General features: G+C 59.0%; 53 protein-coding genes and 1 riboswitch (2 of these 54 running past the window's edge). Of the genes, 30 read left to right on the forward strand and 23 right to left on the reverse strand.

The window, feature by feature from the left end; genetic code table 11:
* Positions 1 to 1,013: the 5' portion of an alanine/glycine:cation symporter family protein gene (locus tag KYE_RS19640; protein WP_008176996.1), read on the reverse strand. The gene continues 349 nt to the left of window position 1, outside the view; 1,013 of the gene's 1,362 nt are visible here — the first part of the coding sequence; it begins with the start codon at positions 1,011 to 1,013; its stop codon lies beyond the left edge, outside the window.
* A 182-nt stretch (positions 1,014 to 1,195) separates the two neighbouring features.
* Here KYE_RS19640 and KYE_RS19645 point away from each other — a divergent pair, with 182 nt between their 5' ends.
* Positions 1,196 to 1,627 (forward strand): CBS domain-containing protein, encoded by a 432-nt coding sequence (locus KYE_RS19645; RefSeq protein ID WP_008176998.1) that lies wholly within the window; start codon positions 1,196 to 1,198, stop codon positions 1,625 to 1,627.
* A gap of 30 nt (positions 1,628 to 1,657) precedes the next feature.
* A complete protein-coding gene (fghA, locus tag KYE_RS19650) occupies positions 1,658 to 2,500 on the forward strand; it encodes an S-formylglutathione hydrolase (protein WP_008177000.1) in 843 nt (280 codons plus the stop codon).
* Between the two features lie 14 nt (positions 2,501 to 2,514).
* Here the strand turns inward: fghA and KYE_RS19655 are convergent, their stop codons facing one another.
* Positions 2,515 to 3,639: an HD-GYP domain-containing protein gene (locus tag KYE_RS19655; protein WP_008177002.1), complete on the reverse strand. Its 1,125-nt coding sequence runs from the start codon at positions 3,637 to 3,639 to the stop codon at positions 2,515 to 2,517.
* Between the two features lie 5 nt (positions 3,640 to 3,644).
* Between KYE_RS19655 and KYE_RS21505 the strand changes: the two genes are divergently transcribed.
* Positions 3,645 to 3,869 (forward strand): hypothetical protein, encoded by a 225-nt coding sequence (locus KYE_RS21505; RefSeq protein WP_139043690.1) that lies wholly within the window; start codon positions 3,645 to 3,647, stop codon positions 3,867 to 3,869.
* Positions 3,870 to 3,896: 27 nt separating this feature from the next.
* Positions 3,897 to 4,934 carry a GGDEF domain-containing protein gene (locus tag KYE_RS19660; protein WP_008177005.1) on the forward strand — a complete coding sequence of 346 codons (1,038 nt, stop codon included), beginning with the start codon at positions 3,897 to 3,899 and terminating at the stop codon, positions 4,932 to 4,934.
* Here the strand turns inward: KYE_RS19660 and KYE_RS19665 are convergent.
* Positions 4,898 to 6,319, reverse strand: a complete 1,422-nt coding sequence (locus KYE_RS19665; protein ID WP_008177007.1) for an MATE family efflux transporter — start codon at positions 6,317 to 6,319, stop codon at positions 4,898 to 4,900. The genes KYE_RS19660 and KYE_RS19665 overlap by 37 nt on opposite strands.
* Positions 6,320 to 6,404: 85 nt before the next feature.
* Between KYE_RS19665 and KYE_RS19670 the strand changes: the two genes are divergently transcribed.
* The 3 genes from KYE_RS19670 to KYE_RS19680 all read left to right on the forward strand — a co-directional run bounded on the left by KYE_RS19670 (position 6,405) and on the right by KYE_RS19680 (position 10,569).
* On the forward strand, positions 6,405 to 7,277 hold the full coding sequence (locus KYE_RS19670) for a carboxylate/amino acid/amine transporter (protein ID WP_008177008.1): 873 nt from the start codon (positions 6,405 to 6,407) through the stop codon (positions 7,275 to 7,277).
* Between the two features lie 153 nt (positions 7,278 to 7,430).
* Positions 7,431 to 9,005, forward strand: coding sequence for a PAS domain-containing methyl-accepting chemotaxis protein (locus tag KYE_RS19675; RefSeq protein WP_008177011.1), 1,575 nt, complete (start codon positions 7,431 to 7,433; stop codon positions 9,003 to 9,005).
* A gap of 166 nt (positions 9,006 to 9,171) precedes the next feature.
* Complete coding sequence (locus tag KYE_RS19680; RefSeq protein WP_008177013.1) at positions 9,172 to 10,569, forward strand: sodium-dependent transporter; 1,398 nt, start codon at positions 9,172 to 9,174, stop codon at positions 10,567 to 10,569.
* A 90-nt stretch (positions 10,570 to 10,659) separates the two neighbouring features.
* Here the strand turns inward: KYE_RS19680 and KYE_RS19685 are convergent, their stop codons facing one another.
* The 5 genes from KYE_RS19685 to KYE_RS19705 form a co-directional block, all read right to left on the reverse strand.
* Positions 10,660 to 11,244, reverse strand: a complete 585-nt coding sequence (locus KYE_RS19685; RefSeq protein ID WP_008177014.1) for a hypothetical protein — start codon at positions 11,242 to 11,244, stop codon at positions 10,660 to 10,662.
* A 101-nt stretch (positions 11,245 to 11,345) separates the two neighbouring features.
* Positions 11,346 to 12,656, reverse strand: a complete 1,311-nt coding sequence (locus KYE_RS19690; protein WP_008177017.1) for a TRAP transporter large permease — start codon at positions 12,654 to 12,656, stop codon at positions 11,346 to 11,348.
* Positions 12,653 to 13,201, reverse strand: coding sequence for a TRAP transporter small permease subunit (locus tag KYE_RS19695; protein WP_008177020.1), 549 nt, complete (start codon positions 13,199 to 13,201; stop codon positions 12,653 to 12,655). Before KYE_RS19695 ends, KYE_RS19690 begins: the two co-directional genes overlap by 4 nt.
* Before the next feature lie 85 nt (positions 13,202 to 13,286).
* On the reverse strand, positions 13,287 to 14,333 hold the full coding sequence (dctP, locus tag KYE_RS19700; RefSeq protein ID WP_008177022.1) for a TRAP transporter substrate-binding protein DctP: 1,047 nt from the start codon (positions 14,331 to 14,333) through the stop codon (positions 13,287 to 13,289).
* Between the two features lie 241 nt (positions 14,334 to 14,574).
* A complete protein-coding gene (locus KYE_RS19705; RefSeq protein WP_008177024.1) occupies positions 14,575 to 16,170 on the reverse strand; it encodes a class I adenylate-forming enzyme family protein in 1,596 nt (531 codons plus the stop codon).
* A gap of 152 nt (positions 16,171 to 16,322) precedes the next feature.
* Between KYE_RS19705 and KYE_RS19710 the strand changes: the two genes are divergently transcribed.
* From KYE_RS19710 to KYE_RS19740, 7 genes are all read left to right on the forward strand, one after another.
* Positions 16,323 to 17,117: an SDR family NAD(P)-dependent oxidoreductase gene (locus KYE_RS19710; RefSeq protein ID WP_008177026.1), complete on the forward strand. Its 795-nt coding sequence runs from the start codon at positions 16,323 to 16,325 to the stop codon at positions 17,115 to 17,117.
* Positions 17,117 to 17,557, forward strand: coding sequence for a PaaI family thioesterase (locus KYE_RS19715; RefSeq protein ID WP_008177028.1), 441 nt, complete (start codon positions 17,117 to 17,119; stop codon positions 17,555 to 17,557). The genes KYE_RS19710 and KYE_RS19715 overlap by 1 nt, the downstream gene beginning before the upstream one ends.
* Positions 17,558 to 17,604: 47 nt before the next feature.
* Positions 17,605 to 18,807: an acyl-CoA dehydrogenase family protein gene (locus tag KYE_RS19720; RefSeq protein WP_008177030.1), complete on the forward strand. Its 1,203-nt coding sequence runs from the start codon at positions 17,605 to 17,607 to the stop codon at positions 18,805 to 18,807.
* 163 nt (positions 18,808 to 18,970) lie between these two features.
* The gene (locus tag KYE_RS19725) at positions 18,971 to 19,738 is read left to right on the forward strand and encodes an SDR family NAD(P)-dependent oxidoreductase (RefSeq protein ID WP_008177032.1); all 768 of its coding nucleotides are present in this window, start codon (positions 18,971 to 18,973) and stop codon (positions 19,736 to 19,738) included.
* 34 nt (positions 19,739 to 19,772) lie between these two features.
* Complete coding sequence (locus KYE_RS19730) at positions 19,773 to 20,837, forward strand: phosphotransferase (protein ID WP_008177034.1); 1,065 nt, start codon at positions 19,773 to 19,775, stop codon at positions 20,835 to 20,837.
* Complete coding sequence (gene surE / locus KYE_RS19735; protein ID WP_008177035.1) at positions 20,834 to 21,613, forward strand: 5'/3'-nucleotidase SurE; 780 nt, start codon at positions 20,834 to 20,836, stop codon at positions 21,611 to 21,613. Before KYE_RS19730 ends, surE begins: the two co-directional genes overlap by 4 nt.
* 22 nt (positions 21,614 to 21,635) lie before the next feature.
* Positions 21,636 to 23,303, forward strand: a complete 1,668-nt coding sequence (locus KYE_RS19740) for a long-chain fatty acid--CoA ligase (RefSeq protein ID WP_008177037.1) — start codon at positions 21,636 to 21,638, stop codon at positions 23,301 to 23,303.
* Between the two features lie 5 nt (positions 23,304 to 23,308).
* Here the strand turns inward: KYE_RS19740 and KYE_RS19745 are convergent, their stop codons facing one another.
* The 5 genes from KYE_RS19745 to KYE_RS19765 are packed head-to-tail and all read right to left on the reverse strand — an operon-like array spanning position 23,309 to position 28,135.
* Positions 23,309 to 23,767 carry a MaoC family dehydratase gene (locus KYE_RS19745; RefSeq protein WP_008177039.1) on the reverse strand — a complete coding sequence of 153 codons (459 nt, stop codon included), beginning with the start codon at positions 23,765 to 23,767 and terminating at the stop codon, positions 23,309 to 23,311.
* A 21-nt stretch (positions 23,768 to 23,788) separates the two neighbouring features.
* A complete protein-coding gene (locus tag KYE_RS19750) occupies positions 23,789 to 24,547 on the reverse strand; it encodes a class II aldolase/adducin family protein (RefSeq protein WP_008177041.1) in 759 nt (252 codons plus the stop codon).
* A 43-nt stretch (positions 24,548 to 24,590) separates the two neighbouring features.
* Entirely contained in the window at positions 24,591 to 25,727 is a 1,137-nt protein-coding gene (locus tag KYE_RS19755; protein WP_008177043.1) for an acyl-CoA dehydrogenase family protein, read from the reverse strand.
* Between the two features lie 10 nt (positions 25,728 to 25,737).
* Positions 25,738 to 26,934 carry an acyl-CoA dehydrogenase family protein gene (locus KYE_RS19760; RefSeq protein ID WP_008177045.1) on the reverse strand — a complete coding sequence of 399 codons (1,197 nt, stop codon included), beginning with the start codon at positions 26,932 to 26,934 and terminating at the stop codon, positions 25,738 to 25,740.
* 31 nt (positions 26,935 to 26,965) lie between these two features.
* Positions 26,966 to 28,135, reverse strand: a complete 1,170-nt coding sequence (locus KYE_RS19765; RefSeq protein ID WP_008177046.1) for an acyl-CoA dehydrogenase — start codon at positions 28,133 to 28,135, stop codon at positions 26,966 to 26,968.
* Between the two features lie 202 nt (positions 28,136 to 28,337).
* Between KYE_RS19765 and KYE_RS19770 the strand changes: the two genes are divergently transcribed.
* Positions 28,338 to 29,693 (forward strand): hypothetical protein, encoded by a 1,356-nt coding sequence (locus tag KYE_RS19770; protein ID WP_008177048.1) that lies wholly within the window; start codon positions 28,338 to 28,340, stop codon positions 29,691 to 29,693.
* 6 nt (positions 29,694 to 29,699) lie between these two features.
* On the opposite strand, the gene KYE_RS19775 is transcribed toward KYE_RS19770, so the two are convergent.
* Positions 29,700 to 30,629 (reverse strand): 2-hydroxyacid dehydrogenase, encoded by a 930-nt coding sequence (locus KYE_RS19775; protein WP_008177050.1) that lies wholly within the window; start codon positions 30,627 to 30,629, stop codon positions 29,700 to 29,702.
* 275 nt (positions 30,630 to 30,904) lie between these two features.
* On the opposite strand from KYE_RS19775, the gene KYE_RS19780 reads away from it, so the two are divergent.
* The 5 genes from KYE_RS19780 to KYE_RS19800 all read left to right on the forward strand — a co-directional run bounded on the left by KYE_RS19780 (position 30,905) and on the right by KYE_RS19800 (position 38,064).
* Positions 30,905 to 31,729 carry an IclR family transcriptional regulator gene (locus KYE_RS19780; RefSeq protein ID WP_008177052.1) on the forward strand — a complete coding sequence of 275 codons (825 nt, stop codon included), beginning with the start codon at positions 30,905 to 30,907 and terminating at the stop codon, positions 31,727 to 31,729.
* A gap of 287 nt (positions 31,730 to 32,016) precedes the next feature.
* Positions 32,017 to 34,110 carry a 3-hydroxyacyl-CoA dehydrogenase NAD-binding domain-containing protein gene (locus tag KYE_RS19785; RefSeq protein WP_008177054.1) on the forward strand — a complete coding sequence of 698 codons (2,094 nt, stop codon included), beginning with the start codon at positions 32,017 to 32,019 and terminating at the stop codon, positions 34,108 to 34,110.
* A 164-nt stretch (positions 34,111 to 34,274) separates the two neighbouring features.
* Positions 34,275 to 35,459 (forward strand): acetyl-CoA C-acyltransferase, encoded by a 1,185-nt coding sequence (locus tag KYE_RS19790; RefSeq protein ID WP_008177056.1) that lies wholly within the window; start codon positions 34,275 to 34,277, stop codon positions 35,457 to 35,459.
* 72 nt (positions 35,460 to 35,531) lie between these two features.
* Complete coding sequence (locus KYE_RS19795) at positions 35,532 to 36,638, forward strand: zinc-binding dehydrogenase (protein ID WP_008177059.1); 1,107 nt, start codon at positions 35,532 to 35,534, stop codon at positions 36,636 to 36,638.
* A gap of 10 nt (positions 36,639 to 36,648) precedes the next feature.
* Positions 36,649 to 38,064 carry an aldehyde dehydrogenase family protein gene (locus KYE_RS19800; protein WP_008177061.1) on the forward strand — a complete coding sequence of 472 codons (1,416 nt, stop codon included), beginning with the start codon at positions 36,649 to 36,651 and terminating at the stop codon, positions 38,062 to 38,064.
* A 162-nt stretch (positions 38,065 to 38,226) separates the two neighbouring features.
* On the opposite strand, the gene KYE_RS19805 is transcribed toward KYE_RS19800, so the two are convergent.
* Positions 38,227 to 38,808: a QsdR family transcriptional regulator gene (locus KYE_RS19805; protein WP_008177064.1), complete on the reverse strand. Its 582-nt coding sequence runs from the start codon at positions 38,806 to 38,808 to the stop codon at positions 38,227 to 38,229.
* A 160-nt stretch (positions 38,809 to 38,968) separates the two neighbouring features.
* On the opposite strand from KYE_RS19805, the gene KYE_RS19810 reads away from it, so the two are divergent.
* From KYE_RS19810 to msrB, 3 genes are all read left to right on the forward strand, one after another.
* Positions 38,969 to 39,670: a response regulator transcription factor gene (locus tag KYE_RS19810; protein ID WP_008177066.1), complete on the forward strand. Its 702-nt coding sequence runs from the start codon at positions 38,969 to 38,971 to the stop codon at positions 39,668 to 39,670.
* A 2-nt stretch (positions 39,671 to 39,672) separates the two neighbouring features.
* The gene (locus KYE_RS19815) at positions 39,673 to 41,172 is read left to right on the forward strand and encodes an ATP-binding protein (protein ID WP_008177069.1); all 1,500 of its coding nucleotides are present in this window, start codon (positions 39,673 to 39,675) and stop codon (positions 41,170 to 41,172) included.
* 79 nt (positions 41,173 to 41,251) lie between these two features.
* On the forward strand, positions 41,252 to 42,475 hold the full coding sequence (gene msrB, locus KYE_RS22270) for a peptide-methionine (R)-S-oxide reductase MsrB (protein WP_008177071.1): 1,224 nt from the start codon (positions 41,252 to 41,254) through the stop codon (positions 42,473 to 42,475).
* Position 42,476: 1 nt separating this feature from the next.
* Here the strand turns inward: msrB and KYE_RS19825 are convergent, their stop codons facing one another.
* From KYE_RS19825 to KYE_RS19840, 4 genes are all read right to left on the reverse strand, one after another.
* A complete protein-coding gene (locus tag KYE_RS19825) occupies positions 42,477 to 43,205 on the reverse strand; it encodes a 3'-5' exonuclease (RefSeq protein ID WP_008177073.1) in 729 nt (242 codons plus the stop codon).
* A complete protein-coding gene (locus KYE_RS19830) occupies positions 43,198 to 45,072 on the reverse strand; it encodes a putative nucleotidyltransferase substrate binding domain-containing protein (RefSeq protein WP_008177075.1) in 1,875 nt (624 codons plus the stop codon). Before KYE_RS19830 ends, KYE_RS19825 begins: the two co-directional genes overlap by 8 nt.
* 171 nt (positions 45,073 to 45,243) lie before the next feature.
* Positions 45,244 to 46,434: a hypothetical protein gene (locus tag KYE_RS19835; RefSeq protein WP_008177076.1), complete on the reverse strand. Its 1,191-nt coding sequence runs from the start codon at positions 46,432 to 46,434 to the stop codon at positions 45,244 to 45,246.
* 23 nt (positions 46,435 to 46,457) lie between these two features.
* Positions 46,458 to 48,434: a TonB-dependent receptor plug domain-containing protein gene (locus KYE_RS19840; protein WP_081467561.1), complete on the reverse strand. Its 1,977-nt coding sequence runs from the start codon at positions 48,432 to 48,434 to the stop codon at positions 46,458 to 46,460.
* Between the two features lie 141 nt (positions 48,435 to 48,575).
* Positions 48,576 to 48,806: riboswitch (cobalamin riboswitch) on the reverse strand.
* 95 nt (positions 48,807 to 48,901) lie between these two features.
* Here KYE_RS19840 and KYE_RS19845 point away from each other — a divergent pair.
* From KYE_RS19845 to KYE_RS19865, 5 genes are all read left to right on the forward strand, one after another.
* Positions 48,902 to 49,771 carry a cobalamin-binding protein gene (locus KYE_RS19845; protein WP_008177080.1) on the forward strand — a complete coding sequence of 290 codons (870 nt, stop codon included), beginning with the start codon at positions 48,902 to 48,904 and terminating at the stop codon, positions 49,769 to 49,771.
* Positions 49,758 to 50,732 (forward strand): FecCD family ABC transporter permease, encoded by a 975-nt coding sequence (locus tag KYE_RS19850; RefSeq protein WP_008177083.1) that lies wholly within the window; start codon positions 49,758 to 49,760, stop codon positions 50,730 to 50,732. Before KYE_RS19845 ends, KYE_RS19850 begins: the two co-directional genes overlap by 14 nt.
* Positions 50,732 to 51,496, forward strand: a complete 765-nt coding sequence (locus KYE_RS19855; RefSeq protein WP_008177085.1) for an ABC transporter ATP-binding protein — start codon at positions 50,732 to 50,734, stop codon at positions 51,494 to 51,496. Before KYE_RS19850 ends, KYE_RS19855 begins: the two co-directional genes overlap by 1 nt.
* A gap of 70 nt (positions 51,497 to 51,566) precedes the next feature.
* Positions 51,567 to 51,917, forward strand: coding sequence for a RidA family protein (locus KYE_RS19860; RefSeq protein ID WP_008177087.1), 351 nt, complete (start codon positions 51,567 to 51,569; stop codon positions 51,915 to 51,917).
* Positions 51,918 to 51,993: 76 nt separating this feature from the next.
* A complete protein-coding gene (locus KYE_RS19865; protein WP_008177089.1) occupies positions 51,994 to 52,842 on the forward strand; it encodes a sulfurtransferase in 849 nt (282 codons plus the stop codon).
* 28 nt (positions 52,843 to 52,870) lie between these two features.
* On the opposite strand, the gene KYE_RS19870 is transcribed toward KYE_RS19865, so the two are convergent.
* Entirely contained in the window at positions 52,871 to 53,395 is a 525-nt protein-coding gene (locus KYE_RS19870) for a cytochrome b (protein ID WP_008177091.1), read from the reverse strand.
* 63 nt (positions 53,396 to 53,458) lie between these two features.
* Entirely contained in the window at positions 53,459 to 53,812 is a 354-nt protein-coding gene (locus tag KYE_RS19875; RefSeq protein WP_008177093.1) for a hypothetical protein, read from the reverse strand.
* Positions 53,813 to 54,030: 218 nt separating this feature from the next.
* Here KYE_RS19875 and KYE_RS19880 point away from each other — a divergent pair, with 218 nt between their 5' ends.
* Positions 54,031 to 54,756, forward strand: coding sequence for a response regulator (locus KYE_RS19880; protein ID WP_008177094.1), 726 nt, complete (start codon positions 54,031 to 54,033; stop codon positions 54,754 to 54,756).
* Positions 54,753 to 56,171, forward strand: a complete 1,419-nt coding sequence (locus KYE_RS19885) for a sensor histidine kinase (protein WP_008177097.1) — start codon at positions 54,753 to 54,755, stop codon at positions 56,169 to 56,171. Before KYE_RS19880 ends, KYE_RS19885 begins: the two co-directional genes overlap by 4 nt.
* 6 nt (positions 56,172 to 56,177) lie before the next feature.
* Here the strand turns inward: KYE_RS19885 and KYE_RS19890 are convergent, their stop codons facing one another.
* On the reverse strand, positions 56,178 to 56,408 hold the full coding sequence (locus KYE_RS19890) for a hypothetical protein (protein WP_008177099.1): 231 nt from the start codon (positions 56,406 to 56,408) through the stop codon (positions 56,178 to 56,180).
* A gap of 30 nt (positions 56,409 to 56,438) precedes the next feature.
* On the reverse strand, positions 56,439 to 57,232 hold the 3' portion of the coding sequence (locus KYE_RS19895; protein WP_008177100.1) for an ArnT family glycosyltransferase. 955 nt of this gene lie beyond the right edge of the window; only the last 794 of its 1,749 coding nucleotides appear in the window; its start codon lies off the right edge, out of view — the gene reads right to left on this strand; its stop codon occupies positions 56,439 to 56,441.

Raw genomic sequence — 57,232 nt, forward strand, 5'->3', positions numbered from 1 at the left:
GCCCCGGATTCCCCGGAGGTCCAGGTGCCGGAGGTGATAATCACCAGTCCGGTAATCGTGCAGATGATAATGGTATCGATGAAGGTGCCGAGCATGGCCACCATGCCCTGATTGATCGGGTTTCGGGTTTGTGCGGCGGCATGGGCAATGGGCGCGGAGCCCAGGCCGGCTTCATTGGAGAAGATGCCACGGGCCACCCCGAAGCGGATGGCTGCCCAGACTGCCGCACCGGCAAACCCACCCTCGGCGGCGATGGGGCTGAAGGCATGTTTGATCACCAGGGCAAAAGCGGCGGGAATATCCGCTGCGTTAATCGCCAGCACCACAAGCCCGGCGAGCAGATAGGAAACTGCCATCAACGGCACCAGGGCGCTGGCGACATGGCCAATCCTGCGGATACCGCCGATCAGGACCATACCCACCAGAACCATAAGAACGAGGCCGGTCACCCAGTGCGGCAGCCCAAAGTTGGTCTCCATGACATCGGCAACCGAATTTGCCTGCACAGTATTACCGATGCCGAAACCGGCGATGGCGGCAAAGACGGCAAACAGGACGCCAAGCCAGGCCCACTTGCGACCCAGGCCGTTGCGGATGTAATACATCGGGCCGCCCACGTGGGCACCGCGTTCGTCGACTTCGCGGAAACGCACCGCCAGGACCGCCTCGGAGTACTTGGTGGCCATGCCCACAAGGGCCGTAAGCCACATCCAGAAAAGCGCGCCGGGGCCCCCAAGGAACACGGCTGTGGCAACCCCGGCAATGTTGCCTGTGCCAACGGTGGCTGAGAGCGCTGTCATCAACGCCTGGAACGGCGGGATTTCACCCTCGGATTCAGATCCCGCGGCGGAGCGGCCTTTCCACATCAACCGGAAACCGGCGCCCAGCTTCAGCACCGGCATCAGCTTCAGGCCCAGGCTGAGGAATAGCCCGACGCCCAGAATCAGAACCAGCATGGGTGGGCCCCAGACCAGCCCGTTTATCTGCCCTACGAATTCAGAAATAGCTTCCATGGGATCTCCCTCTGTCTGCCATGGATTGGTTTGGATTTTTGACCCGGATTGGGTATAACCGGCTGAGTTTAGTCAGAAATTTTCCCATGTAAACCGATGGCCCGGTAAAAGTGGTGGATTCAGGGGTGATTGCCTATGCTCATTACAATGGCGACCATCCACCGAGGAGAGAGATTCTGCCCATGCGTTCACTCAAAGTTTCAGATGTCATGTGGAACCACATCGAGCCGGTCCGCTGTGGCACGCAGCTCACCAAGGTGGTAAAGACGCTGCTCCACAACCACGTAACCGGTCTTCCGGTTGTTGATGACCAGCGCCATGTTATCGGATTCATCTCCGAGCAGGACTGTATCCATGCCCTGCTGGTCAGCGGCTATCACCGTGAGGGCGATCCACTTGTTGACGACGTCATGTTCCGGAAACCGGTGACGATTTCGGCAGAGATGGCCGTTGTGGATCTTGCCCAGAACCTCGGTGCGGGCAAGCCAAAGGTGTACCCGGTTGTGGATCACGGCAAACTGATTGGTATTGTCACCCGTACTGCTATCCTGGCCGAGTTGGCGCGCACCGGTTTCGGTCTGGAGCCGCCAAAGCACGCCAGTGCCCTGGACTGAAACACACTTATTTTCTGAATTGAGGACACTATGGAACTCCTATCCACGAACGTCTGTTTCGAAGGCGAGCACCGCCGCTACCGGCATACTTCCGCTACCCTCGAATGCGACATGGAGTTTGCGGTGTACCTGCCGCCCGTGGCTGTGGGCTCCAACCCGAAGAAGGTGCCGGTTCTCTACTGGCTATCAGGGCTGACCTGCACCGACCAGAATTTCATGCAAAAGGCGGGTGCCCAGAAACGGGCCGCTCAGCTGGGGATGGCCATCGTTTGTCCTGACACCAGCCCCCGTGGAGTGAACCTGCCGGGCGAGGATGACAGTTATGACTTTGGCTCCGGCGCCGGCTTCTACATCAACGCCACAGAGCAACCCTGGGCACCCCATTACCGGATGTACGACTACGTGGTGAAGGAATTGCCGCAGTTGATCGAGAATGAATTGCCGGTAACAGACAAGCGCTCCGTCAGCGGCCACTCCATGGGCGGCCACGGCGCTCTGATCTGCGCCCTGAAGAATCCGGGCCGCTACGCCTCGGTGTCGGCGTTTGCGCCCATCGCCAACCCAACCGAGTGCCCCTGGGGCCAGAAAGCCTTCAAGGGCTATCTTGGAGACGATCCGCGAAGTTGGGAAGAATGGGATGCCACATTGCTCATTCCCACCGCTCGGGAGCGGTTGCCGCTACTGGTGGACCAGGGCACGGCGGACGAGTTTCTGGACAGCCAGCTGAACCCGGATGCGCTGGCGGACGCCTGTGAGAAGTTCCACCATCACATCAACCTGCGCATGCACCGGGGCTATGATCACAGCTATTTCTTCATTGCCTCATTCATTGATGATCACCTTGATCATCATGCAAAAGCACTGGGTTTATAGCATGGTGACATTGGTCAGGAGCGGAAGCCCCAGACCAGGCTGAAGTCCATGGAAGGCATGACTTCCGGCTCTTCCAGGGACTGGATGCCGAAATCCGGCTCGCTGGTGTCCCGCTCGAAGGTGCCGGTGTAACGGTTGCCACGGGGACCGAAAATGGCTTTGACGAAAGGTCCCCGGGCTCTGACTGGCCGGCGGGTAACCACGCCCACTTCGTTGTTTTCCAGACGAACCAGAATGCCGGGCGGATACTCCCCGAGAATCTGCAGCAGGGCCTTGGGGATGGCCGGTCGGAACTTGCCGTCGGCCAGGTTGGCAATCAGCTTCCGGGCGTCGGCCACATTCATGCGCTGCCGGTAGGCCCGTTTGGTGATCATGGCCACGTAACGCTCTGCCAGCGCCAGGATCTCCGCTTCCGGCCGTATTTCGGTGCCACTCAGACCTTTCGGATAGCCGCTTCCGTCGGCCTGCTCGTGGTGTTGCGCAATGATGGTCAGCAGCAGCTTGTTGTCGATACCGGCGGCCTGCAGGGCCTGGATGCTGCGTTCGGGGTGTTTGCGAATGACGCCGCGCTGTTCATCGTTCAGCACTGTATTGGACGCATTCAGCTTGTCGGCGATGGGCACGAGGGCAAGATTGGCAGTAAGGGCGGCAGCAGTCAGTACTGCAACTCGCTTCTCCTCCAGGCCGAATTGCCGGCCAATAAACTGGCAAAGAATGGCGTAAAACAGGATCTGTTCGTGAATGACCGGGCCGATTGAGTAGAGGTGAACCAGTGCCAGGGTTGCATCGGGTGATTCCGTGCAGGAGCGCTCGATCTTCCGGGCCAGGCCGAGCAGCCGTTTTTGGGCCGAGGGGTCGGAATCGGTAATGGCCTTCAGGGTTGCTTCGAGGGAATGGAGCAGATCCGGGTAATCGGCAAACGGGTTCCTGTCCCGGGTATCCTCGAACGTTTCTTCCTGAGGGCGTTCGATCTTGCGAGGTTTGAATCGGCCGCGCTCGAACAATTGTTCCAGCTGGGAATCTGTCTGAATTACATAGCCCTGGCGCAGAAGGATATTGCCGTCTGCATCGTAGACGTCCCAAGGCAGGGGCCGGCCGATGGTCAGCGCCCCGGGCGCAATTCGGACAAGTTCGGTCAAATCAGGTGTCTCTGGTGCAGGTTAATTGTGTCGCCAGTGTAACCCCGAATGCGGCTGGGGCTCCACTGGCGCGGGCTGGCTCTGGCCAGGAAGCAGTGCGGTTTTACCTGATTTTACCGCTGCCCCTGTTTCGGGAGGAAGAAAAAATGAGCAAGCGTTCACACTTTGTCTTTTTTGATAGAGAATATGTAAAGAATCGTTGTCCTTTAACGATCATTCAAATTGGTTGAGCTATTCTGGAATTCTGGATAGTACTTTTGTCGGACGAAAACGCTAAATGCTCCATCGCCTCAAGACCGATTTCCGATTTCCGATTATCGATCATCACCCTGCTGGGGGTGAGCGCGTTCCTGGGGATTACTCCATTTGCCGTGATGCGCTACCTGCAGGGCAATCTGCTGGCCGGACTGGTGGATACAACGATTCTTCTCGGTATCTGCTCTGCGCTGGTCTATGCATGGGTAACCGGGGACACGCGACGAAGTGGCGTGGTTGTTGCCAGTGTTGCTTGTGGCGGCGCGGTCGTCGTGGGCATTGTGGTAGGCGAGCCGGGACTGTTCTGGTTATACCCGTGTCTTGTCACTACCTTCTTTCTTGTTAATCCCAGGATTGCGGTAGCCTTGAACATTGCCTCGGTCATTGCCCTGATGGTTCATGGTGGGGCTTTCCGCTCTGATGTTCAGATGTGGTCGTTTGCTTCAACGGCCTTTGTGGTCAGTGCCTGCGCCTATGTCTTTGCCCACAGGAACCATGATCAGCGGGAGCGTCTGGAGCATCTGGCAACGATCGATCCGCTGACCGGCATCAAGAACCGACGCTCAATGGATCAGGAGCTGGATCTGGCGGCAGCGAATGCCGAGCGTACCGGTTTGCCCTATGCCTTGGTCATGCTGGATATCGATCATTTCAAGAAGATCAACGATGAGCATGGCCATGGCGTGGGCGATGGTGTCTTGACCGATCTGGTGGCGCTGCTGAAACAGAACACCCGCAAGTCAGACCAGCTGTTCCGGTACGGTGGCGAAGAATTCGTACTGCTCCTGCCGGGTGTCGATGGCATTGGCCTCAAGGCAGTGATGAACAACCTGCAACAGGTGCTGCGCAAATACATGAAGCACCCCGGCGGTTCGGTGACGGCGTCGTTCGGCGTGGCACTGCTCGAGCATGGCGAAAGCGTTGATAGCTGGCTTGCCCGGGCGGATGCGGCACTCTATGAGGCCAAGGAAGCTGGCCGGGATCGTGTTGTATTTGCCGATGCTCAGCGCACGCCGGAGCTTGCAGCCGAAACGGCCTGATCGCTATTGGGAGCAAACAGAAAGAGTCTGCACCCCAACAGAATGCTGGCAGATGCCAGGCCACCCGTGAGGCCTACCCAGAAGCCGGCAGCCCCCATGGCCGGCACCAGCCAGTCCATGAACGTCAGCACATACCCAAGTGGCATACCAACGCCCCAGAATGAAAACAGCATGATGAACATGGGAATGCGGGTGTCCTTGTAACCCCGCAAGGCGCTGATGCAGGTTACCTGGATAACATCGGCAATCTGGAACAGGGCCGCAAACATCAGAAGCCTCACGGTGACCGCCTGTACCTCGGTATCACTGGTATAGAGCGCTGCGATCTCCCGGGAGAATACAAACAGCAGTATTGCAAAAACCAGCGCCGTAGCAGCCGCCAGAATCAGTGAACTTCGGGAGATGAGGCGTGCGGTGGCGGGCGCCCGGGCACCGATAAGGAAGCTGACCCGGAGAGTCAGCGCCATACCGATGCTCAACGGCAGCATGAACAGTAGAGATACCACGTTCAGGGCAATCTGGTGCCCGGCCACCACCACCGGGCCAAGGGGTGCCAGAAACAGAGCAATGACCGAGAACAGGCTGGCCTCGACAAAGATGGTGAAGCCGATGGGCACGCCGATGCCGAGGATGTAGCGAATGCCTGCCAGATCCGGCTTTACCCAATCGGAAATCAGGTGGAACTGACGGTAAACCCGGCTGCGGTTCAGGTATACCAGCAATGCCGCTGCCGCGACGCCGTTGGAAATGGACGTGGCCCAGCCACAGCCGACCCCGCCCATCGCTGGCAGTCCCAGCTTGCCGTAGATGAAGATGTAGTTCATGGGCAGGTTGATCAGCGTGCTGAGCACAGAGAACGCCATGATCACGCGAGTATGCCCGAGGCCATCGGTCAGGCCGCGCAGCGCTGTAAGTAGCAGCAGAGCCGGTATGCCCCAGGCAAAGGCGTCCAGATAACCCTGGGTAATGCGGGCGGTGTTGGCCTCCAGGTTCAGAAGCGCCAGTACCGGATGCACATGGGTCAGCAGCAGGATCATGATGACGGACCCGAAGGCGGCAAGATACAGGCCCTGCCAGGTGGCGGGCATGATTTTCCCAACCTCCCGGGCACCGTTGTAGCCGGAAATAATGGGCTGCAGTGCCCCCAGCATGCCCATGAAAAACAGGAACAGGGGCATCCACAGGCTGCTGCCAATACCCACTGCCGCAAGATCCTCGGCACTCGCGTGGCCGGCCATAATGGTATCGATCACGCCGTTGGCCATCTGGGCCAGTTGGGCGATCAGGATCGGCCCGCCCAGAATGGAGAGGGTTCGCCACTCTGTCAGTGTTCTGGTGACCAGCGGCTGGCGGGGTTCCGGTAATGGCTGGTGGATCTCATCCATGGGGTTTTATCCCGTGTTTCTGCACTGCAAGTTTCTCCGAAAACCGTTAAAGTACGCGCCTTGATCACAACAGATGGCAGTGGCGATGGGACTTCTGGTTTTTGTTACCGTTCTGTGGGCGTTTTCATTCAGTCTGATCGGCGAATTTCTGGCCGGCCAGGTGGACAGCGATTTTGCGGTGCTCAGCCGTGTGCTGCTCGGTGCCCTGGTCTTTCTGCCGTTCACCCGTTGGCGGGGCGTGGCTTCCGGACAGAAGCTGGGTATTCTGGTTACCGGCATGCTGCAGTTCGGGATTACCTACCTCTGTCTGTACCGGTCCTTTAGCTACCTGACCGTCCCGGAAGTCCTGCTGTTCACGATTTTCACTCCGCTGTATGTGACCCTGCTGGATGACGCCCTGTTTCGCCGGTTTTCACCGGTGGCGCTCCTGGCTGCAGCCATCGCAACTGTCGGGGCGGGTATCATACGCTACGACGGGCTCAGTGAGGACTTCATTACCGGCTTCCTTTTGCTGCAGGTGGCGAATTTTACCTTTGCAGCCGGCCAGGTAGGTTACAAGCACGTGATGCAACACTACCAGAGTGATCTGCCGGGCTACCGAACCTTCGGCTATTTCTTCTTCGGTGCCCTGATCATTGCGCTGCCATCCTTCCTGATATTCGGCAATGCCGAGAAGCTGCCGACCACACCGGTACAGTGGGGCATCCTGGCATGGCTGGGGCTTGCTGCCTCCGGCCTGGGTCTGTTCCTGTGGAATCGCGGTGCCTGTGTGGTTGACGCCGGCACCCTGGCTATCATGAACAATGCCCTGGTGCCTGCGGGCCTGATCGTGAACCTGCTGATCTGGAACCGCGATGCCGATTTGCTGAGGCTGGCAGTAGGGGGCGGCGTTATCGCTTTCTCCCTCTGGGTCAACGCGCGCTTCCACCCCCGAGCCCGGTTGGCGGTTTCAACATAAGTAACTGCACGCACTAAGGTTCCGAAAACCTCTGCCGTTACACTCCCATACGCAGGGTAACTTTTGGTGAATATCAATGATGTTCATCAAGGCTTACCCTTGTGCGCCTGTTTTTATTCCTGTGATCACCGTTCCGAGTCAGAAGGCCCGTTTATGCGCAAGAATCTCCCGGTTACCCAGCGTGAAGTAAAAATGCGGAAAGGCGGTCGGTTGATTACCACCACGGACCTGAAAGGGGTGATCACCTACTGCAACGAAGAGTTTGTGGAAATCAGCGGTTTCTCCCGGGAAGAACTGGTTGGCCAGGCTCACAACATCATCCGCCATCCGGACATGCCCCAGGCCGTATTCAAGGATATGTGGGATTACCTGAAGGCCGGCAAGGCCTGGATGGGTGTGGTGAAGAACCGGGCGAAGAGCGGCGACCATTACTGGGTCAGTGCGTACGTTACGCCGATCCGTGAGAACGGCCAGATGGTGGGCTTCGAGTCGGTTCGGGTCGAGCCGACCCGCGAGCAGATCGCCAGGGCCGAGCGGCTGTATTCCAAGATCTCTGCCGGGAAGATGACCTCATCCTTCAGCAATCGTGCCTTGTCGATGCTCCGTTCCGGCTGGCCATTCCTTGTCTCTCTGGTGTTGAGCCTGGTGGCGCTTCAGCTCAACCAGCCGTGGCTGGCGGCGGGTTTGGTCGTGATCGGTCATGCCCTGGGTTTCGGCCTGGTGTTTAATTCCCTGGCTGCCCGTTTGCGCAGGCTGCTGGACCTTCGCCCAGATGCCTTCCGGGATCCCATTGTTGCCCGTACCTACAGCGACGAACGCGGACTGTTCTCGCAGCTGTCGCTGTTGCTGGTCAGTGAAGAGGCCCGGGTTCGGACGGCTCTGGCGCGTATTGATGACCAGGCAGAACTGCTCTACGAGCAGGCGCGGGCTTCCCATGGCTATATCAGCGATGGCGCGGCGGCGATCGCCCGGCAGCGGGCTGAAACCGACCAGACCGCATCGGCCATCAACGAAATGACGGCTTCGATCCAGGAAGTGGCCGAGTCGGTGACCAGCAATGCCCGGGAAGCCGAGGAGGCCAATCGTCTGGCAGGTGTTGGCAGCGACCGGAGCGCCGAGGCGCTGGTGGCTATTGAAGAGCTGGTAACCCGCGTAAACGGCATTGGTTCGACGATCAGCAAGCTGGGTGAGTCCACCAACAGCATCGGTGAAGCCGCCAACCTGATTTCCGAGATTGCCGAGCAAACCAACCTTCCGGCATTGAACGCGGCTATCGAAGCGGCGCGTGCCGGTGAGCAGGGCCGGGGTTTTGCAGTGGTAGCGGATGAGGTGCGGTCACTGGCCCGCCGGACTCGGGAATCCACTGTGCGGATCCAGAATGTGATCGATGATTTCCGTCAGCAGGTGGACTCCGCGGTCCAGGCAACCCGGGACGGCGAAGCCGTGGCCGGCCAGGGGCTTGAGAAGGTGCAGGAAGCTGAGAGCTCCCTGAAGGATATTGTTACGTCCATCCAGACCATTTCCGACAGCTTTATCAGTATGTCTGCGGCCTTTGAGGAGCAGAGCCAGGTGTCCGACGAGATCAATCGCCAGATCACCAATATTGCCGAGCTGGCCGATCACAGTGATGCCCAGGCCGACTCCGCCAAGCAGAGCAGTGACCGGCTCAGCGCCATGTCCCGTGGCTTGAAAGACCTGATCGCCAGGTTTATCAGTAAAAACGGCTAGTTAGCTTTTTCTTCCATTCCTTCCTGCCGGCTCAACCCGGCTCCGGAGGGCGCCAGCACTGGCATCGCAGCGCCAGTGCTGGCAGAATCCCGCCCCAATTGCCCCGGCAACGCCGTGGCTATCCCTTTTTGAAGACATTCCTCAGCCAAAAGCACAGGAACACAATATGACTCAGTCCAACTCGGTTTCGGGCAACGGTTCAGGGGCCGCCCGTGGTCTCTGGTCTTCCCGGTTGGCGTTTATTCTGGCGGCAACCGGTTCGGCCGTCGGTCTCGGTAATATCTGGAAGTTCCCCTACGTTACCGGCGAAAACGGTGGTGGCGCCTTCGTGCTGATTTATCTGCTGTGTATCGCAGTGATCGGTATCCCCATCATGATGGCGGAAGTGTTTATCGGCCGGAATGGTCGACATAACCCCATCACCAGCATGCGGCTGGTGGCAGAGCGCAACCTCAGCGCGCCGGGCTGGCGGATCTCGGCCATCATCGGGATGATCGCGGCCTTTGTGATCCTCTCTTTCTATTCGGTGATCGGCGGCTGGGCGGCGTCCTATGTGGGACATGCCGCCATGGGCGACTTTACCGGTGGCACCGCAGACTCCATCGGTGAGTTGTTCGGCGGCCTGCTGGCCAGCCCCGGGCAGCTGCTGCTCTGGCACACGATCTTCATGGCGCTGGTTATTCTGGTGGTGTCCCAGGGACTGAAAGGAGGCCTGGAACGGGCCGTTACCATCCTGATGCCGGCCCTGTTTCTGTTGCTGCTGGTGGCGGTAGGTTATGCCACCACGACAGGCCATTTTGGTGAGGCCGTCAGCTTCCTGTTTACGCCGGACTTTGGTGCCCTGACCATCAACGGGGTTCTGATCGCCCTTGGCCACGCCTTCTTTACCTTAAGCCTCGGTATGGCCATCATGATGGCCTACGGTTCCTATCTGGGTCGGGATGTGTCCATTGGTCGCACCGCTGTCAGCGTGGCCATCATGGATACCGTCGTCGCACTCCTGGCCGGGCTGGCCATTTTCCCGGTAGTGTTTGCCAACGGTCTGGAAGCCGGTGCCGGTCCCGGACTGATTTTCCAGACCCTGCCGCTGGCCTTTGGCAATATGCCCATGGGCGGCCTGTTTGGCACCCTGTTCTTTATCCTGCTGTTGTTCGCCGCCTGGACCTCCGGTATTTCCCTGCTGGAGCCGGTAGTTGAGTGGGTTGAGGAAAAAACCAGCCTGGCCCGTACAGGCAGTTCCATCCTTGTCGGTGTGCTCTGCTGGGCGCTGGGCATTGCTTCGATTCTGTCGCTGAATGTCTGGGCCGACGTCGCGCCGCTCGCTATGTTTGAGCGCTTCGAAGGCAAGACCATCTTTGACCTTCTGGACTTCTTCACAGCCAACGTACTGCTGCCGCTCTCCGGTTTGCTGACGGCAGTATTTGTCGGCTGGTTCGTGGCCAAAGAGTCGCTGAAATCCGATCTGGCCCTTCAGGGAGGAGCCTTTACCCTCTGGTACAACCTGATCCGGTTCGTGACTCCCATCGCAGTTGCCATTGTGTTTGTTTATAACCTGATGTCGTGATGCCTGCCTGAGCGGCCTGATGGCTGCTCGCGCACAAAAAAAGCCCGGCGGGTTAAACCGTCGGGCTTTTTGTTTTTCGGCACTCGAGTATCAGTAGTTGCCAGCTTCTCGGAGGGCATCAACATGGGGGCGAACCGCTTTTATGTCTGCCGGAGGCGCATTGCTGGCGCTCTGCATCGCGCCCATGGCGCCCTCCATCATCGCCCGCATCTGAGCTTTTTGCTGGGCGGTCATATTGGGATTGTTTTCAATCTCGGCCATGGCCGCGTTCATTTCTTGCTGGGCTGCCGGGCTCTGCTGCTCCATCTCGATGGCCATCCAGGCCTGGAAGATCCGGTCGCCGGTTGCCGCCCACTCTTCAAGGCTACCGAAGCCGTGGTCCTGAACCAGATCCTCGAGCTGACCATAGGCCTGGTGACCTTCCAGCTCCTTCAGCGAATCGGAGAAAATGCGTGAGAAGTCGGGCATGGTGCCATCGTTCTGGCTGTCCATGTCTTCACTCAGGTCCTCAAACTCAGGCTCCAGCTGTTCGGCAGCCTTCAGGCTGTCGATAAACGATGAGATGGTCTGGTCGGACAGGCCCTGGGCCTGGGTGCCCGCGGAAAACAATGCGAGCAGGGCAAACAGGGTGGTGATGACTGCAGTATGGATTGATGCAGATAATGGGCCGCGCATAAGCGTCTCTCCTTGTGTTGGGCCCCGGATTCCTTATGCCGGGAGCCCTATGAGAGTAGCGCTTTCACGGATTCACTGCCAAATTTTTGCTGGGCCCAGGCTCAGAAAAACAGGTCCGGCAGCCAGGTGGCAATTTCCGGGAAGATCATGATCAGGATGATGCCGATGATCTCCACAATCACGAAGGGAATGATCGACTTGTAGATATCCTTCATGGTGATCGACGGCGGCACGATGCCCTTCAGGTAGAACAGGTTGAAGCCGAAGGGTGGCGTCATGTAGCCGATTTCCATATTGATCACGAACAGGATGCCGAACCAGATCGGATCGAAACCCAGGGATTCCACGATGGGCATGAACACCGGCAGGGTGATCAGCATGATACCCACCGGATCCAGCACCATGGCCAGCAGGAACACGATCACCATCATGGCGATGATGATGCCCCAGGGGCCGCCGGGCACCATGTTCATCAGGCCCTCGATCAGCTCCTGGGCACCCATGCTCTGGTACGCAGCGCTGAACGCGTGGGCGGCGAACAGGATCCACATGATCATGCCGGTTAGCTTGAAGGTGCGGATCGCAGCTTCCTTCAGAATGCTCCACTTGAACTGCCGGTACACGGCGGCGGAAATCAGGGCGCCGAGAACACCCATGGCAGCAGCTTCCGTCGGGGTAGTGATGCCGCCGATGATGGAACCCAGCACCATGACCACCACGCCAATCGGCAGGAGCACGGCTCGCAGAGCCCGGAATTTTTCCGGCCAGGTGCCCCGGTCTTCTTTTGGCAGCGCCGGGGCCAGTTCCGGTTGCAGATGGCAGCGCACGATGATGTAGATAGCGGTCAGCACCATCAGAAGCACGCCCGGCATGATACCGGCGGCGAACATCTTGCCAACGGAAACACCAGTGATCAGGGCGTAGAGAATCATAAGGATGCTGGGAGGAATCAGGATGCCCCAGCCACCGCCGGTATTGATTACGCCCAGGGCCATGCTTTTGTCATAGCCACGCTCGAGCATGGATGGCAGGGCGATGGTGCCCATGGCAACCACTGCAGCGCCACTGATGCCGACCATGGCGGCAAACACCGCGCAGATGCCAAGGGTGCCGAGGGCAAGGCCGCCTCTGAGGCCGCCGCACCACAGGTGCATCATCCGGTAAAGATCCCGGGCCACCCCGGTGCGTTCCAGAATCATGGCCATGAACACGAACAGAGGGATGGCGACCAGGGTGAAGCTTTCCATGGTGCCCCAGATCTGGGAGGCCACCATGTAGAAGGAATCAAAGCCCCAGGTGAAATACAGGAACACCACCGAGACGCCACCGAGAACAAACGCCAGCGGCAGCCCCAGCAGCAGGAAAAACAGCAGCGAACCGAAGAACAGGAGAGTCAGGGCTTCAATGCTCACAGCTGCTCTCCTTCAGATTCGGGCTCTTGAGGCGTGTAGTAATCGAGGTTGAAGGCCACGGCGATGTCTTCAAGCAATTTGACCAACCCTTGCAGAACCAGCAGCGCGGTGCCGATGGGAATGGCCAGCTTTACCGGCCAGATGGGCGGGTTCCAGGCCGAGTAGGAAGTCTCCCAACTGGACATGGATTCCTGGGCCATGTCGATCCCGAACCACAGCAGGGCGAGCGTGAAAATGAAAAAGACCACGGAGGTAACAATGTCCAGGGCCGCGCGTTTCCGTGGCTTCAGGTGCGAATGCAACAGGTCCACGTTGACGTGGCCGCGATGGGCCATGATGTAGCCACCGGACATTATTGCGTAGACGCCGAAAAGCATCTGGGTCAGTTCGTTGGTCCAGACCGTGGGAGAATTGAGCAGATAGCGGAACCCCACTTCAAGAAGCAGGAACACGAACATTGCGAAAATCAGGAGGGCAACCCACCGGCCGATGAAATCGTTGAGACGGGTAACCCCTCTCATGAATGCGGCAATCATCACACTCATGGCATTCTCCCATGGGATGCTGGTTTGGTTCGGGGAAAGAAAGGCCGGAGTCGAAGACCCCGGCCCCGGTCAGAGCAATGGCTGATCAGAGATAGCCGAGGTCGGCCAGGTAACCTTTCAGCATGTCGAGCGCCTTCTTGGCATTCTCACTGCGCTTGCCTTCCTCATCCCACATGGCCTGGGCGGTGGCGACCAGCTTGTTCTGGACTTCATCCGGGAGGACATTCACTTGCACGCCCTGTTCCTCGATGGCCTTGGCCAGGGTGATACGCTCCTTGTACTGGTACTCGTTGGTGCGGATCCAGAACTGCTCGTTGAGGGCATCCTTGACGATCTTCTGCATGTCTTCCGGCAGCTTGTTCAGAGCCTTCTGGCTGACGATGATGACATCAGTGCCGGCAATGTTCAGGGCAGGCTGCACATGGTACTTGGCCACTTCATACAGGCCCATGCTGTAGGCACCCTGGGCCGCTCCCCAGTGGGCACCGTCCACGATGCCGGAATCCAGGGCTGAGTAGAGTTCACTGCCCGGAATATAAGAGGCGGCGGCCCCGGCTTCGGTCAGGAAGGTTTGCAGGGCGCCGGAGGAGCGAATCTTCAGGCTGTTGAAGTCCTCCACGCTTTCAACCGGCTCCTTGACCACCATTTCAGTCGGGTAGACTTTGTCTGTGGCCCAGTAAACGTCATGCTCTGCCGCTTCGTCCCGGAGCATCTGTTCGAACCCCAGGTTCTGGTGGAAGTAGGCGGCCTCCCAGACGTTGCGGAAGGCAAACGGCAGGCCAGAGGCAATGCCGGCGAGGGAGATCTTGTCCTGGGCATATGACGGGGAAATAGTGCCCATTTCCAGGATGCCACGGCTTACCGCGTTGAAAGTGTCCGTGGCCTTGAACAGCGAGCCAGCCTCGTAAAGCTGCAGCTTCAGACGGCCATCAGTGCGCTCTTCCAGAACCCGTTTGATCCGGCCAAGGCTGTCTGTGTATGAGCTGCTGGAACCGGGCCAGTGGGACTGGACTTTCCAGGTTACGGTGTCCTGCGCGGCGGCCGGTGTGGCAGCCAGGGCGGCTGACAGACCAAGGGTCAGTGCCGAGGCAAAGACGGTCAGTTTTTTTCGAGCGTTATTAACTAGAGTCATGGTAGGCCTCTTTCGTTGTTGTACTTGTGCATTGAATGACTGTTTAGTTATACCAATGGATCTTTCTTTGTTTCACTGTGCAGAATTGGCGACTGCATGGTGAATCGTAGTTTTCTGAATCTAACACATGTCTTGTTTTTTGCAATAGGCGGTTGATCGGTCATTGATTACAGAATTCATAAAAGGATAGTTCATCGATTGAACGTCAGCAGTACCGACGGCCGATCTGTCTCGCGCCGCCTCAGGTTCCGGGCCAGTAAGGCGCGCGAAGTTCCCGTTTGAGCACCTTGCCAATGGCAGAGCGGGGCAACGTGGCACGGAATTCAATGGCCGCCAGACGCTGGGATTTTCCCAGCTGTGTGTTGGCCCACTCCAGTATCCCGTTTTCGGTTTCATTACGATCGGGCTGGAGAACCACCAGGCCCAGGGGCGTTTCCCCCCAGTGTTCGCTGGGAATACCGATGATCGTGGCGTCGGCTACCGCCGGGTGCGACAGCAGTACTTTTTCCAGATCCACTGGATAGATGTTAAAGCCGCCGGAAATGATCATATCCTTCCGTCGATCAAGGATGTAGATGAAGCCGTCCTCGTCGATTCGTCCCATGTCACCACTGCGGTAATACACCTTACCCTCCGGGCTCGTCCAGAGCATCTCCCGGGTCAGCTCCGGGCGATTCACATAGCCGCGCATCATGGAAATGGCGCGGCCCACGATCTCGCCATTGGAGCCCCGGGGCAGCTCACGGTCATCCTCGCCGATCACCCGCACCTCAGCGCCCTGGGTGGGTACACCAACCGAGTCCCATTTGTCCGGGTGGGCAGCGCAGTCGAGACTGGTGGATATACCGCCTTCGGTAAGGCCATAGACCTCCCGGAGGTTGCCGGGCCAGCGTGCCATGGCATCGGCAATCACCGCCGACCGCAACGGGGCACTGGTGCAGAGCTTCAGCTTGAAGCTGGAGAGGTCAAACCGGTCAAAATCCGGCTGCGCCAGGATCCGCTGGTATTGCACCGGTACCAGCATGGCGTGCGTAACACGGTGGGTTTCGGCCAGTTGCAGGAACCTGTGGGCATCGAATTTCGCCATCAGCACCAGGGTGCCGCCGTGGTAGAGCGTGGGTAACACTGAAACCAGGGTGGTGTTGGAATAAAGTGGCGTTGATACAAGGTTGATAGCCTCGCCGTCCAACCCATAGCGGCTCATCCTGACCATCTGACGCTGGCGGAAGCGATAATCGTGCAGGATCCCCTTGGGCGTGCCTGTGGTGCCGGAGCTGTAAATGATATTGAACGGATCGTCGAGGGTGACCTGCTCGGGCCGGGCGGTGGCCGTAGTCTGCGCCAGCCAGTCAACCAGGGAGTAACCGGCTCCGTCCAGGGGGCCGGCCAGGCTGATGATGCGCTCGCCGGGTACCTTGGTCAGCTGTGCTCGCAGGCGGCCAAACAGCTCCCGCTGTTGGCCGGAAACGAACAGAAAGCGTGCCTGGCAATCCGCCACCATCAGTGCAAGTGCTTCGCTACTGGCCATGCCAGACAGCGGCACCATACAGCCCCCGGCCACCAGGGTGCCAAGGTACAGGGCGACATCGTCCCGGCTGTTTCCTGACAAGGCAGCCACAGACTCGCCCGGCCGCAGACCGGCCTCGCGTAACCGGTTGGCAATACGGTTTACCTGGTCGACAAGGCTTCGCCAGTCCAGGGTGCCCTGTTCGTCAATCAGGGCCGGGTGGCTGCGACGGGTCTGGGCGTGTTGCTGGATACGATTTCCGATTGCGTCCATGGACTCACTGGGATCGATTGGCGCATAGACCGGCATGTCTCGCTTGCCGCTTTCCATTTTTTGCCCCTCAAACGTTATTGTGTTTTATCTAGTGAAATTAACTTCCGATTATATTGACTCAAAACCAACAGGCGTGACAAATTAACTGGATGGAAAGACCCCAGCACCATCAACCAACAACAATGAGACAGACCGGGGAGCATCGGCATATGGGACGGTTTGATCAACGGGTAGCCATTGTCACCGGTGCCGGCAGCGGCATTGGTCGGGCGACGGCTCTGCGACTCGCTCGGGAGGGTGCGTCAGTGATCCTGGCGGATACCTCTGAGGCCGGTCTGGTGGAAACTGAAAACCAGTTGCCAGAGCGAGCCCGGCGCCTTCGACGGCTGGTGGATGTGGCCAACGAAGCCCAGGTGGATGCGTTGGTCAACGAGGCTATCGCCAGCTTCGGTCAGATCGACGTGCTGTGCAATATCGCCGGCATTGCCAGTACCGGTCAGGGCCACCCGCCGGTGACCGGCAACGACCGTGCCGAGTGGGACCAGGTGCTATCGGTGAACCTGACAGGCACCATGCTTCTGATCAAGCACGTGGCGCCCCATATGCAGGCCCGCAAGCTTGGCGCTATCGTCAACACCGCGTCGGTGGCGGGCATCCGGTCCGGCGCTGGTGGCAATGCCTACAGTGCTTCCAAAGCGGGCGTCATCAACCTGACCATGACAGCAGCCTGTGACCTGGGCAGCGACAACGTGCGGGTGAATGCCGTCTGTCCCGGCCTGGTGGAAACCGGCATGACCCGGGCGGTGTTCGACTACGCCCGCGCCAATGAAAAAGCCCATAAGCTCGGGGCCCGCTGCGAGCTGCGCCGGTATGGCAACCCTGAAGAAATCGCCGCGGCTATCCTGTTTCTTGCCAGCGACGATGCCAGCTACATCACCGGCCAGTCACTGCCCGTGGACGGTGGTAATACCGCGTCCCTTAATATGCCAGGAATGAAAGTGTAATGAGTGAGCAAGAGCCCCTGTTTGCCGATGGAAAAGACCTGCCCGGTTTTCACAGCCTGCTGGGTTATCGTCAGGTCTCCTGGGAGGAGGACGAGGCTGTGCTGGAACTGGAACTGCAGCCCCGGCACCTGAACCTGGGCGGAGTGATTCACGGCGGTGTGCTCACCTCGCTGCTGGATATTGTGCTGGCCCAGGCAGGCACCTATTGCCCCTACCCGGGGCGGATGCGTAAGGCCATCACCCTGTCCCTGACCACCACCTTCACCGGGCAGTGCTCCGGCGGAACGATCAGGGTCACCGGACGTAAGCGCGCCGGAGGCACCCGGATTTTCAACAGTACGGGTGAGGTTCATGACGACAAGGGCAACCTGCTGGCCATCGCCGAAGGTACATTCCGGATCCGGTCCGGCAGCGACAAACCAGAGGGCGTTCCGATCTGACGGAACGGTTACCGACTTAATGCCAACAACACCAAGAGGAAGCGGACATGTTTGAACTGTCTGACAAAGCGAAACAGCTGCAGAATCAGCTGAATGAGTTCATGGATGCCTATATCTACCCGAACGAGCACAAGCATCATGAGCAGATTGAGCAGGCAGAAGACCGCTGGGCGCCGGTTCCGATTATTGAGGAGCTGAAACAGAAGGCAAAATCCGCCGGCCTGTGGAACCTGTTCCTGCCGGAAAGCGAATTCGGCGCCGGGCTGACCAACTACGAGTACGCCCACCTGTGTGAAGTGATGGGTCGCTCGGCCATGGCCCCTGAGGTATTCAACTGTTCCGCCCCTGATACAGGCAACATGGAAACCATCGCCCGCTATGGCAATAAAGAGCAGCAGGAGCAATGGCTGAAGCCTCTGCTGGATGGCGAGATCCGTTCCTGTTTCTCAATGACCGAGCCGGATGTGGCGTCGTCAGATGCCACCAACATTGCCTGTGATATCCGCCGCGAGGGTGAAGAGTACGTGATCAACGGCAAAAAGTGGTGGTCCTCCGGTGCCATGACCACCACCTCGAAGATCGCCATCGTGATGGGCAAGACCGACCCTCAGGCCGAGAAGCACAAGCAACAGTCGATGATTCTGGTGCCGCTGGATGCGCCGGGCGTGAAAATGATTCGCCCCCTGACGGTGTTCGGCTATGACCACGCGCCCCATGGCCATGCGGAGATTCACTACGAAAACGTGCGGGTGCCGGTGAGCAACATCCTGCTGGGCGAGGGCCGGGGGTTCGAGATTGCCCAGGGCCGCCTCGGGCCTGGCCGTATCCATCACTGCATGCGCACCATCGGCGTCGCCGAGCGGGCTCTGGAGCTGATGTGCAAGCGTGCCAATGCCCGGGAGGCCTTCGGCAAGCCGCTGTCCAGTTTTGATTCCATCCGCAAGGACATTGCACGCAGTCGCATCGAGATCGAGCAGGCAAGGCTGATGACCCTGAAGGCGGCGCATATGATGGACACCGTCGGCAACAAGGTGGCCCGTCAGGAAATCGCGATGATCAAGGTGATTGCACCGAGCATGGCGCTGAAGGTGCTGGACCGGGCAATTCAGGTGCACGGCGGAGCCGGTGTTTCCCAGGACACCTTCCTGGCCGAAGCCTGGGCCAAGGTACGGACTCTGCGGTTGGCAGACGGGCCCGATGAGGTTCATCTGGATTCTGTGGCCAAGATTGAGCTTCGCCAATACCGCTAAAACGATAACCTCTGAATCAGGGGGAGAGCGGTTGGGCTGATGTCCTTCCGGGACACGCCGTGAATACGTTCATGTAGGCTTGAGCAAAACATCCCTGTTTTGCACAGTCCCTGAAGGACATCACCCCGCCCACTCCCGTGCTTCAGTGCATGAGGATCGAAGAATGAATAATCCACTGTTTGACATGACCGGCAAGGTCGCGCTGATTACCGGCTCCACCAAAGGCATCGGCCGCGCCATCGCCGAAGAAATGGCCCGCCTGGGTGCCAAAGTCGTGATCTCCAGCCGAAAGGCCGAGGCCTGTGAGCAGGTGGCCAGTGAACTGAAAGCCCAGGGCTACGAGGCCATCGCCATTCCCTGCCATGTTGGTAAAAAAGACCAGCTGCAGAACCTGGTGGATAAAACCAACGAGGCCTGGGGCACTATCGATGTGCTGGTATGCAACGCCGCCACCAACCCGGTGTACGGCACCACCGCTGAAATGACCGACGACGCCTGGGACAAGATCATGGACACCAACGTCAAGGGCACCTTCTGGCTGACGAACATGGTGCTGCCGCAGATGGCGGAAAAAGGCGAAGGTGCTGTGGTGCTGCTGTCCAGCATCGCCGGTATGCGGGGCAACACCACCATCGGAACCTACGGCGTTTCCAAGGCCGCAGAAGCTGCCCTGGCGCGGAACCTGGCAGTGGAGTGGGGCCCGAAAGGTATCCGGATTAACAGCATCGCCCCCGGCCTGATCAAAACCGACTTCGCCCGGGCGCTGTGGGAAGACCCGGTACGGGTCAAACGCGCCGAAGACAAAACGCCGCTGCGCAGAATTGGCGACCCGGTCGACATCGCCGGCCTGGCGGTGTTTCTTTCCACCAGGGCCAGCGCCTACATCACCGGCCAGGTCATCGTAGCCGACGGCGGCGAAACGATTTGCTAGGGGCCGACGCCCCAAAACTGAAGGCAAAACAAAAATGAGCATCACCCCAGAGCTGGTAGACGTCCTCCCGGCCCACAAATTCGATGAAGCCAGACTCCTGACCTGGCTGCAGCAGACCATACCGGGCTTCGGCACAAGGCTGGATGTCCGGCAATTCCAGGGGGGCCAGTCCAACCCCACGTTTCTGCTGGACACCGACAGCAGCCAATACGTGCTGCGCAAAAAGCCGCCTGGCAAAACCCTGCCCTCCGCCCACATGGTAGAACGAGAGTACAAAGTCATGCGTGCCCTGTCCGAGCACACCAGTGTCCCGGTGCCAAACACCCGGGCTCTGTGCGAAGACAGCAATGTCATCGGCACCCCGTTCTACGTCATGGACTATCTTGAGGGCCGTATTGTCAGCCACTCGGCGCTGCGGGCGCTGGATCGCCAGGAACGGCTGCCGGCCCATCACTCGGCCATCGACACCCTGGCGCGCCTTCACTCGGTGGATGTGAAGGCGGTCGGTCTTGGTGACTTTGGCAGGCCGGAAGGTTATGTGGCCCGGCAGGTGGCTCGATGGAGCAAACAGTACCTGGCTTCCAAAACCGACGAGCTTCCGGCAATGGACAAGCTTATGGCCTGGCTTCCGGAGAACCTGCCCTCGACCGACGAATGCGCCATCGCCCATGGCGATTACCGCTTTGGCAATCTGATGCTGGCGCCGCAGCGGCCCGAGGTTATTGCCATCCTCGACTGGGAGCTGTCCACCCTCGGTCACCCGCTGGCGGACCTGGCGTATTACTGTCTGCCGTACTACCTGCCGTCGGACCTGCAGGGCATGCGAGGACTGCAGGGAGAAGACCTGGAGGCGCTGGGTATTCCGGACGAACAGGAAACCATTGCCCGATACTGTCGGCAGACCGGCCGGGACGGCATCGCCGACTGGCACGTGTTCCTGGCGTTTTCCCTGTTCCGGCTGGCGTCTATTCTTCAGGGTGTCTACAAGCGGGCTCTGGATGGCAATGCCGCCAATGCCGATGCCCTGGAGGTTGGCCGGCGGGCCAGCCTTCTGGCCGATGTCGGCTGGCGGATTGCCAGTGAGGGACCATCGTCATGAACGATCCCATGGTCAAACGCATCCTAATCACCAATGATGACGGCATCAACGCGCCAGGCCTGAAAGTGCTCGAGCAGATCGCCCGCAACCTGGCCGAGGAGGTCTGGGTGGTGGCGCCGGAGCATGATCGTAGCGGCGCCGGCCAGAGCATCTCCATTCATGATCCTTTGCGGGTGTATGAGCAGGGTGACAGGCGCTATGCAGTCTCCGGTACGCCGGCGGACTGTGTGCTTTATTCGCTGGCCCGGTGGTTCGGGGAAACCCCGCCGGATCTGGTGCTTTCCGGGGTGAACTGCGGGGCCAATATCAGCGATTCCGTGCAGTATTCCGGAACCGTCGGCGCGGTGCTGAGTGCCGAACATATGGGCATACCTGCCATGGCACTGAGCCAGGCGTTTCTGAGTCGCGAAGGCGTGGACTGGTCGCCGGTTTCCATTCATGGCGAGGCCATCATCAGGCAGCTGTGGCAGCCAGGTCTGAATCGGGCCTGGAACGTCAACTTTCCCGCCTGCGAGGCGGCCGCCATCAGCCGGGCCCGGTGGTGCCGGGAGTCCAACGGCTCCATACAGCGCGCCCGCCTGCAGGCGGGTCAGGATGCCCGCAGTCTGCCGTACTGGTGGCTGGGATTTGATCGCAGTTCGCGTCACATTGTGGCGCCCGATGAAGACGCCAGCGTGCTGCGGGACAAAGCCATCGCCATTACGCCATTACGCCACCAGGACCGCCTGCCCGGCGGCGCTGACGTTTTTGATTTGGCCGCATCAGCGGCCCACTGAACCGAAAAAGGGGATCACAACAATGCCATTTACCCGCCATCACGCCGTGTGGCCCAGGGAACTGCCCAAAAGCCTGGCCTTGCCACGAACCAGCGTGTTTACCAACCTTGAGATTTCGGCGCGGCGCTATCCGGACCGTAACGCCATCGTTTTCTACGATGCACCCATGACCTACAGCCAGCTGTTCCGGGAAGTGGAGGCCATGGCCGGCTACCTGCAGGCTCAGGGCGTCGCTAAAGGTGATCGGGTGTTGCTGTACATGCAGAACTCCCCGCAATACGTCATTGCCTATTACGCCATTCTGCGGGCGGATGCCGTGGTAATCCCTATCAACCCGATGAACCGAGCGGCGGAACTGGAGCACTTTGTTGCTGATACCGGTGCCAATGTCTGCCTCGCAGGTCAGGAACTGGCCGGCTTTATTGCCCCGTTGCTGGAGACCACCGATCTCAACCACATCGTGGTAGCTTCCTACAGCAGCTATATCGCCCCGGACACCGATCTGGCCTTGCCAGCGGAAGTCGCCGCTCCAGCCTGGTCAGAGGACCTGGCCGGCATGGTCAGCTGGGAGCAGGCGCTGGCGGAAGGCCATGCGCCCTCGGCGCACACCGCAGGCCCGGCCGATCTCTCCGTGATTCCCTACAGTTCCGGCACCACCGGCGCGCCGAAGGGCTGCATGCACACTCATCGCAGCGTGATGGCTACCGCCGTGCACCGGGCCTTCTGGAACCTGAGCACCGCCAGTACGGTGCAGCTGGCCACCTTGCCATTCTTCCACGTCACCGGCATGACCGGTTCCATGAACAGCCCCATCTACAGCGGCTCCACTACAGTGATCATGACTCGCTGGGAGCGGACCACCGCGGCGCGGCTGATCGAAAGGTATAAAGTCACCGGCTGGACCAACATTGTCACCATGGCGGTGGACTTCCTCTCCAACCCCGACATTGGCCGGTACGACCTGTCGAGTCTCACCACCATCGGCGGGGGCGGGGCTGCGATGCCAGAGGCCGTGGCCGCCAAGCTCAAGGCCATGACCGGTCTTGATTATATTGAGGGGTATGGCCTTTCAGAAACCATGGCAGCCACTCACATCAACCCCTCGAGCCGTCCGAAGCCCCAGTGCCTCGGCATCCCGGTGTTTGATGTCGACAGCCGGATCATTGATGTTGACACCCTGCAGGAAAAAGGCCCTGGCGAGACCGGCGAAATCGTCTCCAGCGGGCCGCAGGTTACCATCGGGTACTGGAACCGGCCCGCGGAAACCGAAACTGCGTTTGTGGAGATCGATGGCAAGCAGTTTTTCCGCACCGGCGATCTGGGTTACTACGATGAGGAGGGCTATTTCTTCATGGTCGACCGGGTCAAGCGGATGATCAACGCATCCGGTTACAAGGTCTGGCCGTCCGAGGTGGAGGGCCTGATGTACCGCCATCCCGGGATTCATGAGGTCTGCATTATTTCCTCGCCGGACCCGAAGCGCGGAGAGACCGTTAAGGCCTGCATCGTGCTGACTCCGGAGGCGGAGGGAGAAACGAGCGAAGAGGACATCATCGCCTGGTGCAAGGAGCAGATGGCAGCCTACAAGATTCCCACCCTGATCGAGTTTGTCGACCAGCTGCCAAAGTCGCCAACCGGTAAGCTGATGTGGCGGGCGCTGCAGGAAGAGGAGTGGGAAGCCAAGTCCTGAGCGACTCAGCTCCGCACATACATGGCGAGATGTTCGGCTACGCAGGCGGGCTTTTCCCCGCCTCGGATTTCCAGGGTGGTGCGATAGGTGGCCAGCGTCCGCTGCTCATCTACCCTGGTCACGTCCAACAGCTCCATTTTGCTGCGGATCTGCGCGCCGGCTTTTACCGCTGCCGGGAAGCGCAGCTTGTTAAGCCCGTAATTGATACTGGCGCTCTTGCCTCGCACATTGATGACCTGTTGATTCAGCAGGGGAATCAGTGATGCCGTCAGAAATCCGTGCGCTACGGTGCTCTTCCAGGGCGACTCTCGCCTGGCTCTCTCCACATCAAGATGTATCCATTGATGATCGCCGGTGGCATCGGCGAAGGCCTGTATCATTTCCTGGCTGATGGTTTTCCAGGGACTGTGGCCAATCACCGAGTTCTTGTGATGGGTCAGATCGTCCAGTTGCACTGTCAGCATAGCCGTAGTCCCCGCTGGGCGTCAGACCGCATAACCCGGATTCTTGCTGTCCAGAAGTCGGATCAGTGCCGGCCAGGTCAGTTTCGCTGCCATGCCCAATTGTTGCGACTGATCGGCGGTGGTGCGAATGGCCTGTTCCGAGGGTAGGTGGGTGGGGCCACAGCTCTGGGCCTTGACCTGGATCTCGCAGGCTTTCATCAGGAAATACAGGTAGGTAAAGGTCTCCGGTACGTCCTTGCCTGCGGTCAGCACGCCGTGGTTGCGCAGTATCATCATGGACCGGTTGCCCAGGTCCCGGATCAGCCGATCGCGTTCGTCCAGATTGAGTGCCACGCCTTCGTACTCGTGATAGCAGAGGTGGTCGAGGCACAGCATGGCAGTCTGGCTCAGGGGCAGCAGGCCGTCCCGGTGTGCCGATACTGCGACCCCGTCCGGTGCGTGCAGGTGCATCACCGCGCCGGCATCGTCCCGGCCCATATGCACCGCGCTGTGAATGGTGAAACCGGCGGGATTGACGCGTCCCAGGCCGGCTGCCTCCACCACTTGGCCTTCCTGGTCGACCTTGACCAGCGACGAGGCGGTGATTTCATGAAACAGCAGTCCGTAAGGGTTGATCAGGAAGTGGTGATCCGGCCCGGGTACCCGGGCCGAGAGATGGGTGAACACCAGATCATCCCAGCCGAACAGGGCCACCAGCCGATAGGCGGCGGCCAGCTCGGTGCGGACCTGCCACTCGGCTTTCCTGAGATCCTGTTCCGTTGACGGTTCATTTGTTGTCATTATTGATCTCTTCGGGCCCAAGATTTCGTTTGTTTGCGGACCTTTACTTTAGCAGGGCCGCAAAGCGCTCCAGATGGAAGTCGTCGTCGCCCAGTTGATGGTTGATCATCACAAGCCGCTTGGCGTAGTGGGCAAAGTTGTACTCCCAGGTCATACCGATACCGCCGTGGGACTGGATGCCCTGCTCGGAAATGAACTGGCCACTGCGGCCAATCACATTCTTGGCGGCGGCCAGAATCCGGCGGCGCTCGTCGCTCTGGGGCTCGTCGGCAACGCTGGCTGCCAGGATGGCCATGGAGCGGGCCTGCTCAAGCTCCGACATCATATCCACCATTCGATGCTGAAGTACCTGGAATTTGCCGATGGGTACGCCGAATTGTTTGCGCTGTTTCAGGTACTCCAGAGTCAGGTCACAGGCCACTTCCATGGCGCCCACAGCCTCACCGCATAAAGCGGAAATGGCGCGTCCGGCCTGGTATTCAATGACTTCTGCGGCCTTGCCTTCTTCACCGAGCAGGGCACCGGGGCCCAGCTTGACGTTGTTCAGGAACAGGTCGCAGCCCCTGGAACCATCAATGGTGGGGTAGGTGCGATGTTCCAGCCCTTCGGCATCGGCGCTGATCAGGAACAGGCTGATGCCATCGGCATCGCGGCTGTTGCCGGAAGTACGGGCAGAGACGACCAGTACATCGGCACAGTGGCCGCCAATGACCACGGCCTTGCGACCGTTCAGCACGTAGCCGTCCCCGGACTTCTCGGCACGGGCTTCCACGTCATTCAGGTCGTAAAAGCTCTGGGGCTCCTGAAGACCGACAGCTGCGCGTGTCTCGCCGCTGGCGATGCCGCCAAGCCATTGTTCGTGCTGCTCACTGTTGCCGGCCTGGCTGATCAGCCCGCCACCGAGAACCACGGACTGGAGGTAAGGCTCGATACACAGGCCTCGACCCAGTTCGGTCATCACGCTTTGCACTTCAACGCCAGTACCGCCAAATCCACCGAGTTCCTCCGGAAAGGGGACGGCGGTCAGACCCAGTTCACCCAGCTGTTTCCAGAAGTCGGCGCTGAAGCCCAGCTCCGATTCGCTGTATTCCAGGCGTTTCTCAAAACTGTATTCACCGCGCACCAGGCGGGCCACGGTGTCCTGCAGCATCTGCTGCTCTTCGTTGAGTCGGAAATCCATGGTCGCCTCCTTAAAGCCCGAGAATCATTTTCGACACGATATTCTTCTGGATCTCGTTGGATCCGCCGAAAATCGACAGCTTGCGGTTGTTGAAGTACTGGGGAGTTACCGGTGCGGCGTTCTCGTCCGAGAGGAAATCGCCGTCGTAATCCAGGTCCATTTCCTCTTCCACAAACGGGATGGCATAGGGACCAATGGCTCGGCGGGCCAGGTCGTTGATGGTCTGACGGATTTCGGTACCGCGTACTTTCAGCATGGAGCTTTCCGCACCCGGCATGCCGCCGCCTTCCACCGAGGCGATAATGCGCAGGTTGCTGATTGACGCCGCCATCAGGTCAATCTCAACCTTGGCAATGCGCTGGCTGAACGACGCATCCTCTATTAGCGGGCGACCGTTCTTGGTCCGGCGGGTCGCCAGCTCCTTCAGGTGCTGCAATGCGGCTTTGGAAATGCCGATGCCGGCCAGACCGGTGCGTTCGTAGGTCAGCAGGTACTTGGCGTAGGTCCAGCCCTTGTCTTCCTCGCCCACGAGATTCTCCACGGGAACTTTCACATCCTCGAAGAACACTTCGTTAACTTCGTGCTCGCCATCAAGAGTGATGATAGGGCGCACGGTAATGCCTGGGGTGTCCATGTCCATCAGCAGGAAGGAAATGCCTTCCTGCGCTTTCACCTCGGTATTGGTGCGAACCAGGCAGAAAATCATGTTGGCGTGCTGGCCCAGGGTGGTCCAGGTTTTCTGGCCATTCACAATGTAATGGTCGCCGTCGCGCACTGCCCGGGTCTTGAGAGAGGCCAGGTCCGAGCCCGCGCCCGGCTCGGAATAGCCCTGGCACCACCAGTCTTCGCCAGTGAGAATGCGTGGCAGGTATCTCTGTTTCTGCTCTTCGGTGCCAAACTTGATAATCACTGGCGCCACCATGTTTACGCCGAAGGGTACAGAGCGCGGTGCGCCATAGCGGGACGACTCTTCGTCCCAGATGTGCTTCTGAACAGGACTCCAGTTCACACCGCCGTATTCTTCCGGCCAATGGGTGGCGTACCAGCCCTGTTCATTGAGGATCTTTTGCCAGCGCTGATGGTCTTCTTTGGATAGCCGGCGGAACCCCTTTACCTTGGCGGCGATATCCGCAGGCAGTTTCTCATCCAGGAATGCGCGGACTTCGTCACGGAAAGCGAGTTCCTCGGCGGTGTAGTTCAAGTTCATGGGGAAAACCTCGTTCGCGTTGATCTGTCTATCAGCTGAAAGCCTGGATGCCGGTCTGTCCGCGACCCAGAATCAGGGCGTGGACGTCGTGGGTACCCTCGTAGGTGTTCACCGCCTCGAGGTTCATCACGTGGCGAATCACATGGTACTCGTCGGAAATGCCGTTACCGCCGTGCATGTCCCGGGCAACCCGGGCGATGTCCAGGGCTTTGCCACAATTGTTGCGCTTGAGCAGTGAAATGGCGTCCGGTGTTACCGTGCCGGCATCCATCATCCGGCCCAGCTGGAGAACCGCCTGCAGGCCGATGGTGATCTCTGTCTGCATGTCCACCAGCTTTTTCTGGACCAGCTGGTTGGCAGCCAGGGGCTTGCCGAACTGTATGCGCTCCAGGGTGTAATTGCGGGCGGCATGCCAGCAGAACTCGGCAGCACCGAGCGAACCCCAGCTAATGCCAAAACGGGCCTTGTTCAGACAGCTGAAGGGGCCTTTCAGGCCCTCTACGTCCAGACGATTCTCTTCCGGAACGAACACCTCATCCATGAAGATGGAGCCGGTCTCCGACGCCCGCAGGGAGAATTTGCCCTCGATCTTCGGCGCGTCCAGACCTTTGGCGCCTTCGCGCTCAATTACAAAGCCGTTCACCTTGCCATCAAACTTGGCCCAGACTACAAAGATGTCGGCAATCGGGGAGTTGGTGATCCAGGTCTTGGAGCCACTTAGCAGGTACCCGCCATCAACTTTCTTGGCACGGGTTTCCATGCCGCCGGGATCGGAGCCATGGTTGGGCTCGGTCAGGCCGAAACAGCCAACGTATTCACCGGAGGCCAGCTTGGGCAGGATGCGTTTTTTCATCGCTTCCTGACCGTAGGAATAGATCGGGTACATGACCAGGGAGGACTGAACGCTCAGGGCTGAACGATAGGCGGAATCCACCCGTTCCACTTCCCGGGCAATCAGGCCGTAACAGACGTGGTTCAGCCCCGGGCCGCCGTATTCCTCCGGCAGGGTCGCACCCAGCATGCCGAGTTCGCCCATCTGGTTGAAGATAGTGCGGTCGAACTTCTCATGCCGGTTGGCCTCGGTGATGCCGGGCATCAGTTGCTGGTCGCAGAAGCTGCGAATACTGTCTCGGACCTGGCGTTCGGTTTCGTCCAGTTGTGAGTCGAAATCCAGCAGGTCATTCCAGGGTGCGAAAGCCATTTGTAGTCTCCTGAAAGCGAATATCGGGTGTCCGGTTGAGGTCCGGTTATAGGGACACCGGACCAATCTGTGCTATCTTTGTGTTAACACAGTTTCATTAAGCGAAACTGTGTTTTGTAATTCGATATTGAAAGACTAATCCGGGTGTTGTGGAAATGCAAGCAGTGTTCAAATCTGACTGGGCGCTCCTGCCGTGAGCAATATGCTGAAGTGGCTCGTGTCCCTGGCTGTGGTAACAGAGCTGGTGGCCATCTGCCTTGGGCATCGCGAACTGAGCGCGTTCGCCGGCGTTATGTTTGTCGGGGCCTTCCTGCTCGGCATTGGTGCAGGGCACCTTCAGGGTTACGCGCGGGTGTTGCTGGTGATTGCACTGGCAGTGCTCGGAGCCTTTGCTGTACAAGGCTCCCTGAATACCGCGCAATTGGTGAAAGCGGCCTCCGATGCGGCCTTTTATTCGGCTTTTCTGGGCAGCCTGGGAATGATGCAGTGCCTGGTACGCCGGTTCGAGGTGCTGCGCCGGATTCATGATGTGCTGCTGGGTGGCAAGCCAGTGTTGCTCTATCCCAAGTACGCCCTGGTCAGCTGTGGTGTTGCAACGGTGTTGAGTTTTGGAATGATGAGCCTGTTGTGCGGCACACTTGCTGAGACCCTTCGTGAGCGGGGCATTACCGGCGAATCCCGTCTGCAGTGGCTGCGTAGCGTCCTGATCAGTGCCCTGAGGGGCTTTGCGCTGGTGCCGCTGGTGGCGCCCACCAGTGTCGCTGTAGCAATTCTTACCCGGGAACTGCCCCAGTTGAGCTGGTCCCAGCTGTTGCCGTTCGGATTGGTAGCCGCATTGTTGATGGTGTTGATTGGCTGGGTGCTCGAGCAGAGCCGGTTTCGCAAGATCAGCAATGAGCGTGTCGCCGTTGAAGGCTGGCTGCCGGGTACCGGAAGTCTGCTGGCGCTGATCCTCGTGGTCTTCTCGCTGATGGCGGCACTGGTGGCGACGACCGGGTTCAAGGTATCGGTAGCGGCCATGCTTTCCGTCCCGACCGTAACCCTGATCTACATGTTGTGGCAGGAACGTGGGCTGATACCGGTTTTGCGAGAGGGCGCGGGCCAGGTGTGGAACATGCACAACGAGATGGCCATTTTCGCCGCCTCTGCAATCCTCGGTGTGGCATTGTCCGCAGTGATACCGGCCGATGCCCTGGCCGGCCTGGTGGCCACAGGGAGCGGCGTTTTCCTGGTGGCCGTTCTGGGCATGCTAATGATGCCGATGTTCTCGATGATCGGAGTTATTCCGATCACGGTCTTGAGTGTTCAGGCCGGTTTGTTGCCACAGCTGGTTGCTGAGGGTATGCACCTTCTGCCGGTGGCCGTGGCCCTGGTGATTGGCTTCTCCCTGGCCATGATGCTTTCGCCCTTCGGCCCCTCGGTGATGCTGCTATCCAGGTTCGGGCAAATCTCACGGTGGGTTGTGGCGTTTCGCTGGAACGGTCTGTTCGTGCTGATCGCCCTGCCGCTGCTGCTGGTACTGACGGCTCTGGTGGCCTGGCTGACGCCGGGCCACTAGCTCAGATCAGTATCCCCTTTCAGTATCCACGACCCCGGTAATCGGGCGGCCCTGGGCATGATCCCGGATTTTTCCGGTGATCTGTTCCAGGGTGGCGTCCCGCAGGGTTCTGGCGGAAATGTGAGGCGTGATGGTGATGTCCTCCCGCTGCCAGAAAGGATGATCCTCGGGCAGAGGCTCTTTGCGGAACACATCCAGGGAAGCCTTTCGCAGTATGCCCTCGTCCAGAGCTCTGAGCAGATCGTCCTCCACCAGATGTTCACCCCGGCCAACGTTGATCAGCACGGCACCCGGCTGGAGCTGGCTCAGCAGATCATAGTTGATGATGTCCCGGGTTTCGTCGGTCAGGGGCAGGGTGTTCACCAGAACCCGTGTCGATTTCAGAAACCCGGCGAGCTGGTCCGGACCGGCATGGGTGCTGACACCCTCCAGGCTGTGCTCTCCTCGCGCCCAGCCGCTCACCCGGTAATCCAGAGCTGCCAATGTTCGTGCCACGCGCTTGCCGATATGGCCAAGCCCCATAACGCCCACGGGCCACTCGCTGCGCTTCATGGGGCGGTGAATTTTCCAGACGCCTTGGCGTTGCTGCTCCCGATAGGTTTCCATTTCGCGGTTTGCTTCCAGAAGCTGATGCAGCACGTACTCAGCCATCTGCGCCGACATGCCCGCGTCTTCCAGGCGCACTACGGTCAGATCTTTCGGCAGGTTCGGCACCTTCAATAGCCCGTCAATGCCGGCTCCCAGGTTGAATACCGCCTTCAGGTTCTTCTCCCGTTCGAACAGGGCTGAAGGTGGTTGCCAGACGATGGCGTAGTCCGCGTTGACCGCCGGCCCGTCCGGATCCCAGACGTAAATCTCTGCATCTGGCAGGAGTTCGCGGATGGGGACTGTCCAGCGTTCGGGTTTGGGATCGCCTGCCACAAAAAGAATCTTCATTTCGCCTCCGGGGTCGCCACGGGGTTTGATGGCTGCTAACGTGTTTTGCAATGCAGAATAAAGTATCGAGTTGGATGGGTAAAGGCGGTACGAAATACCGCAATGCGAGTTTCATTTTGAAACATAACTACCAATCGTTTCATATTTGGTACGGATTTTGACAATACTTTCTGGTACTTGATTTCTGCAGCGATTAAAATGATGAATCCTTAATTATTCACCATATTAATACACCGGTTACCGGAGCGGGCGACGCGGTTGGAGGACGTCCCATTATGGCAGGAAAAAAGCAGATCTCACCCGAACTGAAAGTGGCATCCACTGACGGTAAGCCCGTGAAGCCGGAAAAAGACCGCAAGTTTGTCGAGGCCCTGTCCCGCGGCCTGGACGTGCTCCGCGCCTTCAGCCAGGGTCCTGTCATCCTGGGGAACCAGGACATCGCCCGCATCACCGGGCTGCCCAAGCCGACCGTGTCGCGGATGACCTACACCCTCACCAAGCTGGGTTACCTCAGCTACAACACCCAGCTGGAGAAATACCAGCTGAGCTCCGGGGTGCTGGCACTTGGCTATGCCTACGTGTCCAATCTCAAGGTGCGTCAGCTGGCCAAACCCTACATGGACGAGTTCGCTCGCCAAACCAACATGTCCGTTGGCCTCACCTGCCGGGACCGGTTGCATATGATCTACGTGGAAAACCGTCTGCCACCGGAAGCCTCCCTGTTGCGGATGGATATCGGCCTGAAACTGCCGATGGCCAGTACCTCCGCCGGCCGCGCCTACTACTGTGCCGTCAGCGACAAGGCTCGCCTGGTGATTGACGACGCCATGGCCGAAAAATATGGTGATGCCTGGCCAGAGAAGAAGCAGGGCCTCGACCAAGCCATGAAGGACTACAAGGAACACGGCTTCTGCCTGTCCATCGGCGAGTGGGACCGCAACATCAACTCCGCTGGCGTGCCCATTCATCTGCAGGATGGCACCATCATGGCTCTGACCTGTGCCGCACCGTCTTACCTGGTGCCGGCCGAAAAGCTTCGCGGTTCCATTGCCCACCAGTTGGCCATGCTGGCAGGTGATATCGAATCGCTGGGTGTTTGATAACAGTCGTGAAGTAACGAAGGGAGGTGGCGAGCAGGCCCTACAGAAACCGTGCGGAGCCATGGATGGCGGAGCCGAGCGTACAAGGATGTATTCACAGCGTGTTTCTGTAGGGCCTGCTCGCCACCTCCCGACAAACTCCAAACCAAGAAACCGCAGAAGAACCCCTGCGGTTTTTTTGTGCCTGTAGTTTAATGGGTGGTTGAAACCACAAACGAACTTGTATTAAATCGTACGCATGTTTCGCTAGTTAAAACCACATTTCAGAAAGAATGCGAGGAGAAATCATGTCTGAGGTCGTTAGCTATAACCGGGAAGGCAACATCGGCGTTATTACCGTGAACTACCCGCCGGTAAACGCCCTCGGGCAGGCTGTTCGTTCCGGTCTGCTCGCAGCCCTGGAGCAGGGCCAGAAAGATACAGAGGCCAAGGCACTGCTGCTGGTTTGCGAAGGGCGCACCTTTATTGCCGGTGCCGACATCCGTGAGTTCGGCAAACCCATGCAGGAGCCCACACTGCCGACACTCGTGAATACCTTTGAAAACAGCGACAAGCCGCTGGTTGCCGCGATCCATGGCACCGCCCTGGGTGGTGGTCTGGAAACCGCACTGAGCTGTCACTACCGGGTTGCGGTCAGCAGTGCCAAGGTGGGCCTGCCGGAAGTCAAGCTGGGCCTTCTGCCCGGTGCCGGTGGCACACAGCGGCTTCCGCGCCTGACCGGTGCCCAGAAAGCACTGGAGATGATTACCACCGGCGAGTTTGTCGGCGCCAACGATGCCCTGGCCCTGGGCATTCTTGATGCCGTAGAGGAAGGCGACGATATCCGCGCTGTAGGCATGGCCTATGCGCAGAAAGTGGTCGACGAAGGCAAGCCGGTACGTCGTGTTCGCGATATCACCGACAAAATCGACGCGGACAAGGGCAGCGATGTCTTTGACCAGTTCCGTGACGAGCTGAAGAAGCGGGCCCGCGGTCTGTTCTCTCCGTTCAAGTGTGTCGACGCTGTGGAAGCGGCCTTCAATCTGCCTTTTGACGAAGGCATGAAGCGCGAGCGGGAGCTGTTCATGGAATGCATGGAGTCACCCCAGCGCGCTGGTCTGATCCATTCGTTCTTTGGCGAGCGTGAGGTCTCCAAGGTCAAGGGGCTGCCGAAGGATACTCCGGTTCGTGACGTCAAGAGCGTTGGCATTATCGGCGCCGGCACCATGGGTGGCGGTATTGCCATGAACTTCGTCAATGTGGGCATTCCGGTCACCATCGTGGAAGTAAAACAGGACGCTCTGGACAAGGGCCTGGCCATTATCCGCCGCAACTACGAGAACTCCGCCAAGAAGGGCAAACTGACCCAGGAGCAGGTGGAGCAGCGGATGGCGCTGATCACCACGAGCCTGACCTACGACGATTTCCGGGACGTTGATCTGGTGATCGAGGCGGTGTTCGAGGACATGGCCATCAAAAAAGAAATCTTTGCCAAGCTTGATGAGGTCTGCAAGCCGGGTGCGATTCTGGCGTCCAACACCTCAACCCTGGATATCGACGAGATTGCGTCTGCCACCAAGCGCCCGGAAGACGTGGTGGGTATGCACTTCTTCAGCCCGGCTAACGTGATGAAGCTGCTGGAGAACGTGCGTGGCAGCAAGACCTCCGATGAGGTCAAAGCCACGGTGATGGCGGTTGCCAAGAAGATCAAGAAAGTGGGCGTCATGGTGGGTAACTGCTACGGCTTTGTCGGCAACCGGATGCTCCACAAGCGCGGCACCGAGGCCATGTCCCTGGTGGACGAGGGCGCCACCCCGCAGCAGGTCGACAAGGTGCTGACCGATCTCGGTTTCCCCATGGGCCAGTTCGCGATGTCTGATCTTGCAGGGATCGATGTCGGCTATCGCATCCGGGAAGAACGGCGCAAGGCCGGTGAAGACATCCCGGCCAGCTGGATGGACAAGCTTGCGGAGCAGGGTCGCCTTGGCCAGAAGACCCAGGCAGGTGTATACAAGTATGAGGAAGGCAGCCGCAAGCCGATTCCTGATCCGGAAGTGGAGCAGCTGATCGAGCAGTTCCGCAAGGAGCAGGGGATCACGCCCCGGGAGATTTCCGACCAGGAAATCCTCGAGCGCTGCGTGTATGTGATGATCAATGAGGGCGCGAAGATCCTGGAGGAAGGCATCGCCGATCGTCCGCTGGATATCGACATTGTCTGGATCTACGGCTATGGCTTCCCGGCCTATCGCGGTGGCCCCATGTTCTGGGCCGATCAGGAAGGTCTGGACACCATTCTCTCAGCGGTTAAGAAGTACCAGGATACCGTTGGTGGCGAGCAGTGGGAGCCGGCGGCTCTGCTCGAGAAGCTGGTTGCTGAAGGCCGTAAGTTCGCTGACCTGTAACTTGGCGGGCGGGTCGCGGGGCGGGGTGTCTTTTCCTTTGGGAAAAGCAACTCGCTTTGCTCAGACATCTTTTCCCGGCGGAAAAGACACCCCGCCCCACGACCGGCTTAGCTGAGTGTTTAGGCTAACCCGACCTACATGTTTCAAAAATTGAGGGCATTGTTATGTCTGATGCAGTAATCGTCTCCACCGCGCGCACCGGCCTTGCGAAATCCTACCGGGGCTTTTTGAACAACACGCACAGCGTGGATATGGCAGGTCACGTTATCAAGCATGCTGTTGAGCGCGCAGGTATTGATCCGTCTATTGTTGAGGATGTGATCATGGGCGCGGCCTACCAGGAGGGCGCCCAGGGCCGGAATATTGCCCGTCTGGCGGCCATCCGCGCCGGTCTTCCGGTGACCACTGCCGGGTTCTCCATTAACCGGTTCTGCAGCTCGGGGTTGCAGTCCATTGCCCTGGCGGCACAGCGGGTGGTGTCCGAGAAAGTACCCGCCATGGTGGCCGGGGGCGTTGAGTCCATTTCCCTGGTGCAGAACGAGAAGATCAATAGCTTCCACGCCACCAACGAGTGGCTGATGAAGAACAAGCCCGAGCTGTACCTTTCGATGATTGAGACGGCGGATATTGTCGCCAAGCGCTACAACGTCAGCCGTGAAGCCCAGGATGAGTATTCGCTGATCTCCCAGCAGCGCACGGCGGCGGCCCAGCAGGCTAGCAAGTTTGACGATGAGATCGTGCCTTTCGATGCCACCATGCTGGTCAAGGACAAGGAAACCGGTGAGGTCAGTGAAAAGCAGGTGACCCTGAAAGGTGACGAGTGTAATCGCCCGAATACGACCCTTGAGGGCCTGGCGGGTCTGGAGCCGGTGCGTGGTCCGGAGCAGTTCATCACGGCGGGCAACGCCAGCCAGCTGTCGGACGGCGCCTCCGTTTGCACGGTGATGAACAGCACCTATGCCGAGAAGCACAACATTGAACCCATGGGTATTTTCCGTGGCTTCGCTGTGGCGGGTTGTGAGCCGGATGAGATGGGCATCGGCCCGGTGTATGCGATTCCGCGCCTGCTTGAGCGCAATGGTCTGACCATGGATGACATTGATCTGTGGGAACTGAACGAAGCCTTCGCGTCGCAGGTGATTTACTGTCGTGACCGCCTGGGCATTCCCATGGAGAAGCTGAATGTAAACGGCGGCTCAATTTCCATCGGCCACCCCTTTGGTGTTACCGGCGCCCGCCAGACAGGCCACGCCCTGATCGAAGGCAAGCGCCGTGGGGCGAAATACGTGGTGATCACCATGTGCATCGGCGGTGGCCAGGGTGCTGCTGGCCTGTTCGAGGTGGTTTGAAGCCGGCCTGTATGAGATCGGGGTCAGAAGAATGCTTTCTTTCGACCCCTTGTTGACCAAAAGGGGAAATGCATGGACAGACAAGCAAAAGCCGTCGTCTGCCGGGAATGGGGGCAGCCTGTTCAGGTGGAAACCATCACGGTGGAAGGTCCCAAGCGGGATGAAATCACCATCAAGATCGCGGCCTGCGGCGTTTGCCACAGCGATCTGTCCGCCACCACGGGTAAGATTCCCTACCCGCCTCCCCTTGTATTGGGGCACGAAGCCGCAGGCGTGGTTGTCGAAGTCGGTGAGGGCGTCACGGCCTTCAAGGAAGGCGACCATGTGGTGAGTACCTTCATATCCATGTGCGGCAAATGCAGCCAGTGTGTTCGTGGCCGCCCGGTGCTCTGTGAGAACGCCCGCAAGGCCATGTTCAACCTGCCGGATGGCACGGTCAGAACCAAAGGCGCGGACGGCGAGCCCCTGAACGTCTTCGGCGCCTGCGGCGTGATGGCCGAGTTCGCCACCATGCACGTGGACAACTGCGTGAAAGTGGACGAAACCGTGCCGATGCAGAACGCCGCCCTGGTGGGTTGCGCTGTGATGACCGGTGTCGGCGCTGTCTTCAATACGGCAAAGCTGGAGCCCGGCTCCCGAGCCGCCGTGTTTGGCATCGGTGGCGTTGGCCTCAACGCGATCCAGGGCTGCGTGACCGCCGGCGCCGAGATGATCGTGGCGGTGGACAGCAACCCCGCCAAGCTGGCGATGGCGAAAGAGTTTGGTGCCACCCACACCGTGAATATCAACGAGGTGGAGGACGCCGCCAAGGCTGTGAAGAAAATGACCGGCGGCGTTGACTACGCCTTCGAATGCGTCGGTGCCGGGCCGGTGGTGGAACAGGCCTACAAGAGTCTGGGCCGTGGCGGTACCGCCGTGGTCGTGGGTGTGGCAGATCCGAAGGACAAGACCTCGCTGACCACCCTCACCCTGCCGGCGGACGAGCGAACCTTGAAAGGCAGCTGGCTGGGTTCGGCAAGGCCGCAGCACGATTTCCCCAGGATCCTGGGTCTTTACAAGGCTGGTAAACTCAAACTGGATGAACTGGTTACCCGTACCTACACCATAGAAGAAGCCGCACAGGCGTTCGATGATATGGTGGCAGGCAAGAACGCCCGTGGCGTTATCGTATTTGAATGAAGGGGGAAGCATGAACGAGCTGAACAGGAACTACATCAACGGCCAATGGGTTAGCTGGGCCGGTGACATGATCGACGTTCACGAAGCTGGCACCGGTGACGTGATTGCCCGCGTTCCCGCCGCCGGCGCGGATGAAATGGAACAGGCCATTGCCGCCGCCGATGCGGCGTTTGAAAGCTGGTCGGAAAGCACCCTGGAAGAACGGATCAAGGTGCTGGAACAGCTGCACGCGGGCCTGAAAGAGCGCGCGCCGGAAATCGCCGAGACCGTCTGCCGGGAAGTGGGCATGCCCATCAAGCTGGCCACGCCGATCCAGGCTGGTATGCCGGCAGCCGTGACCAAGAGCTACCTGAAACTGCTGCCCGACTTCCCGTTTACCGAACAGTCCGGCAACTCCGAGGTGCAATATGCGCCGGTCGGTGTGGTTGGTTGCATTACCCCCTGGAACTACCCGTTGCACCAGGTGATCCTGAAAATCGTTCCGGCGATTGCGGCCGGTTGCACCGTGGTGCTCAAGCCTTCGGAGATCGCCCCCCAGACGGCGTTTATCCTTGCCGAGATCCTCGATGGCACAGACCTGCCCAAGGGCGTGTTCAACATGGTGTGCGGCTATGGTCATACCGTGGGTGATACCCTGATCAAGCATCCGGATGTGCGCATGGTGTCCTTCACCGGCTCCACCCGCACCGGCAACCTGATCGCCCACGCCGCAGCCGATGACTTCAAACGCTTTGCTCTGGAGATGGGCGGCAAATCCGCCTCCGTGATCCTCCCGGACGCCGACCTGGCGGCTGCTGTTAAAGGTACCATCAACAACTGCCTGCTGAACTCCGGCCAGACCTGCACCGCACTCACCCGCATGCTGGTTCCGGCCGACAAGCACGACGAGGCCTGTGAACTGGCCGCCGCTGCCGTGGCTAAAATGACCCCGGGTAACCCGCTGGAAGAAACCACACGGTTGGGCCCGCTGTCGTCTGCCCAGCAGCGTGACAAGGTGATCGACTACATCAAACTGGGTATCCAGGAAGGTGCCAAGCTCATCGCCGGTGGGCCGGAAGCGCCCGAGGGATGCGAGAAAGGTTACTTCGTCAAGGCGACCGTCTTCGGCAACGTAAAACCGGACAGCCGCATCGCCCAGGAGGAAATTTTCGGGCCGGTGCTGTGCGTGATCCCGTACAACGACGAAGCAGAAGCGGTGAAAATCGCCAACGGCACCCAGTACGGCCTTTCCGGTGCAGTCTGGTCCGGCGACGACGCCAAGGCCAAGAAAATTGCCAGCAAGCTGCGCACTGGCCAGGTATTCGTGAACGGTGGTGCGTTTAACCCGATGGCACCGTTTGGCGGCTTCGGCCATTCCGGTATCGGCCGCGAATTTGGCAAGTGGGGACTGGAGGAGTTTCTGGAAATCCGGTCTTTGCAGCTGTAAATGCCGATAGGCTGGGCTGCCGATCGGTGGCCCTGAGAGTTAGATCGGCCACGGGGTGGGGGTGTCTTTTCTGCCGGGAAAAAATGTCTGAGCGAAGCGAGTTGTTTTTCCCGGCAGAAAAGACACCCTCGCCTCGGGGCCAGCCCCCAAAGCCTGTAAGCCCTAGGCCTTCCCCCCAAGCAAAATCCGCACGGCCGTACAGGCATCCTCCAATTCTGCTTCCCTGGGTTCGCGTCCGGCGATGATGTCGCTGTAAAGGCAGGACTCTGCCAGTCTAATCATGAAGTAAGACAGGCTGAAGATGTTCATTGGTGGCTTGATATGCCCGGCCGCTACCTGGTCTTTCAGCATCCGCGTGTTGGTTTCGACCGTGCGAGTGTGCAGGATCGACTGGGACGAGGTGAGGATCTTCAGGGCATATTCCGGGTCCTGGTTGATGAATCGCCGCAGCGGCTCGAAGTGCAGGATCGCGGAGTTGGTGCGGCGGTACACGCCGACAATGTAGTCCACGCCAGTGCCGGGCGTTTCGGCCATGGCCTGTCGCCAAAGGGGTTCGTACAGGGACCAGAGAATCTCGCCGATCAGCAGATCCTTGTTGCCGACCCAGCGAAACAGGGTGGCGCGGCCAATTCCGAGCTCATCAGCCAGCGGCGCCAAGTGAATGCGCTCACCCTTGAGCCACATGCGACGTGTTCGCTTGAACGCCTCGGCCGGTGTTGCCCTGGTTACGGTTTTGTCTGCCACTGAAACCTCATGCCCGAATTTGGATTCATTTTAACGGCTAAACCCGGAGCCGGCTATGCGCGCGGTTCTGACGGCTTGTGATGGTTTTGTGAACTTTTCCGCCTACACTCTGCCATGAAAGCATCGAAAGCCTCCGGCAAATTCAGCGAAGCCCATCACCATGACGCGAACGGTACTGATTATTGAAGACAACCCCGGCATCGGTGAGCTGGTCCGTATGCAGGTTTCAGATCTGGGAATGAAGCCCGTGCTCGTGGACCGGGGGGACACCGGCCTGGAAAGGTTCCGTGAGGGCGGCGTCGATCTGGTTATTCTGGATCTGATGTTGCCTGGCCTGGATGGTTTGGCGGTGTGCCGCGAGATTCGTGCCTGCCCGGGCTATGTGCCGGTTCTGATGTTGACGGCAAAGAGCACAGAGCTGGATCGGGTCCTGGGCCTGGAGATGGGCGCGGACGATTACCTGACGAAGCCGTTCAGCGTGGCGGAGCTGGCAGCGCGCGTCAAAGCGCTTTTCCGACGTGTAGACGCACTCTCTCAGGCAGCGCCTGCCGGCGATCAGGCTGATGAGATTGAGGTGGACGGGCTTCGGATTGATCCGGTTCGCCGGCGAGTGTTTGTGGATGATCGGGAAGTGGACCTGACCGCCCGCGAGTTCGACCTGCTCTGGCACTTTGCCTCCCATCGGGGCCGGGTGTTCAGCCGGGCGCAATTGCTCGATTCTGTGTGGGGTTACAACCATGAGGGCTACGAGCATACCGTGAACACCCACATCAACCGCCTGCGCAACAAGATTGAAGCCGATCCCGCCGACCCACGATACGTCCAGACGGTCTGGGGTGTTGGCTATCGGTTCATGGATTAGCGATGGCCCTGTCTGTCTTCCGCACCCTTTATGCCCGGCTGGCGATCGGTCTGTTCCTGCTGCTGCTCGTGGTGGGTGGGCTCTTTACCTTTCTGAGTCTGGCTTCGGTGAGGGAATACTCGGCTGCGGTCAACCAGCAGCTGAACCGCGACCTCGCCCGTAACCTGGTGTCTGACCGCAACCTGGTAACCGATGGCAAGCTCAACCGCGATGCCCTGAAGCAGCTCTTCGAGCTGTACATGACCATCAACCCCAGTATTGAAATCTACCTGCTGGATACCGAAGGTAATATCCTTTCCTACTCCGCCGACCCGAACAAGATCAAGCGCAACCGGGTATCCCTGGAACCGGTACGCACGCTGCTTGAAAACCCGGGCGCTTACCCACTGCCCGGCGATGATCCGCGCAGTCATGACCGGCGGAAGGTCTTCTCGGTAACGCCGGTGCCTTCGGCTGCGGATCCAACGGGTTATCTGTACGTGGTTCTGCGCGGCGAGGAGTACGACCTGGCCGAGAGCATGGTGCACAGTAACCGGCTCCTCCAGTTAGGCGCGGGCGCGCTGGCGGTGAGCCTGTTCGTCGGCTTGCTGGCCGGGCTGGTGTTCTTCCGGTTGCTGACGCGTCGGCTTTCGCGGCTGACCGAGCGGGTGGAATCCTTCGAGCGCGGCATGTCTCCGGAGCGCGCCGCCGCGGTGGCGTGCAAAGGCGATGACATTGATTACCTGGCCGCCCGGTTCGATCAGATGGCCCAGCGAATTGTTGCCCAGCTGGACCTTCTGAAACACAAGGATGCCCAGCGCCGGCAGCTGGTTGCCCAGGTCTCCCACGACCTTAGAACGCCACTGGCATCCATCCAGGGTTATATCGAAGCATTGCGCATGAAACAGGACACGCTCGCCGCCGAGGAGCGGGCACGTTTCCTGGATGTGGCCCTGACCGAAAGCCACCGGCTTGGTCGTCTTGTGGAGGAACTGTTTGAACTTGCCGCACTGGATGCCCGGGAGAAACAGCCGAAGACGGAACCGTTTGTGGTTGCCGAACTGCTGCATGACGTGGTGCAGAAGCACCAACCCGAGGCGGAGCGCGCAGGCGTTGCCCTGTCGATTGTTTCCGTCGCTCCGGTCCAGGTGCTGGCGGATATCGCCATGACCGAGCGGGTATTGGATAACCTGATCAGCAACGCCCTCAGCCATTCGCCGAAAGATACGGAGATCACACTGGGCGTTGTCGAACAGGCCGGGGGTGCGCAAATTACCGTCGCCGACGCTGGCCCCGGTATCGATGATGAGGACCTGGAGCACGTCTTCGAACCCTTTTATCAGGCCGCAGGTGCGTCCAGGACGGGCCATGCCGGTCTGGGGCTCGCGATTGCCCAGCGAATGGTGACGCTGCAGCAGGGAAAACTCTCGGTACGCAATGCCGATGGCGCCGTTTTCAGTGTCTGGCTGCCCCTGGCCCGCGACAGCTCGGTCGCGGGCGGCGAAAAATCCACAGCGTTATGAATTCGTAATACCTGGTGAACGTTTTCGTGAATCCACCGCCCTACGCTGTAGGTATGGAATCACGTGAAGGAGATATCTGATGAAACGCAAGATTATGGGTCTGTTTTCCGCAGTGGCATTTGTCTCTGCAGTTGGTCTGTTCACCACCTACGCGGTTGCCGAAAAGTCGGAGTCGCAGATGAGCAAATACGCACCGGATCAACCGGGTCTGGCCGTGGCGACCTTTGCTGGCGGTTGTTTCTGGTGTGTTGAGGCCGGGTACGAAAAGCGGGTGCCGGGCGTGGTGGAAGTAGTCTCGGGCTATTCTGGTGGGAAAGAGGCAAGCCCCTCCTACAAGCAGGTTGCCTCGGGGCAGACTGGCCATACCGAAGCGGTACAGGTCTATTACGACCCCAACGAAATGACATACGAGGGCTTGTTGCAGGCGCTCTGGCGGATGATGGACCCGACCGATAATCAGGGTCAGTTTGTGGACCGCGGCCAGCAGTATCGTCCTGCTATTTTCTACCATAACGCTGAGCAGAAGCGCCTGGCCGAGGCGGCCGTTGCAGAATTGGAGGCATCCGGAGTTTACGAGAAACCCGTGGTGATCGAAATCGTGCCGTTTGAGAAATTTTACCCGGCGGAGGAATACCACCAGGATTATTACGACAAAAACCCGGTGCGCTACAACTTCTACACCTTCAACTCTGGACGCTATCAGTTTATCGAGAAGGTGTATGGCGAAGATTACGAGCTCGATTACACCCGGTTCCAGGAGAATGCCACAGTGGACGCCAGTGACGATCTGGTGGGCGATGAAAGCGCCAGCACAGAGCCCGGCCAGATGGGCGTTGGCTTCGATCCGGCAAGCTTTGAAAAGCCTGCTCAGGATGTCCTGAAGCAGCGCCTGACGGATATGCAGTACGAGGTGACCCAGGAAGACGGCACCGAGCCGGCGTTTAACAACAAATACTGGGACAACAAGAAGCCAGGACTCTACGTGGATATTGTCTCCGGCGAGCCGCTGTTTTCTTCACGGGACAAGTACAAATCCGGTACCGGCTGGCCCAGCTTTACCCGGCCGATCACACCAGACGCGGTGGTGGAACGTGAGGACAACTCGTTCTTCATGACCCGTACGGAAATCCGCAGCAGCCACGCGGATTCCCACCTTGGCCATGTCTTCAACGATGGCCCTGCGCCAACCGGACTACGCTACTGCATGAACTCCGCGTCTATGGACTTTATCCCGCTGGAGAAGATGGAAGAGGCCGGTTATGGCAAATGGGTTGATGACGTCAGACCAGAGAGCGACGCCTGACTCACAACCACAAATCCGCCACCCGGGTGTCCCGGCTGAAATGGTGCAACACCTGGGCCTGCAGGAGTTCAGCCGTGGCAACCGCATCAATCAGGGCGTTGTGGGCGGCATAGTGAGGCAGCCCATAACGCAGCCGGCTATCAGCCAAGCGAATCGACACGGGCTTCTTCCCCAGCAGTTGTTGCCAGCGTGACGGGTTTCGGTCCGGGTGCAGGTGAGCCTCAATGGCCATGGTATCGATCAACGGAAACCGGATTCCTTCCCCCAAGCGCCATTGCAGGGCAACGTCGAAGAACGATCTCTCGATGTTGCGGTAGTGAACCACGGGGATACGCCCATTCAGGCTGGCAAACAGATCCTTCAGGATATCGTTCAAATCCGGGGCCTGGTCGATATCACTGTGGGTAATGCCGTGGATAGTAATCGAGGTCTGGTGTAGCGGGAGCTTGGGCCGCACGATCCAGTGGCGGGCTTTGCCCAGCTGGATGCCGTCGAGCGTAAACGGCACCAGACCGATACTGACAATCGAATGTTGATTGGCGTCCAACCCGGTGGTCTCGAAATCGAGCGCGACAAAGGGCACCTCGGATAAGGGCGTCTCCGGCGACACACACCCACTCTCGTAATAGGCTTTAAGAATCGGGGACTTGCTCTGCTCCGCCAGGGCCTTGAATTGCTCGGGCCATGGCAGGCGTGTAACAGAATTCTCGGCCTGCTCCTCACTAGACATTACGGGCCACCCCGGCGTGATACCGGAATTTCAGGAACTTCTGGGCACCGCTGACTACCTGGAACGCATCCTTGAGATGGCTGCGCTCAAACGGTGAAAGGTCTTCGGGCCGTACGTTGTTGTCCGGCTGCCGGTCAGCCTCGATTGCCAGGGCCTGGTGTCGGATACGAACGATGGAGATAAACTCAAGCGCATCCCTCAGGTTGCCCAGATCGTCGTCCAGCAGGAGCTTGGTGTTGCCAATGGCTTTCAGTCGTTCGAACGAGTTCTGTGCACGGGAGCCGCAGGCCAGGGCATGAACCCGGATCAGATCCGACAGGGGCGCTGTTCCGCGACGTTTCAGGTTGAAGGTCTTCTGGTGCTTGCCATCCTCTTCCAGCACGAAAGTCCGGAAAAAGCCGATCGGCGGCGTGCGGTTCAGGGCGTTGCGCGCCAGCATTGCCAGGAACCGCTGGCTGTTGCTGGCTTTGTCCGCCACCAGTGTCTTGAGCTGTTCGGCAAAGTCGGTCTCGCCGTAGATGCCATCCAGATCAAAGAAAATATTGCTGTTTAACAGAGCCTCGGCTTTCGGATTATCAATCCAGTCGGTGAAGTAGTCCTTCCAGACGCGCAGTGGCTGCCGCCATTTCTGGTTGGTGGCCATGATGTCGCCGGTGCAGTAGGTATAGCCGCACTCCGCAAGGCCATCGCTGACAAATTTCGCCAGCGCCAGGAAGTATTCGTCGTGTTCTTCCGGCACAAAGCTGTCGTCCAGGATCATGGCGTTATCCTGGTCCGTGACCACCAGCTGCTCGTCCCGCGCCATGGAGCCGAGGGCCAAAAAGCAGTAGGGCACGGGTGGGGGGCCGAGTTTCTCCTCGCCCAGCGCCAGCAGACGTTGTGTAAAGCTGCGCCCGATGCCGGCCATGGCACTGCCAATCATGTGGGAGTTGGCATCTTCGTTCACCATGCGAACAAAGCTGTCCCGCACATCCAGGCTGATCTTCTTCAGCCCTTTTACATCCTGCTGATGGTAGATGTTGCTGACCAGGTATAGGCTGCTCTGACTCTCGTACTTTACGATGTCAGACAGCGCAATCACCCCGCGAACCTCATCCCGATCCATCACCGGAAGATGGTGCACATTGTTGTGCAGCATGGTGAGCATGGCCTCGAATATGAACATGTTCGAGCGGATGGTGATCAGATCCTCCGACATGATCTCGCTGATCGGAGTTTCCGAGGCCAGGGCTTCGCTAAGGGCCCGGGTGCGCAGGTCCCGGTCGGTAATGATGCCCTTGAGCAGGGGCTTTTCACCTTCCTCGTCCATCAGCAGCAGTGCGGAGACGCCGTTTTCGGTCATGATCCGCGCCGCTTCCTGCAGGCGAACGGTGTGGGGCGCTGATACCGGCTCCCGGGCAATCAACCGGGTAACCTTGGATGTCATCAGTTGGTTGGACTTTTCCCGACGGGAAACGGCAGAGCGCAGGCGACTGCGGTCTTCAATCTCGACGAAATCGGCGAAGTTGTCGTCATTTTCCCACAGGTACTGGAAGATTTCTCCCGGAATCTTGTAGACCAGTGTGTCTTCCAGGGCTTTTGCCGGAAATCGCACTTTCCGGTTCATCAGGAGGCCAAACTGGCCGAATATTTCGCCTTCGCTGATGCGGTTATACAGCTCGCCCGAACGCCGATAGATTTCTACCGCGCCACTGCGCACGTAATAAAGCCAGTTACTGGGCTCGCCGAATTCCAGGATCTGGCTGCCGGCCTTGAAGTAGACTACCTCAATACCGCCCACCACCCTGTCGAGCAGCTCCTCCGCCATCTCGTCAAACGGCGGGTACTGGGCCATGTGATTGCGGATGTCGATGAGCTCGGCCTGCATAAAACTCCCTGATAATCGGTTGTTAACTCTTTTGAGTGTTCAATATAGCAGGGGCTATGGAGGGTAACCATTGGGCTGGTGGAAAGGTTCTATGCTGCGTTCGGAAAAGCGAGGCTACTAAGGATTTGGCCGGCACTGTTCCGAGAACAAGTGCCGGCCTGAAGGACGGTGTCAGAAAGTGTCGTTTATTTCTGCAAAGCTGATGTCGATGGGTAGCAAGCTTGTCTCGACGAAATCCGCCTCTGTGTCGTCTGAGGTGTTTATTACACGGATGCCCGGATTATTGACTCGAGCGTCTGCAAGCCAGAGCCTTCCTTCGGGGCTCAGCTCAATGTCACGGAAGTCGGCGTTTGAAAAGCTTCCAACAGTTGTCAGGCTGGAGGCACCCTGGGATGGATCAAAGCTTTGCAGAGAGATGGACTGAAAACTGGCGTAGTTGAGGATGTATCCTTTCGTGGAGCTCACGATCACCGCATCGCTGATCTGGGTGTCGATCTCAGCATCCCCAATCATTGAGGTCACCGTGTAGGTCGCCGGATCTACCAGATCAAGGCTGGTTCCATTCGTTGTGGAGTAGGAACCGATGTTATGAACGATCACGCCAGTCCCTTCAAGGTGCTGGATGCCGCCGGGATTCTGACCGATCAGCGGAATACCCTTGAGATTGTCATTCTCATCGGCATTGGTCTCGATTTCTGCGTCTGTGGCGGTATCGAATACTGCAACGTACGACTCGTTGGTGGGCTGGAAATTGCCGTCCAGGCGTTGAAGAGTGATGAACAGTTTTCCATCCACGACAACACCTGATGACATGCCTGGAGCCCCGTTGGAATCAGCCGGAACATAGTTGGACAAATCAAGTGTGTTACCCTTAAAGAACTCAGAAGCCTGCGTTGCCGAAGGGTCTACAATCCATGCGGTGTCTTGGTCATAACGAAGAAGGTAAGCCTTGGTTTCGTCGACGAATATGAGTTGGTAGGGGTTGGCGCTGCCGGTCTCACCCCGGTTTAGTGCACTTGCCTGCCATACTTCTGCGGCCGGGTTCTCTACATTGACTTTGAGTACCTGATCTGCCCCGAACTTCCGTAGGAGGTAGTAGTTTTGTCCGTAACCGTTCACTGCAATGTCCGATATACCGCTAAAGTACCCGCCTGAGGCAGTAATGTTCGATTCTTCAATGGCTGCGAGCTCCACCTCGCCCGAGGCGTAATCATCGGATGCCGTAGCGATAATGCCAACGCGAGTCGTGATGGTGAGATCGTTGGAGGAAGACGAGTCACCCCCGCAACCGGCAAGAATAAGGGACAGACCGAGGGATAAGGTAAGGCCTTTTGTTTTGAAGCTGGATATGAGGTTATTCATAGCGGTTCCTTCTTAGCGGGTAATTAGAAAGTGTGTTTCAGGTTAATGAACCAACTGCGGCCGGGGCCGGGGAAACGGTTGTAGTCCTGGTAGAACTCGTCAGACAGGTTGCGGACTTCCAGAGCAAGCTCACTCTCGCTGCGGTTCGGCCAGATTCGGCTCCAGCGCAATGCGACGTTGAGGATTTTGCGCGGATCAGCCGGCAGAATGTTGGCCGAATCGTAGTAGAGTTCGTCGTCTCTCTGGTACCACAGTTCAAGTGAGAAGGGGCGCATGCGCCACTGGCTTCCAACAAGCCATGACTCATGGTAGACGCCGGGCAATCGCTTCTGGTAGCGGACCTGGTTTGAAACATCCGTATTTTCGGATTCCTGGAAAGTGGCGTTGCCGAACAGGGACCACCAGTCAGTGATCCTGATCCGACCGTCCAGTTCGACACCGTAAATTTCTGCTTCCAGATTGACGTAGCGCCCGATCCCCCGCGCGTCATAGGTGGCAACCACTGCCGGATCCAGAGTTCGGAAATAACCGGTCGCCTCCGCGTGTCCCCAGCTCTGGTCGGTGCGTAACGACAGATCGTAGTCGAAAGATTCTTCCGCGTTCAGGTCTTCGTTGCCGACAAATAGCCCCTGTTGCCCATAGAGCTCCTGCAGGGTGGGAATCCGGACATTTCTGGCGACGTTAGCGGAAATGGTCCAACTTTCCACCACTATATGGCTTAGGCCTAACTGCCAGCCGGTGTAATGATCGTTGGATGCTGACGAAGTCACACTGCCATTGCCTTGCACCAGGCTGGAATCATCACGAGTCACGTAGTGTCGCAACGCAGCCCGGGTCCGCCAGTTGGCACTATCGCTTCTCCACTGATGAGATAGAGACGAAGCAATCTGCAGGCGGTCCCGGTCGTCTGAAGTCTCGGTGTTGAGTGTGTTGTCTTGCTCGAAATCAAACCGGCTTACATCAACACTGGTTGTCAGGGTGTGGTTGGCAAGCAGTAAGCTGACTGTGTTGACCAGGCCCAGTTGGCGCGTATCGGTGCGCACGTCGCTGGAGCCCAACCCCACGCGACCGGTCCGGTTGTCATATCGTTCGCTAATATCACCGGCCATCAGTCGATGGCTTGAATGCACCGAGCCGTCCAGCCACCCCTGCTCGCGATAATGGAATTGAAGGCGGAAGGTTTCGTTATCGAGAGATGCATTGTTGTCGCGCCAGTTCTGGATGGTCGGGATCCCCTGTTCGTGGCGGCTATACTGGATGAGAGAGTCGACCTGACTGGTTTCGGAAAGCTCCCAGCCAAGTTTCGCGCTGAAAGCATCCTGCTCGAAATCTGCGTTGCGTCGTTTTGTTGTACTACCGTCGTTCGGGTTGAACCAGTCGCGTGAGTTGGGGTACTCAAAGTCATTGTTGCTGGATTGGCGGTCCAGCGTCAGCCAGTAATAGACCTCTTCATGGCTGCCGCTTCTGAACAGGCCAGTTGTATAGGTGTCATACGAGCCAGCGCCGAGATCGATCCGTGTCGTATCCTCTAGCCTCTTGCCCATGGTTTCCAGAACAATCGTTCCCCCGATTCCCGCCTGTGCTGATTGAGCTGGTGCCCCGCTCGGATAGACCTGGATTGTCTGGATATCGTTGAGCGCCAGTTTGCCCAGATCAACGCCACCTGTGACAGGATCGTTGAGAACCATGCCGTCAAGGAGGACCTGGACCTGGCGGGAGGTTGAGCCCCGCATCGAAATCGCGGATGCACTGCCAAGCCCTCCGCTCTGACGAATCTGAACACCAGTCTGGTTGCCGAGAACATCAGCAAGGTTGGCGGTTCGATTGTCGAAGTCATTCCGATCAACGATCCGCACTGGGCCAGTCGCCTGGGACGGGTCAATCTCGGCCGCGGTATTGATACGGGAGCTTTCAACCACAATGTAAGGCAGAGTGTCTTCCGCGTGTGCCAATGGGGCTGCACATAGCGCAAGCATCATGCATAGAGCAAATCGATACATTAGATCAGTAAATCCGGGCTGCTAAAGCTATAAACTTCAGCCAAAGAATCCTGCTTTGGCTGCGTGAACAGCTACCAAAGGAGGTTTAGCGCCCGTGAATTGAGGCAGCAAACTCCGTGTCTATGGCCCGCCGCCATGAAACACTGATAGCCGGTAGCAGGCCGGTCTCCGGGCTTGCGGCTGACGATGTCGTCAGAGTAGGATGCCTTCCCGCAGTAGGTTGCTGCAGTGGCTGGCCGTGGCCTGTCCTCTCATAACCGCTTACCGTTGCGGGGGCAGCGTCGGAATTTCACCGATCTTCCCAGTTTCACTTGTCCCTCCTTGCTGAGCTAATCTACTTAGGGGGCAAGCACCTGCTACGGATAGAAAACTCACGAGAGTTTACGGTTCGGGCTATCTTCAGTCAATCAGGGCGCTCGGTGAGCGGTCGACAGACTTTGGCGATCACAAGCACAGGTTCGCATTGCATGGTTTATCGCTTTTTGTTGTTGCTATTTCTCGGCACGCCAAGCGCGTCCGCCGAGCTCTGCGTGGTCGATGCCATCAACCGTACTCTGTGCTTGAGCGATCCTGCCCAGCGGGCTGTCTCCCTCTCGCCGGGCGCCACGGAACTGTTGTTCTCTGCAGGTGCCGGTGACAGGGTGGTTGCCGTGAGTGCCTGGAGTGACTATCCCGTAGAGGCTGCGGAGTTACCGCAGGTGGGCGACAGCAATCGCCTGGACCTGGAAGCCATTGTTTCGCTGGCACCGGACCTGGTGGTGGCCTGGGTGGATGGCAATTCCCGCAGCCAATTGGAACGGCTGTCTGACCTTGGTATTTCCGTATTCTGGCTAGCCCCGCGAACGTTTGACGACATTGCCGCGGCGGTATCGGATCTGGCGTTGCTGACGGGTTCACCGGATCTCGGCAATGAGCGGGCCGAAGCGTTTCGTGCAGAAATAGTCAAACTTAAAGCTCAGTATGCCGATGCCAGACCGGTTAAGGTGTTCTACCAGATATGGGACCAGCCACTGATGACCGTGAACCGGGACGAGCTGATCAGCAAGGCCATAACCCTGTGCGGCGGAGTGAATGTGTTTGGCGGGCTGCCACGGCTGGTGCCCCGGATCAGCCGGGAGGCGGTTCTCGAAGCCAACCCTGAAGTCATTATTACCGCCGGGTCGTCGGACGACAGGCAGTGGCTGGAAGCCTGGCGCGAGTTTCCGGGCCTGGCAGCGGTAGCCGCCGGCAACCTCTTCCTCGAACCGCCGGACCTTCTGGCGCGCCCCACGCTACGTATGGCAGACGGCGCCAGGCACCTGTGCCAGACCCTGGAGCAGGCCCGTGCCAATCTCTAGCCCTTACAAACCTCTCCTCATTCTGCTGCTGGCGGGCTTTCTGGCGGCCCTGATCTCCGTCAGCATCGGCAGCACGGCTATCGGTTTTGAGGACACTCTGAGGGTGATAACCGGCAGTGGCACCGAGTTACAACAAACGCTGATTCTGGAGCTCCGGCTGCCCCGCACCCTGAGCGCCTTCGCGACCGGTGGTTTGCTGGCCGTGGCCGGGGCGCTTATGCAGGTATTGTTGCGAAACCCCCTGGCCGATCCTTATGTGTTGGGGCTTTCTGGTGGCGCGGCAGTAGGCGCGTTACTTGCCATGCTGGCCGGCGCTGCCGGTTTTCTGGTATCCGGCTCGGCGTTTGTCGGCGCCATGCTGGCCACCCTGCTGGTGTTTGGCCTGGCCCACGGCAGTGGCAGCTGGACCCCATCGCGGCTGTTGCTTACCGGTGTGGTGGTCGCGGCCGGCTGGGGTGCCATCATTACCCTGATCCTCTCGATGACCCCGGCCAGCCGATTGCCGGGCATGCTGTACTGGCTGATGGGCGACCTTTCCCACGCAGCCACTCCGTGGCCGGGACTGATCATTCTTGTGCTGGTATGCCTGATGGTGTTTCCGCTGGGCCGGGCCCTGAACGTGTTGGCCAGGGGTTCCCTGCAGGCAGCGGCCCTGGGCGTTTCGGTGCGGCCACTGGAATGGTCGATCTACCTGATGGCGAGCCTGCTGACCGCAACCGCCGTCACCATGGCCGGCTCGGTTGGCTTTGTTGGCTTGGTGGTGCCGCACATGTTGCGGCTGGTGCTGGGTAACGACCAGCGCCTGATTCTTCCGGCCTGCGCACTGGCCGGCGGCACGCTGCTGGTGCTGGCGGACACCCTGGCGCGGGTGGTCATCGCACCGGAACAGTTGCCGGTTGGAGTGATCACCGCACTGATTGGCGTCCCGACCTTCCTGTACCTGCTGTATCGGAGCCGATGATGACACGCCTGACAACCGAAGCGCTGATCATCGACATTCCGGGGTGTGCCTCCGGCGTTCCCCTGAGTCTGGCCATCGAACCGGGGCAGGTCTGGGGTGTGCTGGGCCCCAACGGCGTGGGCAAAACCACCTTGTTGCATACTCTGGCGGGATTGCGGGAGCCCAGAAGCGGACAGCTGTTGCTTGACGGCACGCCGTTGGGCGACATCCGCCGCAAGACCGTCTCGCAACGGATGGGCCTCGTATTTCAGGACCGGCAGGATGGATTCCCCGCAACGGCACTGGAAACCGCCCTGATCGGCCGGCACCCATGGCTGTCACCCTGGCAGATGGAGAGTGGCGAGAATCTGGCGATTGCAGAACGGGCTCTGGAAACCCTGGACGTGATCCACCTGAAAGATCGCCTGGTTAACACACTCTCCGGCGGCGAACGCCAGCGGGTAGCCATTGCCACCCTGATGACCCAAAGCCCGGAAATCTGGCTCCTGGACGAACCGACGAATCACCTGGATTTACAGCACCAGACTGCCGTGATGAAGCTGCTGCGCCAGCAGGCAGCGTGCGACCGGGCTGTCTTCATGTGCCTCCACGACCTCAATCTGGCTGCGCGATGGTGCGACCAGATCCTCCTCCTTTACCCCGACGGCCAGGCCTGCTGGGGACCGGCCCGCGACATTCTGGTGACTTCTGCACTCGAAAGCCTGTTTGGCCAGCGTTTGCTATCTGCCGAACTGGATGGTTTTCCGGTGTTTGTGCCGGGCTGAAGTGTGAGGCTTTATCCTCGAGCCCGTTATTGGTTATATAGTCACTCAAATCCCCAACAAGGCCATCACCATGACCATTGAACGTATTTCCACCAACAGCCGAATGAGCAAGATCGTAAAACACAACGGCACTGCTTACCTTTGCGGTCAGGTTGCCAAGGACCGTAACGCCGATATTCATACCCAGGTAACCGGGATGCTGGAGAAAGTGGACGAGCTGCTCGAGACCGCCGGCTCCAGCCGCGATCGAATCCTTTCGGCAACCATTTACCTGGCAGACATGGCCGATTTCAAAGCCCTGAACGAGGTGTGGGACAACTGGGTGCCTGAAGGTACGGCGCCGGCCCGGGCCTGCGTTCAGGCTCAGATGGCGTCGCCGGAGTTGCTGGTGGAAATCTCGGTGATTGCCGCAACGTCCTGACGGCAGCCGGGAAGGTCTGGCGATTTGTCGGCCTGAGAAGTCGGCCGTTTATTTCTGGTAGGAACAGGAGCACACCATGGCGTCCCCACTCGTAACCACCGACTGGTTGCAGGAAAACCTCGATAACGAACGGTTGGTTCTTATCGACGCGAGTATGGCCACGGTTATTGGCAAGGAGCCGATCGTTTATGATCACCCGGTGTGGATACCGGGGAGCTTCCAGATTGATCTGGAGGGAACGCTCTGCAATACGGAATCGTCCCAGCTCCATGCGTTTCCTACCGAGGAACAGTTCACTCAGGAAGTTCGCAGGCTGGGCATAACGCCTGAAAGACTGGTGGTGCTTTACGACAACCAGGGAATCTATTCCGCTCCCCGGGCCTGGTGGATTCTGCGGTCGATGGGCCTCGAACAGGTTTTCGTGCTCGATGGTGGCCTGCCACAGTGGTTGGCAGAGGGGCGTGAGACGGTGTCGGCCCCGATTAATAGTGCGGCTTCCGCCGGGAACGTGGCGGGCCGTCTGGACCGCGGACGGGTTCGGGATTCCGCCTTCGTGCTACAGCATCTGGACGACGAGCGAGTTTCGGTGATTGATGCGAGATCCCGGGCGCGGTTCCTGGCTCAGGCCCCGGAACCCCGCCCGGGAGTGCGCGGCGGCCATATTCCGAACTCACTCAGTCTTCCGTTTACCGAGGTGCTGGATGGTTACCGGTTTAAGCCGGTCAGTGAGCTGGAGGCAAAGTTCAGGCATCTCGGTACGAACCTTCAGCCCGGAGACGGGCATCAACTGGTGTTTTCCTGCGGTTCCGGCATCACCGCCTGCATCATTCTGCTGGCGGCCGAGCTGGCCGGGTATGACCAGCTCTCTCTTTACGATGGTTCCTGGGCGGACTGGGGCAGCGACGATTCGCTGCCGGTGGCTTGAGCCCGAGGGTTTTCCTGTATCTTGGCCGTCAGGCCATGCGCTTCATGATCCGGTCTCCCAGCAGGTACTGATGCGCCAGGGCAGCTGCTACGTGTACGCCAATCATGAGCCACAACACGTTGGCCAGCACTTCATGAACCTCTTCCCCGCTGTCTTCCAGCCACTCGATTTCCGGGCCGTAGCCAAAGACTGTCCAGCCGAAAAAGGTAACAGGATCGCCTTCACCGAGGGAGGATGCGAGCCCTGACAGCGGCATCAGGATCATCAGGGCATAGAGCGCAATGTGCCCGAGCTTGGCCATGGTCGCCCATTGAGCCGGTGGTGTTATACGTGCGCGGTTAAGCCAGCGCCAGAGACCGCGAAAGATAACCAGCCCGAAAATGGTCAGGCCCAGGGTCTGGTGCCAGGCCATAAGCGACGCATCAGAGAGTGTGTGCTCCAGGGCTTCAAACCAGACTTCGCTGGCAAGCATTACCAGCAACAAAACCGCCATTATCCAGTGCACAGCCCGGGAAACGGCACCATAGCGGTTGTCAGCGTCCATCAGTGTCATCGCGATTCTCCTTGATCAAAGGCTGGCGGGGCACCTCTCGGGCCCCGCGCTGGCTGTTGGTAATCAGCTCCGGTGTCCGCCGCGAACCGGGGCACCGTACTGGTTGAACTCCTGCTCCCGGATCAGATTCTGCTCGGCATCTCGCAGTTGGACCCGGTATGTGCCATCCGACGTTTCCTCAACGGACACATCCACGCCCGGGCCGAAGCGTCTTAGCGCCTGGCCGTAAGCCATGATGCGCATTTCGTCGGTGCTGTATTGCTTCAGATCGGAACCCATGGATTTGCCGTGGTGGCGATTCTCGTAACGATCGTCACAGTCACCTCGCCCGTAGTCGTCATCGGCAGACGCAAGCAGTGGCGTGGCGCCGAGTATCGCGGCGATGGAGAGAGCAGCAATGGTGGTCGTTTTCTTCATGGTCGAACTCCTTGGTTGGTTAAACCCATGACGGAATGTCATTGTTGGTCGGGAGTTATTCCATCAAGGAAACGTCGCAGAATTGTCTCGGTGACCCACCGACTTTGTCGCAACTTGTCGCAAGGCAGGGATTTGCGACGGTTTTTGACAAGATCGCGCCCAAGCGGGAAGTCGACTCCCCTATAATCAGGGCAGACGGTAATTCAACGGAGTAACGAGTGAGCGACTCTCCCACAATCCTGGTGGTCGATGACCACCGGGACATTCGAGATCTGGTCGGCCGCTATTTGCAGGAGCATGGCCTGCGCGTGCTGCTGGCGGATGGCGGCGATGCCTTGAAGCGCCAGTTGCGACAGCACTCCATCGACCTGGTTGTGCTGGACATCATGATGCCCGGGGACGATGGCCTCACGCTCTGCCGTTACCTTCGTGAGCACACCGAGTTGCCTGTTATTCTGCTTACAGCCATGAGCGAGGAAACCGATCGCATTGTCGGCCTCGAAATGGGCGCCGACGATTACCTCACCAAACCCTTTAACCCCCGGGAGTTGTTGGCCCGCATAAAAGCAGTTCTGCGCCGTACCACAGCGCTGCCACCGCAACGCAGCCCCATGGCCGGGCAGTCCCTGACGTTCGAGGGCTGGACGCTGGACGTCGACCGCCATCAACTCATCGATCCGGAAGGTGTCGAGGTGTCGTTGAGTACCGCCGAGTACAAGCTTCTGCTCGCCTTCCTTGAGCACGCCGGCCGCGTGTTGTCCCGTGATCAGCTGATGGACCTGACCCTCGGCAGAGAGGCGGATGCCTTTGATCGAAGCATTGATAATCATGTCAGCCGCCTGCGCCGAAAGATCGACCCGGATGCCCGCAGCCCCAGGCTGATCAAGACCATCTGGGGCGGTGGCTACCAGTGGATTGCTGCGGTCGAAGGGGCTGAACAATGAGACTGTGGCCACGGCGCGCCGGTGGGCAGCTGGCGCTGTTATTGATTCTGGTGCTGCTGGTGGCCCAGGTTATCACCATCGTTATTCTGGCGGGTGAGCGCCAGGGAGCGTTGCGCAGTGCCAGTCTGGAACACGTCCTCCAGCGGGTGGCCGATGGCTATACCCTGGCCGATACCACGGACCCGGAACGGCAGGAGCGAATTCTGCGGGCACTCTCCAGCCCGACTCTGCGGCTTTCGATCGATCCTGCGCCCTATCTGACCGAGGATCGGGCCTCCGGCATGACGCGCCGGCTGGCCAAGGAATTGGAACTGCCGGTGGAGCAGGTTCGGACAGCCATGGAGGCTGACGAAGACAATTGCATGCCGGATCGCGATGAACATCGGGACCGTGAACGGCATGACGATGAAGATGATGAGCACCACGAGTATGAAGAACACCGTGACGAGGACGACCATCGGGATGACCGGCACGAATGCCCCCCGGTCCTGGGGGTTTCCCTGGCCTTGTCCTCCGGCCAATGGTTCAATGCTCGGGCCCGACCACCAGCGCCCTCCTGGTTGTGGTTGAAGGCTACGCTCACCAGCGTAGGGATTACCGCTGTGCTGCTCACGCTGACCTTGTTGCTGGCGGTTCGTCGAATCCTGCAGCCAATGAACGAGTTGAGCCTGGCAGCCCACGCGTTCGGGCGGGGAGAGAAAGTCCGGGTTCCTGAAAAGGGACCGGAGGATGTTCGTGAGGTTACCCGCGCCTTCAACCAGATGCAGGATCAGGTTGGCCGCGCCCAGGAAGACCGGGCAAGGCTGCTGGCGGCTCTCGCTCACGACCTGAGGACACCCATTACCTCCATGCGGCTGCGGGTTGAAATGCTGCCGGAAGGTGAGGACAGGGACCGTCTTCTCGATTCCCTCAGGGAAATGCAGCATCTTGCCGAAGCTACCCTCGATTTCATCCGGGGCACCACCACCGAACAGCACCGTCGCTATGATCTGGCGACCCTGCTGGACAGCCTGTGTGGTGATCTCCAGGAAATGGGCTTGGCGGTGCACTGCGATGACAGCCCGAGATGTGTACTCCAGGGGCAGCCTGAAGCCGTCAAACGTGCCCTGCGTAATTTGATTGAGAACGCGGTTAATTATGGCGACCAGGCGGAAGTAACACTGGCAACCACAGACACAGAAGCGGTTGTCACGATTGTTGATCAGGGGTCGGGTATTCTGGAGGCGGACCGGGAACGGGTTTTTGAACCCTTCTATCGGCTGGAACACTCACGCAGCCGCGAAACCGGTGGCGCAGGCCTGGGCCTGGCTATCGCCCGCACCCTGATTCGGGGGATGGGTGGCGATATCCGGCTGGGTGCTGGCCCGGGAGGTCAGGGCCTGCAGGTTTCGGTGACCTTGCCCAAAACCAGGTAGGGCCTGTCAGAACAGCACTTCGGCACGGGCAAACCCCAGGGCGTCGAGTGCCTCGACGGTCGCATCCAGGTTTGCGTAGCTGCAGACATGATCGTCGTCTGAGATCAGGAAAAAGGTCTTTCCTTCAATATCCTTAAAAAGTATGACCCATTCGTGCGCATTCGAGGGGGATCGTACGATTTTCACGGAATCAACACGGTTTTCTTTCCGACGGGCTTTAATTTCATGCTTTTTCATCGTTTCTTCTTCTCTTAATCCCTCGCCAGCTCAATCCTGCCAACTGCCGGGCTCAGGCGTGGTAAACCGTTTGACCTTGTCTGGTGGTGCGCAGCTGGGGTTCATTTGTTCATCAGTCAATAATAGGTAGCTGTCCCGGTGGGCCGTGCCCACGGGAATGGCACCCTCTTTGGTGAAGCAGGGTAGCTCAATCTGATCGGCGACGAGGAGATAGCTGTCCTCGGTTTCGCTCATCCACAACCAGGCATTGCGATTTTCCTGTTCCCGACCGGTAAAGAAGCTGAAATGGGTGAAGTCGCGTTTGGAAAACAGCAGGAACTGCTCCCGGAAGTCGATCATGCCGAGCTGCCCGCCGGGCGGGATATGCTGTTCTGCGGCGGCCAGCACGTTGCGAGGAGTTCGAAGCGGCTCAAGAATTCGATAGCCCCAGGTGCCCAGCAGCAGCCAGGTGATCATCATGGCCAGAAACAGACGCCCCAGCGCACGGGAGCGCCAGAACCCGAACAGGGTGATCAGCCAGGCCAGTCCTATGACGAAGACGAACGTCCCCGCCTCGTGCAGTTTGGCCGGGTCGGTGCTGTAGTCAGCCACTTTTTCAACCAACCTGGGGTGGTCGTTCCAGGCCAGGACGCCAACCGCCATCAACGCGATACCGAGCAGTAACTGCACACCTGTCAGGAGCGGCGGAAACCACCCCGCCGGTTTCTGGCTGCTGAGCAGCGGGGCGAGAATCAGCGCCAGCATGGGCAATGCTGGCAACAGGTAAACACCGCGCTTGCCGGGGCTGAGGCTGAAAAACACGATGACCAGGGCAATCCAGCCCA

Source organism: Marinobacter manganoxydans MnI7-9 (assembly GCF_000235625.1).
GTDB classification, from domain to species: Bacteria; Pseudomonadota; Gammaproteobacteria; order Pseudomonadales; family Oleiphilaceae; genus Marinobacter; species Marinobacter manganoxydans.

Bases quoted from the DNA above. Each gene is read 5' to 3' on its own strand.
- KYE_RS19730 (WP_008177034.1), top strand. From the start codon at position 19,773: ATGAGCATCACCCCAGAGCTGGTAGACGTCCTCCCGGCCCACAAATTC.
- KYE_RS19830 (WP_008177075.1), bottom strand. From the start codon at position 45,072: ATGCAGGCCGAGCTCATCGACATCCGCAATCACATGGCCCAGTACCCG.
- KYE_RS19810 (WP_008177066.1), top strand. From the start codon at position 38,969: ATGACGCGAACGGTACTGATTATTGAAGACAACCCCGGCATCGGTGAG.
- KYE_RS19800 (WP_008177061.1), top strand. From the start codon at position 36,649: ATGAACGAGCTGAACAGGAACTACATCAACGGCCAATGGGTTAGCTGG.
- KYE_RS19740 (WP_008177037.1), top strand. From the start codon at position 21,636: ATGCCATTTACCCGCCATCACGCCGTGTGGCCCAGGGAACTGCCCAAA.
- fghA (WP_008177000.1), top strand. From the start codon at position 1,658: ATGGAACTCCTATCCACGAACGTCTGTTTCGAAGGCGAGCACCGCCGC.
- KYE_RS19855 (WP_008177085.1), top strand. From the start codon at position 50,732: ATGACACGCCTGACAACCGAAGCGCTGATCATCGACATTCCGGGGTGT.
- KYE_RS19715 (WP_008177028.1), top strand. From the start codon at position 17,117: ATGAGTGAGCAAGAGCCCCTGTTTGCCGATGGAAAAGACCTGCCCGGT.
- surE (WP_008177035.1), top strand. From the start codon at position 20,834: ATGAACGATCCCATGGTCAAACGCATCCTAATCACCAATGATGACGGC.
- KYE_RS19745 (WP_008177039.1), bottom strand. From the start codon at position 23,767: ATGCTGACAGTGCAACTGGACGATCTGACCCATCACAAGAACTCGGTG.
- KYE_RS19725 (WP_008177032.1), top strand. From the start codon at position 18,971: ATGAATAATCCACTGTTTGACATGACCGGCAAGGTCGCGCTGATTACC.
- KYE_RS19840 (WP_081467561.1), bottom strand. From the start codon at position 48,434: ATGTATCGATTTGCTCTATGCATGATGCTTGCGCTATGTGCAGCCCCA.
- KYE_RS19785 (WP_008177054.1), top strand. From the start codon at position 32,017: ATGTCTGAGGTCGTTAGCTATAACCGGGAAGGCAACATCGGCGTTATT.
- KYE_RS19815 (WP_008177069.1), top strand. From the start codon at position 39,673: ATGGCCCTGTCTGTCTTCCGCACCCTTTATGCCCGGCTGGCGATCGGT.
- msrB (WP_008177071.1), top strand. From the start codon at position 41,252: ATGAAACGCAAGATTATGGGTCTGTTTTCCGCAGTGGCATTTGTCTCT.
- KYE_RS19705 (WP_008177024.1), bottom strand. From the start codon at position 16,170: ATGGAAAGCGGCAAGCGAGACATGCCGGTCTATGCGCCAATCGATCCC.
- KYE_RS19760 (WP_008177045.1), bottom strand. From the start codon at position 26,934: ATGAACTTGAACTACACCGCCGAGGAACTCGCTTTCCGTGACGAAGTC.
- KYE_RS19780 (WP_008177052.1), top strand. From the start codon at position 30,905: ATGGCAGGAAAAAAGCAGATCTCACCCGAACTGAAAGTGGCATCCACT.
- KYE_RS19695 (WP_008177020.1), bottom strand. From the start codon at position 13,201: ATGAGTGTGATGATTGCCGCATTCATGAGAGGGGTTACCCGTCTCAAC.
- KYE_RS19680 (WP_008177013.1), top strand. From the start codon at position 9,172: ATGACTCAGTCCAACTCGGTTTCGGGCAACGGTTCAGGGGCCGCCCGT.
- KYE_RS19795 (WP_008177059.1), top strand. From the start codon at position 35,532: ATGGACAGACAAGCAAAAGCCGTCGTCTGCCGGGAATGGGGGCAGCCT.
- KYE_RS19835 (WP_008177076.1), bottom strand. From the start codon at position 46,434: ATGAATAACCTCATATCCAGCTTCAAAACAAAAGGCCTTACCTTATCC.
- KYE_RS19865 (WP_008177089.1), top strand. From the start codon at position 51,994: ATGGCGTCCCCACTCGTAACCACCGACTGGTTGCAGGAAAACCTCGAT.
- KYE_RS19825 (WP_008177073.1), bottom strand. From the start codon at position 43,205: ATGTCTAGTGAGGAGCAGGCCGAGAATTCTGTTACACGCCTGCCATGG.
- KYE_RS19860 (WP_008177087.1), top strand. From the start codon at position 51,567: ATGACCATTGAACGTATTTCCACCAACAGCCGAATGAGCAAGATCGTA.
- KYE_RS19670 (WP_008177008.1), top strand. From the start codon at position 6,405: ATGGGACTTCTGGTTTTTGTTACCGTTCTGTGGGCGTTTTCATTCAGT.
- KYE_RS19870 (WP_008177091.1), bottom strand. From the start codon at position 53,395: ATGACACTGATGGACGCTGACAACCGCTATGGTGCCGTTTCCCGGGCT.
- KYE_RS19770 (WP_008177048.1), top strand. From the start codon at position 28,338: ATGCTGAAGTGGCTCGTGTCCCTGGCTGTGGTAACAGAGCTGGTGGCC.
- KYE_RS19710 (WP_008177026.1), top strand. From the start codon at position 16,323: ATGGGACGGTTTGATCAACGGGTAGCCATTGTCACCGGTGCCGGCAGC.
- KYE_RS19750 (WP_008177041.1), bottom strand. From the start codon at position 24,547: ATGACAACAAATGAACCGTCAACGGAACAGGATCTCAGGAAAGCCGAG.
- KYE_RS19790 (WP_008177056.1), top strand. From the start codon at position 34,275: ATGTCTGATGCAGTAATCGTCTCCACCGCGCGCACCGGCCTTGCGAAA.
- dctP (WP_008177022.1), bottom strand. From the start codon at position 14,333: ATGACTCTAGTTAATAACGCTCGAAAAAAACTGACCGTCTTTGCCTCG.
- KYE_RS19885 (WP_008177097.1), top strand. From the start codon at position 54,753: ATGAGACTGTGGCCACGGCGCGCCGGTGGGCAGCTGGCGCTGTTATTG.
- KYE_RS19645 (WP_008176998.1), top strand. From the start codon at position 1,196: ATGCGTTCACTCAAAGTTTCAGATGTCATGTGGAACCACATCGAGCCG.
- KYE_RS19675 (WP_008177011.1), top strand. From the start codon at position 7,431: ATGCGCAAGAATCTCCCGGTTACCCAGCGTGAAGTAAAAATGCGGAAA.
- KYE_RS19875 (WP_008177093.1), bottom strand. From the start codon at position 53,812: ATGAAGAAAACGACCACCATTGCTGCTCTCTCCATCGCCGCGATACTC.
- KYE_RS19720 (WP_008177030.1), top strand. From the start codon at position 17,605: ATGTTTGAACTGTCTGACAAAGCGAAACAGCTGCAGAATCAGCTGAAT.
- KYE_RS19890 (WP_008177099.1), bottom strand. From the start codon at position 56,408: ATGAAAAAGCATGAAATTAAAGCCCGTCGGAAAGAAAACCGTGTTGAT.
- KYE_RS19685 (WP_008177014.1), bottom strand. From the start codon at position 11,244: ATGCGCGGCCCATTATCTGCATCAATCCATACTGCAGTCATCACCACC.
- KYE_RS19775 (WP_008177050.1), bottom strand. From the start codon at position 30,629: ATGAAGATTCTTTTTGTGGCAGGCGATCCCAAACCCGAACGCTGGACA.
- KYE_RS19765 (WP_008177046.1), bottom strand. From the start codon at position 28,135: ATGGCTTTCGCACCCTGGAATGACCTGCTGGATTTCGACTCACAACTG.
- KYE_RS19845 (WP_008177080.1), top strand. From the start codon at position 48,902: ATGGTTTATCGCTTTTTGTTGTTGCTATTTCTCGGCACGCCAAGCGCG.
- KYE_RS19755 (WP_008177043.1), bottom strand. From the start codon at position 25,727: ATGGATTTCCGACTCAACGAAGAGCAGCAGATGCTGCAGGACACCGTG.
- KYE_RS19665 (WP_008177007.1), bottom strand. From the start codon at position 6,319: ATGGATGAGATCCACCAGCCATTACCGGAACCCCGCCAGCCGCTGGTC.